At 68.2% G+C, this 57,117-nt stretch carries 53 protein-coding genes and 1 riboswitch (1 of these 54 only partly in view); of the genes, 26 read left to right on the forward strand and 27 right to left on the reverse strand.

Annotation, left to right across the window (positions count from 1 at the left end):
* Positions 1 to 179: 179 nt before the first annotated feature.
* A complete protein-coding gene (panB, locus tag G9373_RS23850) occupies positions 180 to 1,049 on the reverse strand; it encodes a 3-methyl-2-oxobutanoate hydroxymethyltransferase (protein ID WP_005247779.1) in 870 nt (289 codons plus the stop codon).
* A gap of 183 nt (positions 1,050 to 1,232) precedes the next feature.
* On the opposite strand from panB, the gene G9373_RS23855 reads away from it, so the two are divergent.
* The 4 genes from G9373_RS23855 (at position 1,233) to G9373_RS23870 (ending at position 8,243) form a co-directional block, all read left to right on the forward strand.
* Entirely contained in the window at positions 1,233 to 2,801 is a 1,569-nt protein-coding gene (locus tag G9373_RS23855) for an alpha/beta hydrolase (protein ID WP_007299545.1), read from the forward strand.
* Positions 2,802 to 2,917: 116 nt separating this feature from the next.
* Positions 2,918 to 4,258, forward strand: coding sequence for a type I glutamate--ammonia ligase (glnA, locus tag G9373_RS23860; protein ID WP_005247775.1), 1,341 nt, complete (start codon positions 2,918 to 2,920; stop codon positions 4,256 to 4,258).
* Between the two features lie 8 nt (positions 4,259 to 4,266).
* A complete protein-coding gene (locus G9373_RS23865; RefSeq protein ID WP_005254257.1) occupies positions 4,267 to 7,281 on the forward strand; it encodes a bifunctional [glutamine synthetase] adenylyltransferase/[glutamine synthetase]-adenylyl-L-tyrosine phosphorylase in 3,015 nt (1,004 codons plus the stop codon).
* A complete protein-coding gene (locus tag G9373_RS23870; RefSeq protein WP_065491706.1) occupies positions 7,278 to 8,243 on the forward strand; it encodes an endonuclease/exonuclease/phosphatase family protein in 966 nt (321 codons plus the stop codon). The genes G9373_RS23865 and G9373_RS23870 overlap by 4 nt, the downstream gene beginning before the upstream one ends.
* Before the next feature lie 3 nt (positions 8,244 to 8,246).
* On the opposite strand, the gene G9373_RS23875 is transcribed toward G9373_RS23870, so the two are convergent.
* The 6 genes from G9373_RS23875 to G9373_RS23900 form a co-directional block, all read right to left on the reverse strand.
* Positions 8,247 to 9,230, reverse strand: coding sequence for a glycine betaine ABC transporter substrate-binding protein (locus tag G9373_RS23875; protein WP_005254255.1), 984 nt, complete (start codon positions 9,228 to 9,230; stop codon positions 8,247 to 8,249).
* Positions 9,230 to 10,003 carry an ABC transporter permease gene (locus tag G9373_RS23880; protein ID WP_005254254.1) on the reverse strand — a complete coding sequence of 258 codons (774 nt, stop codon included), beginning with the start codon at positions 10,001 to 10,003 and terminating at the stop codon, positions 9,230 to 9,232. The genes G9373_RS23875 and G9373_RS23880 overlap by 1 nt, the downstream gene beginning before the upstream one ends.
* On the reverse strand, positions 10,000 to 11,226 hold the full coding sequence (locus G9373_RS23885) for an ATP-binding cassette domain-containing protein (RefSeq protein WP_005561165.1): 1,227 nt from the start codon (positions 11,224 to 11,226) through the stop codon (positions 10,000 to 10,002). Before G9373_RS23885 ends, G9373_RS23880 begins: the two co-directional genes overlap by 4 nt.
* Entirely contained in the window at positions 11,219 to 11,869 is a 651-nt protein-coding gene (locus tag G9373_RS23890) for an ABC transporter permease (protein ID WP_005254252.1), read from the reverse strand. Before G9373_RS23890 ends, G9373_RS23885 begins: the two co-directional genes overlap by 8 nt.
* Before the next feature lie 96 nt (positions 11,870 to 11,965).
* Complete coding sequence (locus G9373_RS23895) at positions 11,966 to 12,946, reverse strand: antibiotic biosynthesis monooxygenase (protein ID WP_120660679.1); 981 nt, start codon at positions 12,944 to 12,946, stop codon at positions 11,966 to 11,968.
* A 6-nt stretch (positions 12,947 to 12,952) separates the two neighbouring features.
* Positions 12,953 to 14,206, reverse strand: coding sequence for a multidrug effflux MFS transporter (locus G9373_RS23900; RefSeq protein WP_167117066.1), 1,254 nt, complete (start codon positions 14,204 to 14,206; stop codon positions 12,953 to 12,955).
* A gap of 230 nt (positions 14,207 to 14,436) precedes the next feature.
* On the opposite strand from G9373_RS23900, the gene G9373_RS23905 reads away from it, so the two are divergent.
* On the forward strand, positions 14,437 to 15,123 hold the full coding sequence (locus tag G9373_RS23905; protein ID WP_167117069.1) for a DNA alkylation repair protein: 687 nt from the start codon (positions 14,437 to 14,439) through the stop codon (positions 15,121 to 15,123).
* 170 nt (positions 15,124 to 15,293) lie between these two features.
* Here the strand turns inward: G9373_RS23905 and glnA (G9373_RS23910) are convergent, their stop codons facing one another.
* On the reverse strand, positions 15,294 to 16,730 hold the full coding sequence (gene glnA / locus G9373_RS23910; RefSeq protein WP_009473800.1) for a type I glutamate--ammonia ligase: 1,437 nt from the start codon (positions 16,728 to 16,730) through the stop codon (positions 15,294 to 15,296).
* 211 nt (positions 16,731 to 16,941) lie between these two features.
* On the opposite strand from glnA (G9373_RS23910), the gene G9373_RS23915 reads away from it, so the two are divergent.
* Positions 16,942 to 17,418 (forward strand): RDD family protein, encoded by a 477-nt coding sequence (locus G9373_RS23915; protein ID WP_005561161.1) that lies wholly within the window; start codon positions 16,942 to 16,944, stop codon positions 17,416 to 17,418.
* A 65-nt stretch (positions 17,419 to 17,483) separates the two neighbouring features.
* Here G9373_RS23915 and G9373_RS23920 read toward each other — a convergent pair whose 3' ends face one another.
* The 5 genes from G9373_RS23920 to sucB all read right to left on the reverse strand — a co-directional run bounded on the left by G9373_RS23920 (position 17,484) and on the right by sucB (position 22,904).
* The gene (locus G9373_RS23920) at positions 17,484 to 18,242 is read right to left on the reverse strand and encodes a DUF4191 domain-containing protein (protein WP_005247752.1); all 759 of its coding nucleotides are present in this window, start codon (positions 18,240 to 18,242) and stop codon (positions 17,484 to 17,486) included.
* A 73-nt stretch (positions 18,243 to 18,315) separates the two neighbouring features.
* Positions 18,316 to 19,326: a lipoyl synthase gene (gene lipA, locus G9373_RS23925; RefSeq protein WP_172651133.1), complete on the reverse strand. Its 1,011-nt coding sequence runs from the start codon at positions 19,324 to 19,326 to the stop codon at positions 18,316 to 18,318.
* A 52-nt stretch (positions 19,327 to 19,378) separates the two neighbouring features.
* A complete protein-coding gene (lipB, locus tag G9373_RS23930) occupies positions 19,379 to 20,155 on the reverse strand; it encodes a lipoyl(octanoyl) transferase LipB (protein ID WP_065491682.1) in 777 nt (258 codons plus the stop codon).
* Positions 20,156 to 20,203: 48 nt separating this feature from the next.
* Positions 20,204 to 21,094, reverse strand: a complete 891-nt coding sequence (locus G9373_RS23935; RefSeq protein WP_167117072.1) for a TIGR01777 family oxidoreductase — start codon at positions 21,092 to 21,094, stop codon at positions 20,204 to 20,206.
* Positions 21,095 to 21,185: 91 nt separating this feature from the next.
* On the reverse strand, positions 21,186 to 22,904 hold the full coding sequence (sucB, locus tag G9373_RS23940; protein WP_005260092.1) for a 2-oxoglutarate dehydrogenase, E2 component, dihydrolipoamide succinyltransferase: 1,719 nt from the start codon (positions 22,902 to 22,904) through the stop codon (positions 21,186 to 21,188).
* 329 nt (positions 22,905 to 23,233) lie between these two features.
* Here sucB and G9373_RS23945 point away from each other — a divergent pair, with 329 nt between their 5' ends.
* A complete protein-coding gene (locus tag G9373_RS23945; RefSeq protein WP_005561154.1) occupies positions 23,234 to 23,572 on the forward strand; it encodes a hypothetical protein in 339 nt (112 codons plus the stop codon).
* 68 nt (positions 23,573 to 23,640) lie between these two features.
* Here G9373_RS23945 and G9373_RS23950 read toward each other — a convergent pair whose 3' ends face one another.
* Positions 23,641 to 25,158: a leucyl aminopeptidase gene (locus tag G9373_RS23950; RefSeq protein ID WP_167117075.1), complete on the reverse strand. Its 1,518-nt coding sequence runs from the start codon at positions 25,156 to 25,158 to the stop codon at positions 23,641 to 23,643.
* Between the two features lie 121 nt (positions 25,159 to 25,279).
* On the opposite strand from G9373_RS23950, the gene gcvT reads away from it, so the two are divergent.
* Both gcvT and G9373_RS23960 read left to right on the forward strand, forming a co-directional pair.
* A complete protein-coding gene (gene gcvT, locus G9373_RS23955; RefSeq protein ID WP_005561151.1) occupies positions 25,280 to 26,380 on the forward strand; it encodes a glycine cleavage system aminomethyltransferase GcvT in 1,101 nt (366 codons plus the stop codon).
* Between the two features lie 63 nt (positions 26,381 to 26,443).
* Entirely contained in the window at positions 26,444 to 27,547 is a 1,104-nt protein-coding gene (locus G9373_RS23960) for a branched-chain amino acid aminotransferase (RefSeq protein WP_005260097.1), read from the forward strand.
* 19 nt (positions 27,548 to 27,566) lie between these two features.
* On the opposite strand, the gene G9373_RS23965 is transcribed toward G9373_RS23960, so the two are convergent.
* Genes G9373_RS23965 through cobU form a run of 3 tightly spaced genes read right to left on the reverse strand, consistent with a single transcriptional unit; the run spans position 27,567 to position 30,072 of the window.
* Complete coding sequence (locus G9373_RS23965; RefSeq protein WP_064080156.1) at positions 27,567 to 28,307, reverse strand: adenosylcobinamide-GDP ribazoletransferase; 741 nt, start codon at positions 28,305 to 28,307, stop codon at positions 27,567 to 27,569.
* A gap of 2 nt (positions 28,308 to 28,309) precedes the next feature.
* A complete protein-coding gene (cobT, locus tag G9373_RS23970) occupies positions 28,310 to 29,428 on the reverse strand; it encodes a nicotinate-nucleotide--dimethylbenzimidazole phosphoribosyltransferase (RefSeq protein WP_054248972.1) in 1,119 nt (372 codons plus the stop codon).
* Complete coding sequence (cobU, locus tag G9373_RS23975; protein WP_005573616.1) at positions 29,425 to 30,072, reverse strand: bifunctional adenosylcobinamide kinase/adenosylcobinamide-phosphate guanylyltransferase; 648 nt, start codon at positions 30,070 to 30,072, stop codon at positions 29,425 to 29,427. The genes cobT and cobU overlap by 4 nt, the downstream gene beginning before the upstream one ends.
* Before the next feature lie 100 nt (positions 30,073 to 30,172).
* Between cobU and G9373_RS23980 the strand changes: the two genes are divergently transcribed.
* Entirely contained in the window at positions 30,173 to 30,388 is a 216-nt protein-coding gene (locus tag G9373_RS23980; protein ID WP_005573615.1) for a hypothetical protein, read from the forward strand.
* Between the two features lie 3 nt (positions 30,389 to 30,391).
* Here the strand turns inward: G9373_RS23980 and G9373_RS23985 are convergent, their stop codons facing one another.
* Complete coding sequence (locus tag G9373_RS23985) at positions 30,392 to 31,048, reverse strand: DUF3043 domain-containing protein (protein ID WP_005573613.1); 657 nt, start codon at positions 31,046 to 31,048, stop codon at positions 30,392 to 30,394.
* Between the two features lie 88 nt (positions 31,049 to 31,136).
* Here G9373_RS23985 and G9373_RS23990 point away from each other — a divergent pair, with 88 nt between their 5' ends.
* From G9373_RS23990 to G9373_RS24000, 3 genes are all read left to right on the forward strand, one after another.
* Complete coding sequence (locus tag G9373_RS23990) at positions 31,137 to 32,213, forward strand: glycerate kinase (protein ID WP_064080154.1); 1,077 nt, start codon at positions 31,137 to 31,139, stop codon at positions 32,211 to 32,213.
* Positions 32,214 to 32,351: 138 nt separating this feature from the next.
* On the forward strand, positions 32,352 to 32,702 hold the full coding sequence (locus tag G9373_RS23995; RefSeq protein ID WP_005247725.1) for an iron-sulfur cluster assembly accessory protein: 351 nt from the start codon (positions 32,352 to 32,354) through the stop codon (positions 32,700 to 32,702).
* A gap of 179 nt (positions 32,703 to 32,881) precedes the next feature.
* Complete coding sequence (locus G9373_RS24000) at positions 32,882 to 33,856, forward strand: carbohydrate kinase family protein (protein ID WP_167117078.1); 975 nt, start codon at positions 32,882 to 32,884, stop codon at positions 33,854 to 33,856.
* Positions 33,857 to 33,927: 71 nt separating this feature from the next.
* Here the strand turns inward: G9373_RS24000 and asnB are convergent, their stop codons facing one another.
* Positions 33,928 to 35,853 carry an asparagine synthase (glutamine-hydrolyzing) gene (gene asnB / locus G9373_RS24005; protein ID WP_005573188.1) on the reverse strand — a complete coding sequence of 642 codons (1,926 nt, stop codon included), beginning with the start codon at positions 35,851 to 35,853 and terminating at the stop codon, positions 33,928 to 33,930.
* A gap of 274 nt (positions 35,854 to 36,127) precedes the next feature.
* On the opposite strand from asnB, the gene G9373_RS24010 reads away from it, so the two are divergent.
* Together G9373_RS24010 and G9373_RS24015 are read left to right on the forward strand one after the other, a co-directional pair.
* Complete coding sequence (locus G9373_RS24010; RefSeq protein ID WP_016880030.1) at positions 36,128 to 37,195, forward strand: cytochrome c oxidase subunit II; 1,068 nt, start codon at positions 36,128 to 36,130, stop codon at positions 37,193 to 37,195.
* Between the two features lie 41 nt (positions 37,196 to 37,236).
* Entirely contained in the window at positions 37,237 to 37,653 is a 417-nt protein-coding gene (locus G9373_RS24015; protein WP_005573189.1) for a cytochrome c oxidase subunit 4, read from the forward strand.
* A gap of 71 nt (positions 37,654 to 37,724) precedes the next feature.
* On the opposite strand, the gene G9373_RS24020 is transcribed toward G9373_RS24015, so the two are convergent.
* Positions 37,725 to 38,327: a TetR/AcrR family transcriptional regulator gene (locus G9373_RS24020; RefSeq protein WP_167117081.1), complete on the reverse strand. Its 603-nt coding sequence runs from the start codon at positions 38,325 to 38,327 to the stop codon at positions 37,725 to 37,727.
* 69 nt (positions 38,328 to 38,396) lie between these two features.
* Here G9373_RS24020 and G9373_RS24025 point away from each other — a divergent pair, with 69 nt between their 5' ends.
* Entirely contained in the window at positions 38,397 to 39,344 is a 948-nt protein-coding gene (locus tag G9373_RS24025) for a DMT family transporter (protein WP_065491674.1), read from the forward strand.
* A 2-nt stretch (positions 39,345 to 39,346) separates the two neighbouring features.
* Here G9373_RS24025 and G9373_RS24030 read toward each other — a convergent pair whose 3' ends face one another.
* From G9373_RS24030 to G9373_RS24045, 4 genes are all read right to left on the reverse strand, one after another.
* Complete coding sequence (locus G9373_RS24030; protein ID WP_133986725.1) at positions 39,347 to 40,996, reverse strand: cytochrome bc complex cytochrome b subunit; 1,650 nt, start codon at positions 40,994 to 40,996, stop codon at positions 39,347 to 39,349.
* A 29-nt stretch (positions 40,997 to 41,025) separates the two neighbouring features.
* Positions 41,026 to 42,168 (reverse strand): ubiquinol-cytochrome c reductase iron-sulfur subunit, encoded by a 1,143-nt coding sequence (locus G9373_RS24035; protein ID WP_005573193.1) that lies wholly within the window; start codon positions 42,166 to 42,168, stop codon positions 41,026 to 41,028.
* Positions 42,165 to 43,016, reverse strand: coding sequence for a cytochrome c (locus G9373_RS24040; RefSeq protein WP_005247712.1), 852 nt, complete (start codon positions 43,014 to 43,016; stop codon positions 42,165 to 42,167). The genes G9373_RS24035 and G9373_RS24040 overlap by 4 nt, the downstream gene beginning before the upstream one ends.
* 64 nt (positions 43,017 to 43,080) lie before the next feature.
* Positions 43,081 to 43,692: a heme-copper oxidase subunit III gene (locus tag G9373_RS24045; protein WP_005260123.1), complete on the reverse strand. Its 612-nt coding sequence runs from the start codon at positions 43,690 to 43,692 to the stop codon at positions 43,081 to 43,083.
* A 127-nt stretch (positions 43,693 to 43,819) separates the two neighbouring features.
* Between G9373_RS24045 and G9373_RS24050 the strand changes: the two genes are divergently transcribed.
* Both G9373_RS24050 and trpD read left to right on the forward strand, forming a co-directional pair.
* The gene (locus tag G9373_RS24050; protein WP_005573196.1) at positions 43,820 to 44,290 is read left to right on the forward strand and encodes a hypothetical protein; all 471 of its coding nucleotides are present in this window, start codon (positions 43,820 to 43,822) and stop codon (positions 44,288 to 44,290) included.
* Positions 44,291 to 44,333: 43 nt separating this feature from the next.
* The gene (trpD, locus tag G9373_RS24055; protein WP_043793439.1) at positions 44,334 to 45,422 is read left to right on the forward strand and encodes an anthranilate phosphoribosyltransferase; all 1,089 of its coding nucleotides are present in this window, start codon (positions 44,334 to 44,336) and stop codon (positions 45,420 to 45,422) included.
* Between the two features lie 9 nt (positions 45,423 to 45,431).
* Here the strand turns inward: trpD and G9373_RS24060 are convergent, their stop codons facing one another.
* Both G9373_RS24060 and G9373_RS24065 read right to left on the reverse strand, forming a co-directional pair.
* On the reverse strand, positions 45,432 to 45,707 hold the full coding sequence (locus G9373_RS24060) for an Lrp/AsnC ligand binding domain-containing protein (RefSeq protein ID WP_005247708.1): 276 nt from the start codon (positions 45,705 to 45,707) through the stop codon (positions 45,432 to 45,434).
* The gene (locus tag G9373_RS24065) at positions 45,704 to 47,470 is read right to left on the reverse strand and encodes a DEDD exonuclease domain-containing protein (protein ID WP_054247637.1); all 1,767 of its coding nucleotides are present in this window, start codon (positions 47,468 to 47,470) and stop codon (positions 45,704 to 45,706) included. The genes G9373_RS24060 and G9373_RS24065 overlap by 4 nt, the downstream gene beginning before the upstream one ends.
* A 456-nt stretch (positions 47,471 to 47,926) precedes the next feature.
* Positions 47,927 to 48,091: riboswitch (cyclic di-AMP (ydaO/yuaA leader) on the forward strand.
* 14 nt (positions 48,092 to 48,105) lie between these two features.
* On the opposite strand from G9373_RS24065, the gene G9373_RS24070 reads away from it, so the two are divergent.
* From G9373_RS24070 to G9373_RS24085, 4 genes are all read left to right on the forward strand, one after another.
* Positions 48,106 to 48,651, forward strand: coding sequence for an NlpC/P60 family protein (locus G9373_RS24070; protein ID WP_029537328.1), 546 nt, complete (start codon positions 48,106 to 48,108; stop codon positions 48,649 to 48,651).
* 378 nt (positions 48,652 to 49,029) lie between these two features.
* Positions 49,030 to 50,082, forward strand: a complete 1,053-nt coding sequence (locus G9373_RS24075) for a C40 family peptidase (protein WP_082359815.1) — start codon at positions 49,030 to 49,032, stop codon at positions 50,080 to 50,082.
* Positions 50,083 to 50,131: 49 nt separating this feature from the next.
* Complete coding sequence (locus G9373_RS24080; protein WP_167117083.1) at positions 50,132 to 51,493, forward strand: hypothetical protein; 1,362 nt, start codon at positions 50,132 to 50,134, stop codon at positions 51,491 to 51,493.
* Positions 51,494 to 51,536: 43 nt separating this feature from the next.
* Positions 51,537 to 52,664 carry a glycosyltransferase family 4 protein gene (locus tag G9373_RS24085; RefSeq protein WP_005573205.1) on the forward strand — a complete coding sequence of 376 codons (1,128 nt, stop codon included), beginning with the start codon at positions 51,537 to 51,539 and terminating at the stop codon, positions 52,662 to 52,664.
* Positions 52,665 to 52,724: 60 nt separating this feature from the next.
* Here G9373_RS24085 and G9373_RS24090 read toward each other — a convergent pair whose 3' ends face one another.
* Complete coding sequence (locus G9373_RS24090; protein ID WP_054247641.1) at positions 52,725 to 54,536, reverse strand: long-chain fatty acid--CoA ligase; 1,812 nt, start codon at positions 54,534 to 54,536, stop codon at positions 52,725 to 52,727.
* 168 nt (positions 54,537 to 54,704) lie between these two features.
* On the opposite strand from G9373_RS24090, the gene G9373_RS24095 reads away from it, so the two are divergent.
* The 4 genes from G9373_RS24095 to G9373_RS24110 all read left to right on the forward strand — a co-directional run.
* On the forward strand, positions 54,705 to 55,079 hold the full coding sequence (locus G9373_RS24095) for a polyketide cyclase / dehydrase and lipid transport (protein WP_167117086.1): 375 nt from the start codon (positions 54,705 to 54,707) through the stop codon (positions 55,077 to 55,079).
* A 151-nt stretch (positions 55,080 to 55,230) separates the two neighbouring features.
* Entirely contained in the window at positions 55,231 to 55,668 is a 438-nt protein-coding gene (locus G9373_RS24100; protein WP_005247694.1) for an SRPBCC family protein, read from the forward strand.
* On the forward strand, positions 55,665 to 56,906 hold the full coding sequence (locus G9373_RS24105) for an ArsA family ATPase (protein WP_080606193.1): 1,242 nt from the start codon (positions 55,665 to 55,667) through the stop codon (positions 56,904 to 56,906). The genes G9373_RS24100 and G9373_RS24105 overlap by 4 nt, the downstream gene beginning before the upstream one ends.
* On the forward strand, positions 56,903 to 57,117 hold the 5' portion of the coding sequence (locus tag G9373_RS24110) for a hypothetical protein (RefSeq protein WP_005260157.1). The gene runs 187 nt beyond the window's last position; 215 of the gene's 402 nt are visible here — the first part of the coding sequence; the start codon lies at positions 56,903 to 56,905; its stop codon lies beyond the right edge, outside the window. Before G9373_RS24105 ends, G9373_RS24110 begins: the two co-directional genes overlap by 4 nt.

Here is a 57,117-nt window from a genome sequence, read left to right on the forward strand (position 1 = left end):
GGGTGGTGCCGGGTGCGGGTGCGGGGCCCGGTCCGGCACACCCCGTGACGACCGCCGCGGCCGCCACCGCCGCGGCCGCCATCACGGCCGGGCGGTGACGACGTCCGGTGCCCTGCACGCGTCGCTGTCCCATGAACATCCCCCTCGAGTGTGTGCCGGCCCGGTGAGTCGAGGACGACCTAGAAGCTGTGCTCTTCCGCCGGGAACGTTCCGGCGCGTACCTCGGTCGCGTATGCGGCGGCTGCGTTACGCAACTCGTCACCGACGTTACCGAAGCGCTTGACGAACTTCGCCGTCTTGCCGCTGGTGTAGCCGGCCATGTCCTGCCACACGAGGACCTGGGCGTCACACTCGACGCCCGCTCCGATGCCCACGGTGGGGATGGTGAGCTTGCGGGTGACCTGGCCTGCGATCTCGGCGGGCACCATCTCCATGACGACGGAGAACGCGCCGGCCTCCTGCACGGCGATCGCGTCGGCGACCAACTGCTCGGCGGCGTCGCCGCGGCCCTGTACGCGGAAACCGCCGAGCGAGTTCACGCTCTGCGGGGTGAACCCGACGTGGGCCATGACGGGGATGCCTGCCGCGGTGATCGCGGCGATCTGCGGCGCGACACGCTCGCCGCCCTCGAGCTTGACCGCGTGGGCCAGCCCTTCCTTCATGAACCGGGTCGCGGACGCGAGAGCCTGCTCCGGGGAGCTCTCGTAGCTGCCGAACGGGAGGTCCGCCACCACGAGAGCGTGCGGCGCACCGCGGACGACGCCGCGAACGAGGGGGAGGAGTTCGTCGATCGTGACCGGGACGGTGGTCTCGTATCCGTAGACGACGTTGGCAGCCGAGTCGCCGACGAGGAGAACGGGAATCCCGGCTTCCTCGAAGATGCGGGCGCTGGAGTAGTCGTAGGCGGTGAGCATCGCCCAGCGTTCACCCTCGGCCTTCATGGCCTGCAGGTGGTGGGTTCGGGTCTTGCGCTTGGGAACGTCGTGCGATGGTGCTGATCCGTAGAGCCGATCTTCGGACGTGCTCGCGGACGACTTGCTATCGGACATCGTTGTCCCTTTCTGGCCTCGAGGCCCTTGGCGGGTCCCCGGGTGCGGGTGATGACGCCTACAGTCTGCCACCGCCCCGCGGGGGAGCGAAGGGCTCGCGCGGGTGCGATAGGTCACACCCACCGTCTGTCCTCTGACCTGCGGGAAGGCCTGCCGGCGCAGAACCCCTGGCACGATCGTCCTATGTCGAAGAGTGCTCGGGTACCGGCCGCGTTCGCGGGGTGCATCGCCGTCGTCCTTGTCGTCGCAGGCTGTGCGGGAGGCGGACGGGACACCGGTGAGGCCGTCGCCGAACCGTCGGCGGCCGCGGCGGCTCCGGCCGGACCGATCCCCGCCGGGCTCGAGGAGTTCTACACGCAGCAGGTGCAGTGGGGGTCGTGCGAGGGCTACAGCACGGACGGGTCTCCGCTCGGCGACACTCTCGACTGCGCGAAGGTGACCGTGCCGAACGACTACGCGAACCCCGGGGGCGCCACCGCTCAGATCGCCGTCTCCCGGTCGAAGGCGACCGGCGACAAGGTCGGATCGCTGCTCGTGAACCCCGGTGGCCCGGGGGCGTCGGGTATCGGGCTGGCGTCCGTGGCCGACGGCACCGACATCGCGGAGCGGTTCGACGTCATCGGTTTCGATCCGCGCGGCGTCGGCGCGTCCACGCCGCAGGTGACCTGCCTGACACCGCCGGAGGTGGACGCGCGGCGCAAGGACGACGACGTCGACATGAGTCCCGCCGGAATCGCGCAGACGGAGGCCGAGAACCGTGAGTACGCGGACAAGTGTGCGGAGCGGACCGGCGTCGACGTCCTCGCACACGTCGGAACGTACGACGTGGTGCGCGACATGGACGTCATCCGGGCGGTGCTCGGTGACGAGAAGCTCAACTACCTCGGCTACTCGTACGGCACCCGGCTCGGCTCGACGTACGCGGAGACGTTCCCGGGCAACGTGCGCGCAATGGTCCTCGACGGTGCCCTCGATCCCGAGCAGGACCCGACGGAGGAAGTGATCCTGCAGGCGGCCGGATTCCAGTCCGCGTTCGACGCGTTCGCCGCGGAATGCATGCAGCAACCGGACTGCCCGCTCGGCACCGACCCGGCGCAGGCGAACGCGAGGTTCCGGGCGCTCGTCGACCCGCTGATCGCCAAGCCGGCCGCGACCACCGACCCGCGCGGACTCAGCTACACCGATGCGATCACCGGCGTCCAGCAGGCCCTGTACTCGCCGAATCTGTGGGGCCCGCTCCGTGGAGGCCTGGAGAGCCTGCAGACGGGGACGGGCGATTCGCTGCTGATGCTGGCCGATCTGTACGAGGGGCGCGCCGACGACGGCACGTACTCCAACCTCAACGACGCCTTCAATTCCATCCGCTGCATGGACGATCCGCCCGTCACCGACCGCGCGGCCGTCGGGGAGGCGGACGTGCGGTACCGCCAGGCGGCGCCGTTCCTCGACGACGGTCGCGGCACCGGCAGCGCGCCGCTGGACGTCTGCGCGTTCTGGCCCGCGCCGAACACGGGCTCGCCGCACACCGTGTCGGCGCCCGGGATCCCGCCTGTCGTCGTCGTGTCGACGACCGAGGACCCGGCGACGCCGTACCAGGCGGGCGTGGATCTGGCGAAGCAGATGAACGGCTCGCTCGTCACGTACCGGGGCACTCAGCACACCGTCGTTCTCGACGGCGAGGCGTGCGTCGACGACGCCGTCTCGGACTATCTCGTCGACCTCGCGGCGCCGCCCGCGGACCTGATGTGCTGACCCACGCCTGTGATGGGATCGTCCGAGGTGCCCGCACGCTGGCACGATGCGGAATCCGGCATAGTCGAATCAACGAAGTAACACAGATTTAACGAACTTTGCTTACTCTCGCGGACATGGATCGCCAAAAGGAATTCGTGCTTCGCACCCTCGAAGAGCGCGACATTCGGTTCGTCCGATTGTGGTTCACGGACGTTCTCGGATACCTGAAATCGGTGGCGATCGCCCCCGCGGAACTGGAAGGTGCCTTCGAGGAGGGCATCGGCTTCGACGGATCCGCGATCGAGGGCTTCTCCCGGGTGTCCGAGGCGGACACGGTCGCGAAGCCGGACGCCTCCACGTTCCAGGTGCTGCCGTGGAGTTCGAGCAAGGGGCATCAGCACTCCGCCCGCATGTTCTGCGACATCGCCATGCCCGACGGTTCCCCCTCCTGGGCGGATTCGCGGCACGTGCTGCGCCGTCAGCTGAACAAGGCGAGCGATCTGGGCTTCAGCTGCTACGTGCACCCCGAGATCGAGTTCTTCCTGCTGGAGAACGGGCCGATCGACGGCACGCCGCCGAAGCCCGCCGACTCCGGCGGCTACTTCGACCAGGCCGTCCACGACTCCGCTCCCAACTTCCGCAGGCACGCGATCGACGCACTCGAGTCGATGGGCATCTCCGTCGAGTTCAGCCACCACGAAGCGGCTCCCGGCCAGCAGGAGATCGACCTGCGGTACGCGGACGCCCTGTCGATGGCCGACAACGTGATGACGTTCCGCTACGTCGTCAAGGAGGTCGCGATCGCCGAGGGCGTGCGCGCCACGTTCATGCCGAAGCCGTTCAGCGATCAGGCCGGCTCGGCGATGCACACCCACATGAGCCTGTTCGAGGGCGACACCAACGCCTTCCACAACCCGGACGATCCGATGCAGCTGTCGGAGACCGGTAAGGCGTTCATCGCCGGCATCCTCGAGCACGCCAACGAGATCAGCGCCGTCACCAACCAGTGGGTGAACTCCTACAAGCGTCTGATCCACGGTGGCGAGGCCCCGACGGCGGCGTCCTGGGGCCCGTCCAACCGGTCGGCGCTGGTCCGCGTCCCGATGTACACGCCGAACAAGGCGTCCTCGCGTCGCGTCGAGATCCGCAGCCCAGATTCGGCCTGCAACCCGTACCTGACGTTCGCGGTGCTCCTCGCCGCCGGTCTGCGCGGAATCGAGAAGGGCTACGAACTTCCCCCGGAGGCCGAGGACGACGTGTGGGCGTTGACGTCGGCCGAGCGCCGCGCCATGGGCTACCGGGAACTGCCCGGCAACCTCGACGGCGCGCTGCGCGAGATGGAGAAGTCGGAGTTGGTGGCCGAAGCACTCGGCGAGCACGTGTTCGACTTCTTCCTGCGCAACAAGCGTCGCGAGTGGGAGGAGTACCGGAGCCACGTGACGCCGTTCGAACTCAAGACGTATCTGGGGTTGTGAGCAAGAGCATGGTGAAGCCTCCGGCAGCGCGTTCTGCCGTTCCCGGTCCGGGTCGTCTGGGTCTCGTCGAGCCGACCGCTCCGTCCGAACTCCGCGATCTGGGCTGGGTCGGTGAAGACAGCATCGAACTGCTCTGGTCGTTGTCGCGGGCCGCGAACGCCGACCTCGCCCTCCGCACCCTGGTGCGCCTGAAGGACGGGCTCGGCGAGGGCTGGGCCGAACTCGATGCGGCGCTCCGCACCGACAAGGGCCTGCGTGGCCGGTTGTTCGGGCTGTTCGGCGCGTCCAGCGCGTTCGGCGACCACCTGGTCGCGGATCCCGCGTCCTGGAAGATCCTCGCCGGCGACGTCCGCCTCCCGTCGAAGGACGAGGCGACCGCCACGATGATGGCCGCGGTCGGGGCCGAACCCGAGGACGGCGCCCACCCGGACGCAAAACTGTACCGGGCGAAGGTGACCGGACCCGATGCCATCGCGGCGCTGCGCAAGGCGTACCGCGACGAGCTGATGCTGCTCGCCGCCGTCGACCTCGCAGCGACTGTCGAGAACGAACCGGTACTTCCGTACCAGACTGTCGGGCATCAGCTGTCCGATCTGGCGGACGCCGCGCTGAACGCCGCCCTCGCGGTGGCCGTCGCAGCCGTGTGTCCCGACGCGCCGTGCCCCGTGCGGCTGGCCGTCATCGCCATGGGCAAGTGTGGTGCCCGCGAACTCAATTACGTCAGCGACGTGGACGTGGTCTTCGTCGCCGAACCCGCCGACGCGATCGCCAGCCGGATCGCGGGCGAGATGATGCGCGTCGGGTCCTCGGCCTTCTTCGACGTGGACGCCGCGCTGCGGCCGGAGGGCAAGCGCGGCGAACTCGTCCGCACCCTCGATTCGCATGTCGCGTACTACAAGCGCTGGGCCAAGACCTGGGAATTCCAGGCGCTGCTCAAGGCCCGCCCGATGATCGGCGACGTCGCGCTCGGACAGCAGTACGTCGACGCCCTCAGCCCGATGGTGTGGACCGCGTCGGAGCGCGAGGACTTCGTTCCCGAGGTGCAGGCGATGCGCCGCCGGGTGGAGGAGATGGTTCCGCCGGAACTCCGCGAACGCGAACTGAAACTGGGCCGCGGCAGTCTGCGCGATGTCGAGTTCGCCGTCCAGCTCCTGCAACTCGTGCACGGGCGCGCGGACGAGGCGCTGCACGTCCAGAGCACCATCGACGCGCTGACCGCCCTCGCCGCCCGCGGCTACGTGGGCCGCGACGACGCTGCGAATCTCGCTGCGTCCTACGAGTTCCTGCGGTTGCTCGAGCACCGGCTGCAGTTGCAGAAGCTGCGACGCACGCACACCCTCCCGCCCGCCGACGACGAGGAAGCGCTGCGCTGGCTGGCTCGCGCGGCGCACATGCGGCCCGACGGCAGCAAGGACGCACTCGGCGTTCTCAATGCGGAGATCAAGCGCAACTCGCACCGCGTGCGACGGCTGCACGCCAAGCTGTTCTACCGGCCGCTGCTCGAATCGGTGGCGCGCATCGACAAGGAGGCTCTGCGGCTGAGCCCGGACGCGGCCATCCGCCAGCTGGCGGCGCTGGGCTACACCGCCCCGGAGAACGCGCTCGGGCACCTCACCGCACTCACCAGCGGCGCGTCCCGCAAGGGCCGTATCCAGGCGCTGCTGCTGCCGACGCTGCTCGAATCGCTCGCCGACACACCGGATCCCGATGCGGGTCTGCTCGCGTACCGGCGGCTGTCGGACGCGATGACCGATCAGACCTGGTTCCTCCGGCTGCTGCGTGACGAGGCCTCGGTCGCCGAGCGGCTGATGACGGTACTCGGATCCTCGGCCTACGTTCCCGACCTGCTGATCAAGGCGCCGGACGTGGTGCGCCTGTTCGCGGATTCGCCGGCCGGACCGCGGCTGCTGGAGTCGAAGCCGGAGGACGTCGCGCGCGGCATCCTGACGGCGTCGGCACGCCACGACGACCCGGCCCGCGCGATCGCGGCGGCGCGCTCCCTGCGCCGTTACGAGCTGGCCCGTATCGCCTCCGCGGACATCCTCGGCATGCTCGACGTGCCGGGCGTCTGCAAGGCGCTGTCGTCCGTGTGGGCGGCCGTGCTCAATGCCGCCCTGGCGGCCGTGACCAAGGCGAGCGAGAAGGAACTCGGCACGCCCGCTCCCGCGACCTTCACGGTGATCGGCATGGGCCGGCTCGGTGGCGGTGAGCTCGGCTACGGTTCCGACGCGGACGTGCTGTTCGTGTGCGAGCCGCGCGAGGGGATCGACGAGACGGTCGCCGTCAAGTGGGCCAACAGCATCGGCGACAAGGTGCGGGCTCTGCTCGGCGCGCCCAGCACCGATCCGCCGCTGGAGGTCGACACGGGCCTGCGCCCGGAGGGACGCAGCGGCCCGATGGTGCGCACGCTGGCGTCCTACGAGGCCTATTACGCGCAGTGGGCGCAGGCCTGGGAGATCCAGGCACTGCTGCGCGCGCATCACGTCGCGGGCGACGCCGATCTGGGACTGCGCTTCCTGCACATGATCGACAAGACCCGCTACCCGGAGGGCGGGGTGTCGGAGCAGGCGGTCCGTGAGATCCGGCGCATCAAGGCGCGCGTCGACTCCGAGCGACTGCCGCGCGGTGCCGACCCCGCGACGCACACCAAGCTCGGGCGCGGCGGTCTCGCCGACATCGAATGGACCGTGCAGCTGATCCAGCTCCGGCACGCCCACGAGATCGAGTCGCTGCACAACACGTCGACTCTCGAGACACTCGACGCGATCGGCGCCGCCGAGTTGCTCAGCGAGTCCGACGTCGATCTGCTGCGTGACGCGTGGATCACGGCGACGAAGGCGCGCAACTGCCTCGTGCTCGTTCGCGGCAAGGCCACCGATCAGCTGCCCGGCTCGGGCCGGGTGCTGTCCGCGGTCGCGCAGATCGCCGGCTGGGGTGGCGGCGACGCGGGCGAGTTCCTCGACAACTACCTGCGGGTGACCCGGCGGGCCAAGGCTGTGGTGGAGAGAGTCTTCGGGGAGTGATCGCCACCTGGGGGGTGCGGGCGCTGACGGCGCTCGGGTGGCTCGCGGTGCTCGTCGGCGTGTTCGGCGTCGTGCTGAGATTCCTCGACGTCCAGAACCAGCGTCTGCTCGTGCTGGCGTCCGCGGCGCCGTACCTGATGGCGGCCGCCGCGGCCGGGGTGCTGTTGCTGGGAATCACCCGGCACTGGATCGGTTTCGGGGTCGCGCTGGCCGTGGCCGCGGTGGCCACCCTGTCGCAGGGCCCGCTGTACGTGGCCAACAGTTCGGTGACGGCGTCCGGGCCGGAACTGACGGTGATGCAGGCCAACATCTGGCTCGGCAACGCGGACGCCGACTCCCTCGTCCGGCAGATCCGGGACCACGACGTCGACGTGCTCACCACCAACGAACTGACACCGGAGGCCGTCGACCGGTTGGTGGCCGCGGGAATCGAATCGACGCTGCCGTTCTCGTTCCTCATGCCCGGCAGTGGCGGCGAGGGAACCGGTATCTGGAGCCGGTACCCGCTGACCGACAAGGTCCACCACTCGGAATTCGTCCTGTCCGCGCTGTCGGCGCGGGTGGAACTCCCGGACGGTGCGAGCACGGCACTGTACGCATTCCACCCGGTCCCGCCGTGGCCGTCGGATCCGTCGCTGTGGTCGCGCGAAATGGACCGCATCCAGACCATTCTCGACGCCGTCCCCGCCGACTCGGGACCGGTGATCGTCAGCGGCGACTTCAACTCCACCCGCGACCACGTGAAGTACCGCAACCTCGTGACCGGACGCTACCGCGATGCCGCGGACCAGGTGGGTGCCGGAATCCAGAACACGTATCCCGCAGACCGGCAGCCGTTCCCGCCGATGATCGCGATCGATCACATCGTCACGAGCGGAGCGCAGGCGGAGTCCGTGGAATCGGTTGTCCTGACGGGTTCGGATCATCGAGGCCTGATCGCGAAGATCGCCCTCGGCAGCTGAGCGTCACGGGAGCGTGACGAATCCCTTCTCCACCAGCCAGTCCCGGGCCACGTCCGCTGGTTCCTCGCCCTCGACGTCGACCCGCCGGTTCAGTTCGGTGATCTCCTCGTTGGTGAGCGCCGCGGAGATCGGGGCCATCACCTCCGCCACCTGCGGATGTGCCTCGGCGAAATCCTTGCGCATGGTGATCGCCGGGTTGTACTTCGGGAAGAACTGGCGATCGTCCTCCAGCAGCACCAGATCGAGCGCGATGATGCGGCCGTCCGTCGTGAACACCTCGCCGAACTTGCACTGCGTCCCGTCCGCGGTGGCCTGATAGATGATGCCGGTCTGCAGGATCTGGCGGTTCGCGCGGGCGGGGTCGAAGCCGTACTTGGCGGCCATACCCGGGAACCCGTCCTGCCGGACGTTGAATTCGGTTTCGACGCAGGTCGTCGCGGCGGCGGGGTCGCGGTTGACCAGATCCGCGTACTCCGACAGGGTGGTGATCCCGGTTTCCTCGGCGGTCTGCCTGCTCATCGCGAGTGCGTACGTGTTGTTCATAGGGGCCGGATCCACCCACACCATGCCGTTGCTTTCGAGGTCCTCGTCGCGGACCGCCTCGAACTGCGCGGTCGGGTCGGGAATCGGAATCTCGTTGCCGAGGTAGTTGATCCACCCGGTCCCGGTGTACTCGTAGGTGACGTCGATCTGCCCGTCCAGCTGCGCGTCCCGGGTGCTGTTGGACCCCTGGATGTTGGTGAGGTCGCGCACCTCGGCGCCGGCGGCACTGAGCGCGAACTCGATGATGTACCCGAGGGTGACCTGCTCGGTGAAGTCTTTGGAGCCGACGGTGATCTTGACGTCCTCGAGTTCGGGGACGGGCTGGATGCTGCCCGGTTCCACCGACAGCGGCAGGGCGCCACCGGATTCGAGGCCGCAGGACGCGGCGAGGACACCGCACAGTGTCACCGCCGTCGCGGCGATCGCCTTCCGGAGGTGGTCCATCAGCGCAGCCCCTTCGGGCCGAGGAACTCCTCGGCCAGGGCGCCGCACCAGTCGACCAGCAGCGCGAGCGCGACCGCCAGCACGGCTCCCACCACCAGAGTCACGTTGTCGCGCAACTTGTATCCGGTGTCGATGAGGATTCCCAGACCGCCGGCGCTGACGAGGAAACTGAGTGTCGCGGTGCCCACGGCGAGCACGAGCGACGTGCGCAGTCCCGCGAGGATGTACGGCACGGCGAGCGGGAACTCGACCTTCCGCAGGACGAGACCGGCGGTCATGCCCTGTCCGCGCCCGGCGTCGATGACGGCGGGATCGACCTCCTGCAGACCCAGGATCGTGTTCCGGAGAACGGGCAGGAGAGAGTAGAACGCGATGGGGAGCACCCCGATCCAGAATCCGGTGGTCCCCGTCGCGAGGAAGAGCAGCACCAGCAGTCCGATGGCCGGCGCGGCCTGTCCGATGTTGGCGATTCCGAGGAAGATCGGTGCCAGCTTGGTGAACCCGGGCCGCGTCAACAGGATCCCCAGCGGAACCGCGATGACGACGACGATCGCGACCACCGCGACTGTGATCAGCACGTGCTGCCACGTCAGGGTCGCGATGTTGGCGGCGTTGAGACTGCCCTTCTGCGTGGCGGTGAGTTCGCGGTTGAAGGCCCAGGCGAGCACACCCGCCACCAGGATCACGACGATGATCGGCTGGACCAGCAAGCGGGCCCGCTCCGACCGCCGGGCGGCCGGAGCGGTGGGCGTCGTGGCGACGGCAGCCGTCATGACGGTGTCCCGCCCTCGCTCGCCCCGTTCTGCTTCGGCTCGCTGTCCTCGTCGTCGTGCGCGTGTTCCTCACGCAGCGCGGACAGGTGCGTCACCAGTGTGTCGATGGTGATCAGGCCGCGGTACTCGCCCCGCCGGCCGGTGACGATCGTCGACGCACTGCTCTCCGCCAGGAGCGCTTCGAGGGCGTCCTGCAGCGTCGACTGGGTGGACACCACCTCTTCGATCGGGTCGCCGATGCCGCGCAGCGAGGTGGCGTTGGCCAGATGCCGCAACGACACCCAGTGGGTCGGTCGGTCCCGCGCGTCCAGGAGGACGCCCCACTTGATCTTGCGGGGTGCGATCGCCGCCCGCAGATCGTCCACCGAGCCGTCCTCGTACGCGGTGGGGCAGTCGAGGAGTTCGACCTCCGCCACCCGGGTGAGCGTCAGCTGCTTCAGCGACGCGTCCGCGCCGATGAACCCGGCCACCATGTCGTTGGCGGGATGGGCGAGGATCGCATCCGGAGTGTCGTACTGCATGATGTGCGACTGGTTGCCCAGGACCGCGATCCGATCACCCAGCTTGACCGCCTCGTTGAAATCGTGCGTCACGAAGACGATCGTCTTGCCGAGATCGGACTGCAGTCGCATCAACTCGTCCTGCAGCAGTCCGCGCGTGATCGGGTCGACCGCGCCGAACGGCTCGTCCATGAGCAGTACCGGGGGATCGGCGGCCAGTGCCCGTGCCACCCCGACCCGCTGCTGCTGACCGCCCGACAACTGCCGGGGGTAGCGCTCGCGGTAGAGGTCGGGTTCGAGTCCGACGAGGTCGAGCATCTCGTCGGTACGGTCGGCGATCTTCTTCTTGTCCCAGCCGATCAGACCGGGGACCGTGCCGACGTTCTTGGCGATCGTGAGATGCGGGAACAGTCCGGCCTGCTGGATCGAGTAGCCGATGCCGCGCCGCAACTTGTCCGGGTCGATGGACAGGGCGTCCTTCCCGCCGATCGTGATCTTCCCCGACGTCGGTTCGATGAGCCGGTTGATCATGCGCATGGTGGTGGTCTTGCCGCAGCCGGACGGGCCGACGAGAACCACGATCTCGCCGGCGGGGATGCGCATCGACACGTTGTCGACGGCCGCCTTCTCCTGGCCCGGGTAGCTCTTGACGACGTCTTCGAGGACGATGTCCACTCCGGAGACGGTGCTTCCGTTGGTCGGCGGTGTATCGAGGTCAGTCACGGATCCCCCTGGAGGTGGTGAGTCGGCCGATGACGGCGAGGACTCCGTCGAGTACGAGGGCGAGGATCACGATGAGAACGGTCCCCGTGAGGGCCTGCGGTATCGCGGTAGGGCTGCCGACACGGGACAGTCCCGAGAAGATGAGGTTGCCGAGCCCGGGACCCTTGGCGTAGGCGGCGATCGCGAGGATGCCCATCAGCATCTGCGTGCTCACCCGCATGCCCGTCAGGATCGACGGCCAGGCGAGCGGGAGTTCGATCCTGCTCAGCACCGTCGTGCGGCTCATTCCCACGCCCCGGGCGGCGTCGGTGACCGCGGGGTCGACGGAGGCGAGTCCGAGGATGGTGTTCCGGATGATCGGCAGCAGCGCGTACAGCACGAGAGCGGTGACGGTGGGGGCGACACCGAGGCCGAGGATCGGGATCAGCAGGCCGAGCAGAGCGAACGACGGGATGGTGAGGATCGTGCTCGCGAGTGCGGTGGCGATCGAGGAGCCCGCCGGACTGCGGTACACGAGGATGCCGATCGCCACCGCGACGATCGTGGCGATCACCACCGACTGCACGACTGCGCTGACGTGCAGGAACGAGTCGGTGACCAGTTGCTGCTTGCGGGCGGAGACGAAGTCCCACAGTTGCTGCATGTCCAACCGTGAACACCTTTCTCCCGATGTGAAACAGACCTCGGTCCTTCACAGTGCTACGTACCCGAACATCGCGCAGGTGAATCGGAAAGTCTGTTATGTGGTCGGGATCATGAACAGCAGGGTGCACACGGCGATCGAAATCCCGAACAGCGCGATCATCACGGCGTAACCGAGGTTCCGCCGGCGGGGGGAGATCGCCGGGTCCATCCACCATCCGAACACCTTGAACGCAGCCGGAACCGCCCACCAGCCGAGGATCTGGGTGGTGACCAGGTTCGCGAGAAACAGGGCGACGGCGATCGGAACCCCGTGCGCCTCGATGAACGGTGCGCTGACGAAATGGCCCCAGATCACCACCAGCGGATACAGCACCAGCAGCGCCAGGAGATTGCTCCGGGCAACGGGCACCGGGGGCGGCTCGTCACCGCCCGCGCCGCGGAACCAGAAGTCGAAACCGTAGCTCGCTTTGCGGATTCGGAGATTCTTGTTGAACTTCTCGCCCTCCTTCAGGAGGGCTGCCCGCTCGGGTGAATCCATCCACGACGCCAGGTTGTCCTCGGTGTCGAAGCTCAGCACGATCGTCCAGTCCTCGGTGATCCCCTGCACCGGCCTCTCGACCTTGTGCCCCCGGAAACCCCGGAACCCCGCCTCGGCGGCGGAGATCTTCCGCTGCCAGTCCATGAACGCCGACTCGTCCTCGGGGGCGACGTGACAGGAGATGACCACCGACGTCGCCGACTGCTCCCGGGTCTGCTCGCCGGTGAGCAGGTGGACGTCCTCGTTGCCGATGAAGGCGTGCTTGATCTCCGCCACGAGCTCCGTCCGGCGGTCGCTGTCGAGCCATGCGCGGGCGTCCTCGACAGTGGCGAACCGCAGCACGTCCACCCAGTCGTCCTGCACGGGCGGCGACGGCGGCACGATGTCCTGATCGATGAAACCCGGAACGGCCGCGAGGGCCTCCGCCGCACGCTTCTGCCACCGTGCGTAGTCGGCGTAACTCGCGTCGTCGATCCGGCGTTGGAAGATCACCGACACCGGGGACGCGGCAGGGCTGCGCGGGTGTGAATGCGGCACGTGAGGTCACCTCCGTTCTGGTCGTGGTGCAGGCGCGGCGGAGGGGGAACCCTGGGACCGCCGGGTGGACGTGGTGAGGAGCAGCAGGATCCCGGCTCCCGCGCCCAGGGTCAGGTACAGCCAGCCCAGCGGTGCCTGGCTGTTCTCCGGTAGTACTCCGGCGACGGCCATCGCCGCACTGACGACGAGATAGCAGGCCGCCGTGACGACCCCGCCGATCAGTCCGAGATTGCGGGTGAACAGTCCGAGAGCGAGCCCGTACATCTGCGGGCAGAGCACCCCGCATCCGGCGAGCGCGAGGCAGGCGCCGATCGTGATGGCCGGTGCGGTGACGACGGACAGCCCGGCCGTAACGGTGAGTACGAGCGCGCCCGCCACGAACACCCACCACGCGCCGAACGCGAGCCTGCGTGTGCCGACCCGGACAGCCAGCGCGCTGCAGGCGAGTTCGCCGACGAGGTTGGCGCCGCCCACGACGAGCGCCACCGCACCGTAGGCGGCCGGGGAGAATCCGAGAATCTGCTGGTAGAGGAAGGGTGCGACGACACCGAACACCATCTGTGCAGATGCCATCAGTCCGAACACGAGCACGAACCCCACGAAGATGCGGTGGCGCAGAGCCGCACCCAGCACCCGCGCCGCGGCGCCGACGTCGACCGCTGCCCGCAGTTCCGGTGGAAGCGTCTCCGGCAATCCCGCGACGACGAGGGGAACGGCCAGGGCCGCCAGAAGCGCGATCAGCCCGAACACCAGACGCCACGACATGAACTGCACCAGTACCCCACCCACGGCGGGTGCGAGAACGGGTGCCAGCCCCCACGCGGCCCCGAGGAGACCGGACACGGACGTGAGCCGGGCGCCGCGGTAGCAGTCGGCGGCGATCGCGTAGGCGAGGACGAGGCACGCGCACCCACCGATACCCTGCACGAATCTCAGACCGAGCAGGAGCGTGATGTTCTGCACGAGTGCGCATCCCACGCTGGTGACGACGAGGATCGCCAGGCAGGTCAGCAGAGTTCGCTTGCGGCCCACCGCATCCGCGATCAGTCCGACCGGAATGAACGCCAGGCTCATGCCCAGCATGTAGGCCGTCACCGTGTTCTGCACCACGGCCGCGGACGCGTCCAGGTCGAGCACCATCTGCGGCAATGCCGGGGTGTAGATGTCGAGCGGGATCTGGCTGAGCGGAATCACCAGCAGCAGAATGACCACGACACGGCGCGGAACCGGCACGCCGGACGGCGTCGTGGGCACTGACATCCCGCACCACCTGCTTCTCGACCCGAGGGGGCTGGAGAACGGAGCAAGTATCCCGCAAGGCGTCGACCGCACGCTCCGCAACGGTCCGTGTGGTCGGTTCCCTGGATCATACGACGCGGCCCGCGGCACTCGGGCGGGTTCCGGACCGCGCGGCCGGGGAGTGACGTACGAAACGACGGGGCCCGCGTCCGTCGTAGGCTGAATCTCCCAGGAACGGACAGGAGGCTCAGGTGGCCGAGACGACGCTGACCGAGACGACGGTCGCCGAGGTGATGGCCGAGCTGGCCGAGCTCGAGGACCCGAGGGCACGCGAGGTGAACGAGAAGCACGGTGACGATCACGGTGTGAACCTCGGCAAGCTGCGCGCGCTCGCGAAGAGGCTGAAGACGCAGCAGGAACTGGCGTGCCGGCTCTGGGAGACGGGTGACACCGCGGCGCGACTGCTGGCGATCCTGATCTGCCGCCCGAGGGTGTTCGAGCGTGACGAGTTGGACGTCATGGTGCGCGAGGCGCGCGCACCCAAGGTGCACGACTGGCTCGTGAACTACGTGGTGAAGAAGAACCCGCACTCCGAGGAGCTGCGCCTGGCGTGGTCCGCCGATCCGGATCCGGTGGTCGCGAGTGCCGGCTGGGCGCTGACCACCGAACGCATGGCGAAGAAGCCCGAGGACCTCGACCTCGCGGGACTACTCGACGTCATCGAGGCGGAGATGAAAGACGCCCCGGATCGCCTGCAGTGGGCGATGAACCACTGCCTGGCTCAGATCGGGATCGAGCACGCGGAGCACCGCGCCCGCGCACTCGACATCGGTGAGCGCTTGGAGGTGCTGAAGGACTACCCGACGTCCCCGGGCTGCACGTCTCCGTACGCGCCCGTCTGGATCACCGAGATGGTGCGCCGACAGGGCGACAAGTAGAAGGTTCGCCCCGCGCCCGACCGCGCCCGGCCATCTGTGGCCGGACGCAGAAGAGCCCACCCGCGCCGCGATCGGTGTAGTGATCGCGGCGCGGGTGGGCTCGACCGAAGCTACTGCGTACCGGGGCGCTCTACCGAACGCCCCGACGCAGGTCAGCGGCTGCTGACGACTTACACGTCGTAGTACAGCTGGAACTCGTACGGGTGCGGACGCAGGTTGACCGGAGCGATTTCCTGCTCACGCTTGAGCGAGATCCACGTCTCGATCAGGTCGGACGTGAACACGCCACCCTCGGTGAGGTAGTCGTGATCTGCCTCGAGGCGATCGATGACGGCCGACAGGCTGGTGGGAGCCTGCGGGATGTTGCGGGCCTCCTCCGGCGGGAGCTCGTAGAGGTCCTTGTCGACGGGAGCCTGCGGCTCGATCTTGTTCTTGATGCCGTCCAGGCCGGCCATCATCTGCGCTGCGAAGTTCAGGTAGGGGTTACCCGAGGAGTCGGGGGCGCGGAACTCGAGGCGCTTGGCCTTCGGGTTGTTGCCGGTGATCGGGATACGCACGGCCGCGGAGCGGTTGCGCTGGCTGTACACGAGGTTGATGGGGGCTTCGTAGCCCGGCACCAGACGGTGGTACGAGTTGATCGTCGGGTTGGTGAACGCCAGCAGCGACGGTGCGTGGTGCAGGATGCCGCCGATGTAGTGACGCGCCATGTCGGACAGACCCGCGTAGCCGGCCTCGTCGTGGAACAGCGGCTTGCCGTCCTTCCACAGCGACTGGTGGACGTGCATGCCCGAGCCGTTGTCGCCGAACAGCGGCTTCGGCATGAAGGTGGCCGACTTGCCGTGCTGCCAGGCGGTGTTCTTCACGATGTACTTGAACAGCTGCAGGTCGTCTGCGGCCGCGAGCAGCGTGTTGAACTTGTAGTTGATCTCCTGCTGGCCGCCGGTGCCCACCTCGTGGTGGCCGCGCTCGAGCTCGAAGCCCGCGTTCTGCAGGTTGGTGGAGATCTCGTCGCGCAGGTCGACGTAGTGGTCGTACGGAGCGACGGGGAAGTATCCACCCTTGGGGCGGACCTTGTAGCCCAGGTTGGGGCTGCCGTCGGCGTTCACGTCGTTGCCGGTGTTCCAGGAACCCGAGATGGAGTCGAGCTCGTAGAACGCGCCGTTGATGCCGGAGTCGTAGCGGACCGAGTCGAAGATGTAGAACTCGGCCTCGGCGCCGAAGAAGGCGGTGTCGGCGATGCCGGTCGACTTCAGGTATTCCTCGGCCTTGCGCGCGACGTTACGCGGGTCGCGGCTGTAGGACTCACGCGTGAACGGGTCGTGCACGAAGAAGTTGATGTTCAGCGTCTTGGCGGCGCGGAACGGGTCGAGCTGGGCGGTGGCGACGTCGGGAAGGAGCATCATGTCCGACTCGTGGATCGACTGGAAGCCGCGGACGGACGAACCGTCGAACGCGAGGCCGTCCTCGAAGACGTCCTGGTTGAACGCGGACGCCGGGATCGAGAAGTGCTGCTGCACGCCCGGCAGGTCGCTGAACCGGATGTCGACATATTCGACGTTCTCGTCCTTGATGAACTTGATGACCTCTTCGGCCGTGGTGAACGCCACGCTTGTGCTCCTTAAGTCGCTTCAGCCAAGTGGATATTGGCGAATTCGTCGAGCCAGACGGTAAGGACTTGGTGTTGCCCGCTGGTCAACCTTTTGTTTCGCCCGTGTTACGCGTCGAATCTTCCTGGGCTTTTGCACCGGCTGTGACTGCGCACACAGCCCAAAGCTCCGGTGTGAGGTCCTCGGAGAGTCGACGCCTATCCTGGACAGCATGGCACGTATCACCGGTTCCTGGCTTTCCGGACCTTCGGCTGCCCTGCCGAACGGCGCGGACGAGACGAAGCAGTCCTTCCGGGGCGAGCGCCTCGGCCTGCAGGCGGAAGGTCCCGGTTCACTCGCGAGCACGGGCCGCCGTCTCGCCGCTCTGATGATCGACTGGGTGTCGTCGGCGGGCGTCGCGGCACTGATCATCGGCGACAACTTCTTCGAGGGTCCGTTCTCGACCTTCACTCTGCTCGTCTGGTTCGTCGTCGGTATCGCCACGGTGTCGCTGTTCTCCTTCACACCGGGGCAGCTGTTCCTCGGCATGCAGGTGGCGCGGGTGGACGGGCCCGCCCGGGTCGGCTTCGTCCGGGCCCTGGTGCGTCAGGCGCTGCTCGTGTTCGTCGTGCCCGGGACCATCACGGACATCGACGGTCGCGGCATGCAGGACCGGGCCACCGGCACCGCGCTGGTTCGCACCCGCTGACCCCGCAGAACGTCTTCCGCCCGATGTCGGATCGACATCGGGCGGAGTAGTGGGGCGACAGGCTTCTAGCGACGACGGATGGTGCGCTGCACGCCGCGCATCTTCGCGCCGCCGGGCATCGGACCCTTGGGCAGTGCGGCACCGCCACCGCGGCTGCTGAGCGCGGCGAGCCGCGACTCGATGGCGTCCATCCGCTTGGTGTCGATGTTCTTCGGGAGCTTGTTCAGATGCTTCTGCAGCTGCGACAGCGGGACCTGGCCCTCGTCGTTGCCGATGACGATGTCGTAGATCGGGGTGTCGCCGACGAGGCGCGCCGTCTTCTTCTTCTCCTGGGCCAGGAGCGACTTCACGCGTTGCGGCGATCCCTCGGCGACGAGGATGACGCCGGGACGTCCGATCACGCGGTGAACGGCGTCGAGCTGCGTGGTGCCCGCGACCGCGCTGGTCACGCGCCAGGAGCCCTGCATGTTGTCGAGCGCCCACGCGGCCGCGCCCGCCTGGCCCTCCGCCTTGCCGTACACCGTCTTCTGGACGCGCCGGCCGAAGATGATGAAGGCCCCGAGCACGCCGAGGAGGAGACCGATCGGGAGGAGGAACCACTGGAGGCCCCAGATCAGACCGACGAGGAAGAACACCACCGCGAGTCCGATGAGCGTGCCGAGCATGAGCGGCAACAGCAGCTTGTCTTCCTTGCGCTGCATCTGGAACGCCTGCCAGAGCTGAGTTCTGCGTTCCTTCGACGCCTGCCTGCGGGCTGCCTTGGCGGCTGCCTTTGCTTCTTTACTGGGTTTGCCCGCTTTACCGGATTTACTGCCGTTCGCCATGCTCTTCAGGATACGTCCCTGGCCGTGCGCGGTGATGACCCGTCCGGTGTCGACCACCGCGCACGCGTGGAGGTCAGCGGGCGAGCCGCGCCATGAGGGAACTTGCCTCCTGCGACGCATCGCCGCTTTCGGTGAGATGTGCCTGTCCTGCAGGCAATTCGCGGCCGTGGTGGGCCATCGCCTGTGCGTAGAGGCGGCCGGCGCGGTAGGAGGAGCGGACGAGGGGTCCGGCCATGACGCCGGCGAAGCCGATTTCCTCGGCGGTGGTGGAGTGCTCGACGAATTCCTCGGGCTTGACCCACCGTTCGACCGGGTGGTGGCGGGGGGAGGGACGCAGGTACTGGGTGATGGTGATGATGTCGCAGCCGGCGTCGTGCAGGTCGTGCAGCGCCTGGGTGACCTCGTCGGGGGTTTCGCCCATGCCGAGGATGAGGTTGGACTTGGTGACGAGGTTGTCTTCGCGGGCGGCGGTGATCACGTCGAGGCTGCGCTGGTAGCGGAAGGCGGGCCGGATCCGCTTGAAGATGCGGGGGACGGTTTCGACGTTGTGGGCGAGCACCTCGGGGCGGGTGGAGAACACCTCGGCGAGCTGGTCGGGCTTGGCGTTGAAGTCGGGGATGAGCAGTTCGACGCCGGTGCCGGGGTTGAGCTGGTGGATCAGGCGGACGGTTTCGGCGTAGAGCCAGGCGCCGCCGTCGGGGAGGTCGTCGCGGGCGACGCCGGTGATGGTGGAGTAGCGCAGTCCCATCGCCTGGACGGATTCGGCGACGCGGCGGGGTTCGTCGCGGTCGAGGTCGTCGGGTTTGCCGGTGTCGATCTGGCAGAAATCGCAGCGGCGGGTGCATTGTTCACCGCCGATGAGGAAGGTCGCCTCGCGGTCTTCCCAGCATTCGTAGATGTTGGGGCAGCCGGCTTCTTCGCAGACGGTGTGCAAACCCTCGCGCTTGACGAGGCTTTTGAGCTCGGAGTATTCCGGGCCCATCTTCGCTCTCGTCTTGATCCAGTTCGGTTTGCGTTCGATCGGAGTCTCCGCATTTCGGATCTCGAGGCGGAGCAATTTGCGTCCTTCTGGGGCCACAGTCACGGAGACGATCGTACGCCCGGCCCGTCGCACCCGGCGGGCCGGGGAGCGGAGGTCAACCGTACTGAACAGTAGTGAAGGTGGGCGCGGAGGACGTCGTCTCGGCGGCGGCGGAGTCGAACGTGACCCGCTCGATGTCGTGTTCGGTCACCGGAAGTTCGCCGTCGAGCGCGGCGACGACGGCCGCCGTGACGGCGGGCGTGACCTCCTCGACAGTGACGTCGCGGCCCAGTTCCCGCGACAGCGACGTGACCCCGGCGTCGCGGATACCGCACGGGATGATCGCGTCGAACCCCGTGAGAACGGAATTGCAGTTGAGCGAGAAGCCGTGGAGTGCGACACCACGCTGCACCCGCACCCCGATGGCCGCCACCTTGCGCTCGGGCAGCCACTGCCCGTTGTCGAGGGACGCAGGCAGCCACACCCCGGAGCGACCGTCCACGCGGCCGCAGACGATGCCGAGGTCGGTGCACACGGTGATCAGCGCCTGCTCGAGCCGGCGCACGTACCGCACGACGTCGACCGGTTCGGCCAGCTTGACGATCGGGTAGCCCACCAGCTGTCCCGGACCGTGCCAGGTGATCTTCCCGCCGCGGTCGACGTCGATGACGGGAGTGCCGTCGGTCGGACGGTCCTCGGGTTCGGTCCGGCGCCCCGCGGTGTAGACGGCCGGGTGTTCGAGCAGGAGCAGCGTGTCGGTACCCACGTTCTCGGCGCGTTCGGCCGCCAGCTCGCGCTGTCGATCCCAGGCGTCGACGTACCCGATCGTGCCGAGATGTTCGACGGAAATCGGGGAGGGGCTGAAACGGGCGGATTGTGTCGCGCTGCTCATGCGCTAGAGGTTACGCCGGGGCTGCGGCCGCACCGGCACGACCTGGGTTCACCGCACGAGGGCGGCGTCGAGCGCTTCCCCGATGGTGTTGTGCCGGAACCGGAATCCCGCATTCTCGAGCACCGTGGGTATCGCGCGCTGTCCGGCCAGAATGCCCTCCTGCGCAAACTCTCCGACCAGCGCGCTGAGCGCGAACCCGGGAACGATCCACGGTGCGGGGCGGTGCAGCGTCCGCGCGACCGCGCCGTTGAACTGGGCGTTGGTGACGGGCGCCGGGCCGGTGACGTTCACGGGGCCGGCGACGTCGTCGCGGGTGAGGACGAACTTGATCGCATCGACCTCGTCCTCCAACGAGATCCACGACAGGTACTGGCGGCCGTTGCCGAGCCGGCCGCCGAGCCCGAACGTGTACAGCGTCTTCAGCCTGCCGAGCAGGCCGCCGTGGGGAGAGAGGACGATGCCGCTCCGCAGCAGAACCGTCCGGATCTTCGAGGTGTCGGCGGGGGCTGTCGCGGCCTCCCAGTCGCGGCAGGTGTCCGCGAGGAAACCCGTCCCGGAGGGCGAGGTCTCGTCGACGACCCGATCGCCGGTGTCGCCGTAGTAGCCGACCGCGCTCGCATTCACGAACACGGGCACCGCGGCCTCCGCGACGCCCTCGGCCAGGACGTCGGTGGCGGCGATGCGACTGTCCCGGATCAGTTGCTTGTACGCCCCGGTCCAGCGTTTGTCGCCGACCCCGACGCCGCACAGATTCACGACCGCATCCGCGTCCGCGAGGATCCCCGTGTCGATCCGGTCCTTCTGCGGATCCCAGCGTGACTCGTCGGGACCCGCGGACGACCGGCGGACGAGGCGGACGACGTCGTGACCGTCGCCGCGGAGAGACGAGACGAGAGCGGTGCCAATCAGCCCGGAGGAACCGGCGATGACCACTCGCATGTGCAACAGCCTCCTTCACAGCGCAGGGGCACCATCCCTGATGGAAATGGTGCCCCTGCGAAACTACGTTCGGCTCGAAGTCCGGTGACGATCAGAGGCCGAGGTCGGCCTCGAACGCTCCCTGCTCCAGACGCTGCTTGATCGTGGTCAAGAAGCGGCCGGCGTCGGCACCGTCGACGAGGCGGTGATCGTAGGTGAGCGGCAGGTAGCACATCGAGCGGACGCCGATGCTTTCACTGCCGGACTCGTCGGTCACGACCACGGGACGCTTGACGATCGCGCCGGTTCCGAGCATCGCGGCCTGCGGGGGCACGAGGATCGGGGTGTCGAACAGGGCGCCCTGGCTGCCGATGTTCGTGATCGTGAACGTGCCACCGGACAGCTCGTCCGGCTTGAGCCCACCGGAGCGGGCGCGCTTGGCGATGTCCGCGATCGCGCGGGCCAGGCCGGCCAGCGACAGGTCGCCGGCGTTGTGGATCACGGGGGACAGCAGGCCCTGGTCGGTGTCGACCGCGATGCCCAGGTGCTCGGCGTCGTAGTAGGTGATCTGCTTGTTCGCCTCGTCGTAGCTGGCGTTGATGTTCGGGTGCGACTTCAGCGCCTCGACGACGGCCTTCGCGAAGAACGGGAGGAACGTGAGCTTGACGCCCTCGCGCTCGAGGAAGGTGTTCTTGGCCTGCGCGCGCAGGGCCGCGATCTTGGTGACGTCGATCTCGAAGGTCTGGGTGAGCTGCGCCGTGGTCTGCAGCGACTCCCGCGTCTTCGTGGCGGTGATCTGACGAATCCGGTTGGCCTTCTGCGTGGTTCCGCGCAGGTGGGCCAGTTCGGGGCGGACCCCGGCGGAGGCGGCTGCGGGAGCGGCGGCGGCCGGTGCGGCAGCAGGCGCGGCAGCGGCGGCCGGTGCCTTCTTGGCCTCGGCGGCAGCGAGGACGTCCTGCTTACGGATGCGGCCACCGACTCCGGTGCCCGTCACCGAGGACAGGTCGACGTTGTTGTCCGTGGCGAGCTTGCGCACCAGCGGGGTGACGTACGGGGTGCTGTCTCCGGACGTGGCCGCGGGAGCGGGTGCGGCGGCTGCGGGAGCCGGCGCGGATGCTGCCGGTGCACTCTTGGCGGGCTCGGGCTTCGCGGGCTCCGGGGCCGGAGCGGGCTTCGCGGGCTCGGGGGTCGGCTCGGGCTTCGGTTCCGCGGCCGGCTTGGCGGCGGGTGCACCCGAACCGATGACGGCGAGCTGACCGCCGACGGAAACGGTGTCGTCTTCCTCGGCGCTGATCTCGAGGAGAGTACCGGCGACGGGGGACGGGATCTCCGTGTCGACCTTGTCGGTGGACACCTCGACGAGCGGCTCGTCCACGGCGACCTCGTCGCCGACGGCCTTGAGCCAGCGGGTGACGGTGCCCTCGGTGACGGACTCGCCCAGTTCGGGCATCTTCACGGCGGTGCCCTCGGCGGAACCGTTGCCGGATGCTGCGGGCGCGGGCTCGGCGGCCGGCGCCTCCGCGGCGGGAGCCGGCTCTGCGGCGGGCTCTTCGGCGGCGGGTGCGGGAGCGGAGTCGGAGGCAGGAGCCTCACCGGCGTCGCCGATCACGGCAAGCTCGCCACCGATTTCCACGGTGTCGTCTTCCTGAGCAACGATCTTGCTGAGAACGCCGGCCACGGGAGACGGGATTTCCGTGTCCACCTTGTCCGTGGAGACTTCGAGCAAGGGTTCGTCAACTTCGACCGTGTCTCCTTCCTGCTTGAGCCACCGCGTGACAGTTCCCTCGGTGACACTCTCACCAAGCGCTGGCATCTGGACGGAGAAGGCCATGTCTTTTGACTCCTCGACAGTTGTGTTCGGGTTGTTGAATTTTGTCGACTTGTGGTCGTGAACCATTGTGCTTCGAGATGCACGTGTCTTGCGTCTACTTGCAGGTAATTCCGATTCGTCGTCACCCACTCGCTGTGTCGGCGCTCCACATCTTTCCATTGATCCGGCGGGCGTGTCCGCCGAGGGGCACCCGTCGGGGACTCCGGTGTGTCGCGACGTAATCGCTACCGGCCAGTAGTTTTCGTGTGCGGCGGAAACCGGGCGTTCGCTGGCAAACTTGGAGGACAGTCGCCGGCATCGTCGGGCGCACGCACTCGAGGAGGCTCGACGTGGGGTTGTTCGACCGATTCTCGCGGCCTCGGTCCGGTCGATCTCAGGCGTCCCCCGAGGACGCCGCGTATCTCGCGAACTGGACTCGCACGCACCCCGGTGTGGAGGCCTACGTGGAACCTCAGACGACGGTGACGGAAGTCACTGTCGTGCTTGTTGCGGCGGACGGCGAGTGGACCCGGCGCCGGGTGGGCGGTGAACGCGGCGCCCGCAAACTCGGCGAGGACCTCCGCATCCCCGTGTACGACGTCCGCAAGACCGGCTACCCGCAGCGGATGCGCGATCACGACGCGCGGCGCCGTATCGAGCGGAAGCGCGAGCGCGAGCGCGACCTGTAGGCGGCTTCGCCGCCCGTGCGCCTTTCTGGTTGTTCCAGCTACCGGAAAGGCGCACGGGCGCGGAGCGCCTACCCGTTGGCGGCGATGTCCTCGATCACCGAGATCATGGTGCGCACGGGCACGCCGGTGCCGCCGCGGCCGGTGTATCCCCACGGTCCCGACGAGTTGTACGCCGGTCCGGCGACGTCGATGTGCGCCCACTGCACGCCGTCGGCGACGAACTCCTTGAGGTACAGGGCCGCCGCGAGCATGCCGCCCCAGCGATGGTTGGTGACGTTGGCGAGGTCGGCGACCTTCGAATCGAGGTCCGAGCGCAGTTCGGCGGGCATCGGCATGGCCCACGCGTTCTCACCGATCTCCTGGGAGATGGCGGCGACGCGGTCGCGGAACTGGTCGGTGCCCATCACACCGGGCGTCCGGTTGCCCAGTGCCACCATCTGCGCGCCGGTGAGGGTCGCGGTGTCGATGAGGTAGTCGGGGTCGTCCTCGCACGCGCGGACGATGGCGTCGGCGAGGACGAGACGTCCCTCCGCGTCGGTGTTGATGACCTCCACCGTGGTGCCGCCGTACTGGGTGAGGACGTCGCCGGGACGCTGCGCGGTGGACGACGGCATGTTCTCGGCCATCGGGACGGTGGCGGTGACGTCGACGGGCACTCCGAGCTTGGCGGCGAGGACCACGGTGGCGACAACGGCTGCGGCGCCGCCCATGTCGGACGTCATGTTCTCCATGCCTGCGGCGGGCTTGATGGAGATGCCGCCGGTGTCGAACGTGATGCCCTTGCCGACGAGCGCGACCTTGGGGGCGTTCCGCTTCTTGGCGGAGTAGCTCAGCCGGACCAGCCGCGGCAGCCGGGACGAGCCCTTGCCCACCCCGAGGATGCCGCCGTACCCGTTCTTTTCGAGCGCCTTCTCGTCGAGGACCTCGACCTTCAGTCCGGCCTCGGTGCCGAGAGCCTTTGCGCGGTCGGCGAATTCGGCGGGGAAGAGGTGGCTCGGGGGAGTGTTGACGAATTCGCGCGCAGTGGCGACGGCGTCGGCGATTGCCGCGGAGCGCGCGAGGGTCTCCTTCGACTCCTTCGCACGCGGAGACGACACCAGCAGCTCCACCCGCGAGACAGGTTGTGCGTCCGGGCCGGGAGCGGATTTCGCGGACTTGAACTCGTTGAAGCGGTACGCGCCGAGGGCGAAACCTTCGGCTGCGGCACCGAGATCGAGCACGGACAGGGTGGTCGCGACGGTGCCGACGCCACTGAGTGAACGCGCCGCGGCGCCCGCGGACTTGCGGATCTGCTCGGCGTCGAGCTTCTCGGCCGAACCGAGTCCGACGGCGAGCACACTGTCGACCGGAAGCGTGTCGGGTGCCGGGATGCGGGTCGTCTCCTCCGCCTTGCCGGAGGCGCCGACCGCGACGAGTGTGTCGAGCAGATCGGTCAGCACCGATTCGTCGACGATGCCGTCGCCGAGGGCGATTTCGGGTCCGTCCGAGCTCGACGTCAACCCGATCACCAGCACGTCCACCCGCTTGCCGACGGTGCCGGCCAGGGCGAGTTGTGGTCCGAGGGGTCGGGCTGTGTGAGTGCTCACGGTGTCTCTCCTGCAGCGGTTCGGGATCGGGTGGTGTCGGATGGTCGACGTCCGTTCCGATGGTAGTGCTCGTCCGCCGTCGCCTACCCGGTGCGCCCGGGGGTCGGATAAGTTGAGGCCCATGACCGAGGAGCAGTTGTCCCAAGGCCCCGTCCACGCCGTTCACGTCGAACTCGGGGCCACGTTCGCTCCCTTCGGCGGCTGGGAGATGCCCGTCTCGTACGCCGGTGTCGTCGCCGAACACACCGCGGTGCGCGAGTCGGTGGGGGTGTTCGACGTCAGCCACCTCGGCAAGGCCCTCGTGCGGGGCAGCGGCGCCGCAGCCTTCGTGAACTCGGCGCTGACCAACGATCTCGACAAGATCGGTCCCGGCAAGGCGCAGTACACGCTGTGCTGCACGCCGTCGGGCGGAGTGATCGACGATCTGATCGCCTACTACGTGAGCCCCGACGAGGTGTTCCTCGTCCCCAACGCGGCCAACACCGCGGACGTGGTCGCGGCACTGGCCGCCACGGCGCCCGAGGGCGTCACCGTGGAGAACCAGCACCGGGACTTCGGTGTGATCGCCGTCCAGGGCCCGAAGTCGGCGGACGTACTCACCGCCCTCGGCCTGCCCACCGACATCGAGTACATGGCCTTCGCGGACGCCACCTGGGACGGGGTCCCCGTCCGCGTGTGCCGCAGCGGGTACACCGGCGAGGTCGGGTTCGAACTGCTGCCGCGCTGGGAGGACAGCGAGAAGCTGTTCCGGGCCGCGGTCGAGCAGGTCCGCGCCCACGGCGGCCAGGTCGCCGGTCTCGGCGCCCGGGACACGCTGCGCACCGAGATGGGATACCCGCTGCACGGGCACGAACTGTCGCTGGAGATCTCCCCGCTCGAGGCGCGATGCGGCTGGGCGATCGGGTGGAAGAAGCCGAAGTTCTGGGGCAAGGAGACGCTCACCGACGAAAAGGAGTCCGGCCCGGCGCGCACGCTGTGGGGCATCAAGGCGATGGACCGCGGGGTTCTCCGCGCCGGTCAGACCGTGCTGCGCGACGGCGAGTCGATCGGCGAGACCACGTCGGGCACGTTCTCGCCCACGCTCAAGGTCGGGATCGCATTGGCGCTGCTCGACTCCGGAGCCGGCGTGTCGGCGGGAGACGAGATCGCCGTGGACGTCCGGGGACGCTCCCTGCGCGCCGAGGTGGTGTCTCCGCCGTTCGTGGAGATCAACACCAAGTAAGCGCCTGTCGCGGACGACCTGTCGGCCGTGGGGCGGCGGAAGGCGTTCGATAAGATCACGGGCATGACAGGTGTCACCGAGTTCGTTCGCGTCCCGCATCCCGCCCTCACCTCCGACGAGGTACGGCGAGAGATACTGGCGGCGCCCGGATTCGGTCGGTACTTCACGGACCACATGGTGTCGATCACCTACTCCACGGAGCTCGGCTGGCACGACGCCAAGGTGGAACCGTACGGGCCGCTCCAGCTCGACCCCGCCGCGATGGTGCTGCACTACGGGCAGGCCATCTTCGAGGGGCTGAAAGCGTACCGGCAGCCCGACGGCGGCATCTCGACGTTCCGCCTCGAGGCGAACGCCGAACGACTCGCGACGTCGGCGCGTCGTCTCGCGATGCCGGAGCTACCGGAGGAGTTGTTCGTCAAGTCGATCACCGAACTGCTCGAGCTGGATCACGAATGGGTGCCCGCCGCCGGTGGTGAGGACGCGCTGTACCTTCGCCCGTTCATGTTCTCCACCGAGGCCGGACTCGGTGTGCGTCCGGCCGACGAGTACCGCTACCTGCTGATCGCCTCGCCCGCAGGCGCCTACTTCCCGCGTGGAGTGAAGCCGGTCAGCGTGTGGCTGTCGACGGAATACGTGCGCGCCGCACCCGGTGGCACCGGCGCCGCCAAATTCGCGGGTAACTACGCGGCTTCGCTTCTCGCGCAGGCGCAGGCCGCCGACGAGGGTTGCGACCAGGTGGTGTGGCTCGACGCCATCGAACGGTCGTACGTGGAGGAGATGGGCGGCATGAACCTCTTCTTCGTGTTCGGCTCCGGATCCGACGCCCGCCTCGTGACGCCGTCCCTGTCCGGTTCGTTGCTGCCGGGTATCACCCGTAACTCGCTGCTGACCCTCGCGACCGACGCCGGTTTCGCGGTGGACGAGCGTCGGATCAGCACCGACGAATGGCGCACCAAGACCAAGTCGGGCGAGATCACCGAGGTGTTCGCGTGCGGTACGGCGGCGGTCATCACGCCTGTCGGCCGGGTCAAGTCGGCCGAGGGTGAGTTCACGATCGCCGACGGCGAGCCCGGCGAGGTCACCATGGCCCTGCGCGACACGCTGACCGGCATTCAGCGGGGAACGTTCGCCGACACCCACGGGTGGATGACGAAACTGCGCTGATCTCGGTTTCGGCGGTCGCTCAGAACGTGAGACCGATCGCCGAGATGGTGACGGTGATCTCGAGCACGGCGCCGAGCACGTCGCCGTTGAGGCCGGCGAATCGCCGGACGCAGTGAGCCACCAGGAACGCGGTGAGCGTCAGCGCGACTGCCACGACGATCGGTCCCTGCCACCACGGCGAGGTGCACCACGCGGCCGCCGCGAGGAGCGGAACGGTCCAGGCGATGCCGGTCCACGGTGACTGGGTCTCGGCGACCAGTGCGCCGAATCCTTCCGTCGACGACGCGGGAATTCCGCGCCGGCAGGCGAAGACGACCGCCACCCGCCCGGCCGCCACGGCGACGGCCACGCACGCGAATTGTCCTGCGGCGGCCAGAGATCCGAACGCCAGTCCCTGCGCGCCCAGGCAGATCACCAGGGCGCACACCCCGAACGGGCCCGCGCCGCCGCTGTGCATCACGGCCCGCGCCCGCTCCGGCGGCCCGTAACAGCCGAGCCCGTCGACGGTGTCGGACAGACCGTCGATGTGCATCCCCCGGGTGGCGAGAGCGTGTGCACCCACCGTCATCAGGCCGGCGAGGGCGGGGTCGAGACCGGCGGACACGAGCGCCCACAGCAGCACCGCGGCCAGGACTCCCAGCGCGACCCCGGTCACCGGCGCCGCCCGGATCGCGCGGCGGCCCGACACGCGGTCCACGGAATCCGGTCCGCGCAGGGGGAGGACCGTCAGCCAGGAGAACGCGAGCAGTACGCCCGACACGGTCAGCCCGCGGTATCGGCGGCGGAGCCGGGGGCGGTGTCCTCGCCGTCCTCGGCGTCGCGGGTGCTGACTCCGGCCTCCGCGAACGTCGCCATCTCCGCGAGCGTGGCGACGGCGCCCTGCAGGATCGGCAGCGCGGTGACGGCGCCGGATCCCTCGCCGAGTCGCATGTCGAGTTCGAGGAGGGGGTCGAGTTGCAGGTGCTTCAGTGCGATCGTGTGGGCCGGTTCGGTGGAACGGTGGCCGGCCAGCCACCACGCGCGGGCGCCGTGCGCGAGTTCCTCCGCGACCATCGCGGCCGCGGTGACGACCACGCCGTCGAGAATCACCGGGGTCTTGCGGGCGGAGGCCTGGGCGAGGAAGCCGGCCATCGCGGCGAGGTCGGCGCCCGACACCGTACGCAGGAGCGCCACCGTGTCCCGGACCACCGGCCGGGCCCGGCGCATCGCGTCGCGGATCGCCGCCGTCTTCCGGATCCAGCCGGCGTCGTCGACACCGGTGCCCCGGCCGACCGCCGCCACCGGTTCGGTGTCCGTCAGCGCGGCGATGAGAACGGTGGCCGGCGTGGTGTTGCCGATTCCCATGTCGCCGGCGATCAACAGGTCTGCGCCGGAATCGATTTCGGAGTCGGCGATGGACCGTCCGGCCTCGATGGCCTTCAGTGTCTCCTCGTGTGTGAGCGCGTCCTCGCGGTCGATCGCCCCCGACGAGCGGCGAATCTTGAACGTGGACACCGACGGATCCGTGTCGCCGTCGACGGACAGGTCGACGACGCGCACGCTTGCGCCGGCCCGGTTCGCGAGAGCATTGACGGCGGCCCCGCCGCCGACGAAATTGGCGACCATCTGGGCCGTCACCTCGGGCGGATACGCCGAGACGCCGGTCCGTGCCACTCCGTGGTCGCCGGCGAACACCACCACGCGCGCCCGCGCGAAGGGGACGGGCGGGCAGACACCCTGGCAGGCCGCGGCCCAGCATGCGAGCGTCTCGAGGCGTCCGAGCGAGCCGGCCGGTTTGGTGAGCTGCAACTGACGGGCCTCGGCCTGTGCGCGCACCCCTTCGTCGGGTGGGGTGACGGGTTCGAACCGACCGGGGTCGGTGCTCACGGACTCGCTGGTCACGCTTGGCCTCTCGCTCGAGTGGACACTTCTGCCCCGCACGACTCGCGTGCGGGATCATCTTTCAGGGTCATGGTCAGTCCGGCGACGACGAGGACCACGCGATCGCAGACCTGGGCGAGCCGCGCGTTGAGGGAGCCGATCTCGTCGCGGAACAGGCGACCGGACCGGGTCTCGGGGATGACGCCGAGGCCCACCTCGGGAGTCACCAGCACGAGTGCGCCGCGGTAGTCGCGGACGCTCGCGACGAGTTCGTCCGTGCGTGGGGTGATGGTGCCGCGCGGCGAGTCCCAGGCTGCGGCGCCGTCGAGTTCGACGGTGAGCCAGGTGCCGAGATCGTCGACGAGGGTGGCCGCAGTTTCGGTGGGGGAACGCAGTTGGTCGGCGAGGTCGAGCCGGTGCGCGGTTTCCACGGTGAGCCAGCTGCGGGGACGCCGATCGCGGTGCTGAGCGATGCGGTGTTCCCAGTCGTGGTCGTCGGGGTCGCGGTGACTGGTGGCGACGTAGCGCACCCGGCCCGCCCCGGCCAGGGCCTGGGTCAGTTCCTCGGCGTGAGCGGATTTTCCGGAGCGTGCACCGCCGAGCACGAGTGTTCGCGACGTCTGGTTCGGACGGCTCGGGCGGTCCGGGGAATCGGCGGTGGGCACGGAGGGAAACGCTACCAACCGACCGGAGTGGCAGTATTTTGACGAAGAACGTCAATTCCGCCACTGTTGGCGGGAAGTGAATGGGCGGAAAATTTCAGCCATGACCGAATTCCTCGTCCTCGTTGCACTTCTCCTCGTGCTGCATGCGGCCGTGATGTACGCCGGTCGGCACCTGGGTCCACTCCATCCGCGACTGCGGAAAAGCTACCGCGACAACTTCTTCCGACCGGCCGATCCCATGACCGACCTGTCCTACGACCGCGACGCCGACCTGGGGCGGCTGCTCGCCGAGACGCACCGCGCGCCCCACAACTGACCGTCAGATGGCGTCGCCGGGGCGCACCCGCGGCTTGGGGGCGCGCAGCTTGCGGATCTGCGACGCACGCACGAACGCGTACCACCCGAGCTTGAAACCGCCGTCGGGGGTGTCCGGGAAGCGCTCCCGCACCTGATTGTTGATCTTGCGGCCCAGCCAGACGCCCTCGATGGCCATGAACATCATCATGATGAGCATGGCGAGCGTCACGATCGCCTGCAACGCCGGGCTGACGAACATCGCCATGATGAGAACCAGGGCCAGCGGCATGAACAGGCCGACCAGGTTGCGCCGGGCGTCCACGATGTCGCGGACGTACGCGCGGACCGGGCCCTTGTCGCGGGGGAGGAGATACTTGTCCTCGCCGGCGAGCATGCGGGCGCGTCGCTCGGCGGCGGTGGCGCGTCGCTCCGCCGCGGCGACCTTGCGCTCTTCCCTGCTACCGCGGGTGGCCTTCTTACGGGCGCGTGCCTCTTTCGCCGTCAGGGGCGCGGGCGCGACCGGTCCGCGTCGCTTCGCCTCGGCGTCGCGTCGCTTGGGGGTCGGGCGGCCCTTGCCTGCCTGTTCGGCGGACTCCGCCTCCGGGGCCGTGGACGACTCGGCGACCTCGACGTCCCGCTTGTCTGAATTGTCCGAATCACCGCGGCGTAGCAATTTCACCCTTCCAGAGTATGGGAAGACGGCGCCGGGAGGAAAACCGCCCTCACATCGAAATGCCGGGTCGCGCCCGTCGCCATACACTTCGCCGATGCGAGTGATGATCGCACCGGACTCCTTCGGTGAAACGCTGACCGCCGTCGAGGCGACCGCCGCGATCGCGGCGGGATGGTCGGCCGTGCGCCCGGACGACCAGCTGATCGAGGCGCCGCAGTCCGACGGCGGCCCCGGATTCGTCGACGTGGTCGCGGCTGCGGGCGGCACCGTCCGGACCGCGGTCGTGGAAGGGCCCCTCGGCGCCGACGTCACGGCCCGCTGGCTCCTCGACGGCACCGACGCCTACCTCGAATCCGCCCAGGCCTGCGGACTCGGACTGCTGGGCGGACCGCCGACGCCCCGCACCGCCCGCGACGCGCACAGCCGGGGCGTCGGCCAACTCGTGGTAGCGGCCCTCGATGCCGGGGCGAGCAGAATCGTCGTCGGTCTCGGCGGCAGCAGTTGCACCGACGGCGGCCGCGGCCTCGTCGAAGCCCTCGCGCAGGGTTTCGGGAGTGCGGATGCCGCCGTCGCCCGCCTGCGCTCGGTGGAACTGGTGGCCGCGTCCGATGTCGAGCACCCGTTGCTCGGCGAGCACGGCGCCGCCCGCGTGTTCGGACCGCAGAAGGGCGCCGACCCCGACACCGTCGCATTCCTCGAGGACCGGAACGCCGCATGGGCGGGGCAACTGCAGCGGGTGACGGCCCGGGAGGTCGCCGCCGAGGCCGGGGCCGGCGCCGCCGGTGGCATCGGGGCCGCGCTGCTCGCCCTCGGCGCGACCCGAGAATCCGGTGCTCACGTGGTCGCGCAACGCACCCGGCAGGATCGGCAACTCGCCTCCGCCCAGCTCGTGATCACCGGGGAAGGCCGGCTCGACCAGCAGTCGCTGCGCGGGAAACTCGTGATCGCGCTTGCCGCTGCCGCCCGCCGGCGGTCGATCGGGACGCTCGTCCTGGCAGGGCAGGTGCTCCTCGACCCCGCGGATCTCGACAGCGCGGGCATCGACGAGGCACTGTCGCTGGTGGACCACGCGGGATCGGTCGAACTCGCGATGTCGGACGCATACGCGCAGCTGAGAGACCTTGCCGCGGCCGCAGCCCGCGGTTGGGACGGTGCGGCCGCAGGGCAGTAACCGGAATCCGCGACGTCGGATACCATGGACGTGGATCGATCTGCGGACGCTGCCGCAGGGAATGGAACCCGGGAATAAGTCGGGCGCGGAGTACCGTTGAAGCGTTCACGGGTTTGTTACGAACTACAGGGAGAGCCCATGACTGTGCAGAACGAGACCGCCGTCCACGGCGTCAAGATGACCGAAGCCGCGTCCGCCAAGGCGAAGGCGCTGCTCGATCAGGAAGGTCGTGACGACCTCGCACTGCGTATCGCCGTGCAACCCGGCGGCTGCGCAGGGCTGCGTTACCAGCTGTTCTTCGACGACAGGAACCTGGACGGCGACCTGATCGTGGACTTCGGTGGCGTCGCCCTCGCGGTGGACCGGATGAGCGCACCGTACGTCGAGGGTGCCTCGATCGACTTCGTCGACACCATCGAGAAGCAGGGTTTCACCATCGACAACCCCAACGCGACCGGTTCGTGCGCCTGCGGCGACTCCTTCAACTGAGTCCCAGGCCGAAGTACAACTGAATCGACAAGTCTGACGCGGCGCCGACCGGCTGCCGCGTCAGACTTTTTTCGTGCTCGATCTCCACGTACCCGGGTCCCCGTGCTGCCGACCGATCGTGGTGGTACCCCGGGGTACGGTGAGAAATCCCGACCGAACTCATCGAAAGGCATCCGCCCGTGACAATTGCGGTTACCGGTTCCATCGCCACCGACCACCTGATGCGGTTTCCGGGCCGGTTCGCCGAGCAGCTGCTCGCCGATCAGCTCAGCCACATCTCGTTGAGCTTCCTGGTCGACGACCTCGTAGTCCGGCGCGGGGGAGTGGGCGGCAACATCGCCTACGCCATGGGCGTCCTCGGTGGATCTCCACTGCTGGTCGGGGCTGTCGGGGCCGACTTCGCGGACTACCGCCAGTGGCTCGAGAGCAACGGTGTCGACTGCACCGCCGTCCGGATCTCGACCACCGCGCACACCGCGCGTTTCGTGTGCACCACCGACGAGGACATGGCGCAGATCGCGTCGTTCTACCCCGGTGCGATGAGTGAGGCCCGCGAAATCCAGCTGTCCGGTATCGCGCAGGACGCCGAAGCGCTCGATCTGGTCCTGATCGGCGCCAACGACCCCGAGGCGATGATCCGCCACACCGAGGAATGCCGCCGGCAGGGAATCCCGTTCGCCGCCGACCCGTCGCAGCAGCTCGCCCGACTGAACGGCGAGGAGGCGTCGGCGCTGATCTGCGGTGCAAAATACCTGTTCACGAACGAGTACGAGTGGGGACTGCTGCGGCAGAAGACCGGACTGACCGAAGAGGAGATCCGCGCTCAGGTCGGCGTCCGCGTCACGACCCTCGGTTCCAAGGGCGTCGAGATCGTCGACTCCGAGGGCAACTGGACCCGCGTCGCCGTCGTTCCCGAGAAGGCGAAGGTCGACCCGACCGGTGTCGGTGACGGATTCCGGGCCGGATTCCTCCTCGCGCACAGCGCGGGCCTGAGTTTCGAGCGCTCCGCGCAGCTGGGGTCGCTGGTGGCGGTGCTCGTGCTGGAGACCGTCGGAACCCAGGAATGGACGTTCGACCGCGACGAGGCCGTCAAGCGCCTCGCGGACGCCTACGGCTCCACCGCCGCCGACGAGATCGCTGCCGTTCTGCCGTAACAGGCGGCTCCGCCGCCCGTGCGCCGTTTTGGTAGCGCCAACTACCAAGAAGGCGCACGGGCGCGAAGCGCCTACAGCGAGACCGGGTACGCCGGCTCGGCGATCTCCGGAACGATGCGGTTCTCCACGAAGATGCCGTGCCAGACCATGAAGATCAGCACGGTCCACAGGCGACGGCTGTGGTCGGACACGCCGTCCCGGTGGTCGTTCAGCATCTTCGCGATCGCCGCCTTGTCGAGCAGGTGATCGGTGCCCGACGCCGCGATCTGCTCGTGTGCCCAGTCGAACAGTTCGGTGCCGCGCAGCCAGTGCCGCAGCGGCACCGGGAAGCCCAGCTTCGCCCGATGGAGCACGTGCCCGGGCACGATGCCTTCCAGCGCCTGACGCAGCGCGTACTTGGTGGTGCTCTTGGTGATCTTCTGATCCAGCGGCACCTGCGACGCCACCTTGAAGACCTCGGGATCGAGGAACGGCACCCGAAGTTCGAGCGAGTTGGCCATCGTCATCTTGTCGGCCTTGACGAGGATGTCGCCGCGCAACCACGTGAACAGGTCCAGGTGCTGCATCCGGGCCACCGGATCCCACCCCTGCGACTGCGCGTAGATCGGGTCGGTGACGTCGCGGTGCGTCCACTCCGGCCGGAAGTCGCGCAGGACGGCGCGCAACTGTGCGTCGTTGAAGCTGCGCGCGTTGCCGTAGTACCGCTCTTCCAGGGTCAGTGAACCGCGGTTGAGCAGGCTCTTTCCGCGGGTACCCTCGGGGATGCGCTCGGACAGCTTCCCGGCGGCCCGCCGCAGTCCCTTGGGCAGGTACTCGAACGGCTTCAGCGAAATCGGCTCGCGGTAGATGGTGTAGCCGCCGAACAGCTCGTCGGCGCCCTCACCGGACAGGACGACCTTGACGTGCTTGCGCGCTTCCTTGGCCACGAACCACAACGGCACCAGCGCGGGATCGGCGACCGGGTCGTCGAGGTACCACACGATCTCGGGGATGGCGGCGGCGAACTCGGACGGGCTCACCACCTTCACCACGTGACGCGCGCCGATCGCTTCTGCGGATTCGGCTGCGACGTCGACCTCGGAATAGCCTTCGCGTTCGAAACCGGTGGTGAACGTGATCAGGTTCGGGTTGTGACGCATCGCGAGCGCCGCGATGGCCGTCGAGTCGATGCCACCCGACAGGAAGGAACCGACCGTGACGTCGGCGCGCATGTGCTTGGCGACCGAATCCTCGAGCGCCTCCGCGATCTCGCGGTACCGGGCCTGCTCGGTGCCCGCGGCGAACGGACGCACCGGGAACGTGGGCGCGAAATAGCGGGTGATCACGGGTTCTTCGCCCGGCCGCACACGCGCGAAGCAGCCGGACTCGAGCCGGCGGATCTGCCTGTGGAGGGTTTCCGGCTCCGGCACGTACTGAAGGACGGTGTAGTGCTCGACGGCCCGCGGATCGAGTTCGGTGCCGATGCCGATCAGGCTCGCCAGTTCCAGCAGGCTCTTCTTCTCGCTACCGAACGCGGTGCCGCCGACGCCCGTCGCCAGGAAGAGCGGTTTGATGCCGAACGGATCGCGCGCGAGGAACAATTCCCGCGTCTCCGTGTCCCAGATCGCGAACGCGAACATGCCGCGCAGGCGGCGGACCGCGTCCTCGCCCCAGTAGTGGAACGCTGCGACGATGGCCTCGCTGTCGCCCTCTGTGACGAACTGCGCACCGAACTGCTCGGCGAGTTCGGCACGAACCTCGAGGTAGTTGTAGATCTCGCCGTTGAACGTCAGCGCGTAGCGTTCCGGATTCTCCACCGGACCCCACCGCAGGGGCTGGTGGGAGTGTTCGATGTCGATGATCGACAGCCGATTGAACCCGAAGACCAGGTGGTCGTCGTGCCAGGTCCCGTGCTCGTCCGGCCCACGGTGCCGCAGGCAGTGCATCGCCTGGTCGACCTGTGAGACGGCGTTGTCGCTGGTTTCTCCAGAGGTCAGTAGCCCGAGCAGTCCGCACACAGCGTCCGGTACCTCAATTCAGAATCTTGGAAGGCTCCACGAGGTGGAGTGGTCAGGGATCTCTGCCGGAAAGTATGCCGCAGATTGCCGGAGCGTCCGGTTCGGGCCGCCGGTGACGGTGCCCGGCGCGAACAGCGGCACCGCCGCGGCGTCGGCAGCGACACGTCGTCGCCCGACCCGAGGATGGAGAGCCGCCACCTTTGGTCTACGCTGCGTAGTAATTGGGCCTTCCCATCGGGTGTGCCCTAGTGGAATTTGCGGCGATCAGGAAGGCGTGAACGTGGCGCAAGGTCGGATCCTTCGGCGGGCAGGGTTGGCAGTATCTTTGGGCATTGCTGCCTTGCTGCTGTCGGGTTGTTCAATCGACAACGAGGTGCTTCGTTTCGGGTGGCCTTCGGGCGTAACCCCGCAGGCGCACCGCATGCGTGAACTGTGGACCTGGTCGGTCATCGCCGCCCTCGTCATGGGTGTGCTGGTGTGGGGACTCACCTTCTGGGCGGTGATCTTCCACCGTAAGAAGAAGGACTCACCCGAGTTCCCGCGGCAGACGGCATACAACGTGCCGCTCGAGCTGGCGTACACCGCGGTTCCGTTCGTCATCATCGCCGTGCTGTTCTACTTCACGGTGATCGTGCAGAACCATGTCCTCGAGAAGGAGGACAACCCCAACGTGGTGGTGGATGTCACTGCGTACCAGTGGAACTGGAAGTTCGGCTACCGCTCCATCGACCTCGGTGAGGGTGGCGGCAAGTACGACGGCGTCGATCAGGAAGCGCAGGCTGCGGTCGAGTCCGCACCGGCATCCGAGGCGGAGGCCGAGGGCGAGCACGCTCAGCCCGGGCCAATCCACGGCAAGACCCCGCAGGACCTGTCCTACCTGCACTACGACAAGATCGAGACGATCGGCTCGAGCAACGAGATCCCGATCCTCGTCCTGCCGACCGGCAAGCGGATCCAGTTCGAACTGGCCTCGGCCGATGTCATCCACGCCTTCTGGGTGCCGGAGTTCCTGTTCAAGCGCGACGTGAACCCGAACCCGAAGGAGAACCACTCCGACAACGTCTTCCAGATCAGTGAGATCGAGAAGGAAGGTGCCTTCGTCGGGCGCTGCGCCGAGATGTGCGGCACGTTCCACGCGATGATGAACTTCGAGGTTCGCGCCGTGAGCCCCGACAAGTTCGCGCAGTACATCGAGCTGCGTAAGCCGGCGAGCGAGGGCGGCCGGGATCTGACCACGGCGGAGGCTCTGCAGGCCATCGGCGAGTCCCCGGTTGCGACGTCGACGTCTCCCTTCACCACCGATCGCGGCTACAAGCAGGCGAGCGGTGTCGAAGGTAACTGAACCTGCTGCTGATACCTCACTGACCAAGGACAAGTGCTGATATGAAGATCGAAGCCAAGCTCTTCGAGATCCTGACGGTATTCTTCATTCTCGTCGCGATCGTCTACGGCGTCTTCACCGCCGTTTCACGAACCGGTATCGAGTGGGCGGGTCTGACGGGCATCTGCCTGTCGGCGGGACTGACGCTGATCATCGGAACGTACTTCCGGTTCGTCGCCCGTCGCCTCGACACCCGTCCCGAGGACTACGAGGACGCGGAGATCGCCGATGGCGCAGGCGACCTGGGCTTCTTCAGCCCCGGTAGTTACTGGCCGATCCTGCTCGCCGCCTCTGCTGCTTTCGTCGCAGTAGCGATGGCGTTCTTCCAGCCGTGGATGATCGTGGTCGCCGTGATTGCCGTGCTCGCGGCCGCTGCAGGCCTCGTCTTCGAGTACTACGTCGGGCCCGAGAAGCACTAGTTCCACCCACAGTCGGACAGCGGAGGCGCCGAATCCCACCGGGGTTCGGCGCCTCCGCTTTGTCGTCGGCCCTAGCCGGCCGGGTCCGCCGCGGCGGCGAGGAGTGCCGCCGCCTGATCGGACGCGAGTCGTACCGCCTCCGGAAACACGTGCAATCCGTGCGAGACCAGGGCACCTTCGTGGAGCAGCATGATGGTGCGCGCGAGTGTCTCCGGATCGCGCACCGACGCGTCCCGGCACACCCCCGTGAACAGGTCGAGCATCCACCGTTTCTGGCCGATGATGACCGCGTACGCCGGATGTGACGGGTCGCTGATCTCAGCGTGCGCGTTGACCATGCTGCACCCTTTCGCGCTGTTCTCCGCGGTCCACTCCCCGGACGCGTCGAAGATCGCCGTCAGGCGCCGCTCGGGGGAGTCGCCGACGGTGTCGAGGTGGACTGCGAGGAATGCCCGCCACCGCTCGTCCCGGTCGGCGAGGTACTCGACCACGATCTGTTCCTTCGATCCGAAACGGTCGTAGAGCGTCTTCTTCGTGACGCCGGCCTCGGCGGCGATGAGATCCACGCCGACCGCGTGAATTCCCCGCTCGTAGAAGAGGCGGCCGGCCGCGTCCAGCGCTCGCCTCGCTCTCGGGGTCAGTGCGACGCGTCGCGGTGACGGCACAGAATCCATGACAAAAGTATACAGATCGGTATAGGTTGAAGAGGTATACCGATCTGTTTACTTGGGTGGTGGTCAGTTGTGAATGCGTTTCTCGCCGTGCTGTTCGTCGTGTGCTGGAGCTCCGGCTTCATCGGGGCCAAACTCGGCGCCGGGGACGCATCCCCTCTGACGGTTCTGACCTGGCGGTTCCTGCCACTCGCCCTGGCACTCGCCCTGGCGGCCGCGCTGTTCGACCGCGCACGGTGGCGTGGACTCGGGTCCCGTGCGTTCGGTCGTCAGGTGACGGTCGGCGCGCTGTCGCAGACCGGATATCTGCTGACCGTCTACCAGGCGATCGGGCTCGGCGTCTCGACCGGTACCACCGCGCTGATCGACGGCACCCAGCCCCTGGTCGTCGCCGTACTGGCCGGCCCGCTGCTGGGGCAGTACGTCGCGCCCCGGCAGTGGTGGGGGCTGCTGCTGGGACTGGCGGGGGTCGTGATCGTCACCGCAGGCGACGCCACCTCTGGGTCCGGTGTGTCGTGGTGGGCGTATCTCGTGCCGTTCGCCGGGATGCTGTCGCTGGTGGCCGCGACCTTCCTGGAGAGTCGCTCACCGACCGACACCGACCCCGTCGTGTCCATGACCGTGCACTGCGCGACCAGTGCCGTGCTCTTCACCGCCCTCGCCGCGTGCGCCGGACAGGTGTCGCCACCGCCGACGGCATCGTTCTGGTGGTCGGTGGCCTGGTTGATCGGCCTGTCCACGTTCGGCGGCTACGGCCTGTACTGGCTCGTGCTGCGTCGGAGCGGGGTCACCCGGGTCAATGCTCTGATGTTCCTGATGGCACCGGTGACGGCGATCTGGGGGACCGTGATGTTCGGCGAGCCGTTCGGAATCCTCACCGCGCTCGGTCTACTTCTGGGACTCGGGGCGGTCGCGCTCGTGTTCCGCGCACAGCCGCGGGGGAGGGGAGCGGGCAAGCCCACAGACGAGCAGAGCCCCGAACCGGAAGTGGTTCGGGGCTCTGCTCGGTTGCGGAGGTGAGGCTAGTGGGCCTCGCCGTTGCCGGACGATCCGTTGCCGGAAGTCGACGAACCGTTACCGTGGGCGCGGTCCTGGTACTCCCGCAGCATCGTGAGCTGCTCGTGCTCGCCGTGGTGCAGGGCGTGCTCGAGAGCCAGGCTCTCCTCGACCGGGTCGGCCGTGACGAGGCTGCCGGAACCGGGCTTGCCAGCGGAACCGAGCTTGTTCATCTTCTTCGGGACGGTCGCACCCTGGTACTCGAGCGGGATCGGATGACCGTGGTCGTCGACCGGGCCGAGCGGCTGGTGGATCTCGATGTACTGACCGTTCGGCATCCGCTTGATGATGCCGGTCTCGATGCCGTGCTCGAGGACCTCACGGTCGCTGCGCTGGAGACCCAGGCAGAACCGGTAGGCCACCCAGAAGGCGATCGGAGGCAGCAGCACCATGCCGATGCGGCCGATCCACGTCATCGCGTTCAGCGAGATGCTCAGGTGGTACGCGATGATGTCGTTGATGCAGGAGATCGTCAGGACGGCGTAGAACGCAATCGCCATCGCACCGATCGCGGTACGCACCGGAACGTCACGCGGACGCTGCAGCAGGTTGTGGTGAGCGTCGTCCTTCGTCAGGCGCTTCTCGATCCACGGGTAGGCGATCAGCACCGTGAACACCAGACCCATGATCAACGCGACAGCGAACACCGACGGAATGGTGTAGCGGTCGAACAGGTAGATGTCCCATGCCGGCCACAGACGGGCCAGGCCGTCCGTCCACATCATGTAGATGTCGGGCTGCGAACCGGCCGACACCTGCGACGGGTTGTAGGGGCCGATGGTCCAGACCGGGTTGATCTGCAGCACGCCACCCATCACGGCCAGAACACCGAACGTGATCGCGAAGAACGCACCCGACTTGACGGCGAACACCGGGAGGATGCGCACACCCACGACGTTGTTCTCCGTGCGGCCGGGGCCGGGGAACTGCGTGTGCTTCTGGTACCAGACGAGCGCGAGGTGACCGGCGATCAAGGCGAGGATGATGCCCGGGAACAGCAGGACGTGCGCGACGTACAGGCGCGGGATGATCAGGTCGCCGGGGAAGTCGCCGCCGAAGATCAGCCAGTGCATCCAGGTGCCTGCGATCGGGATGCTCAGCGTGATGCCGGAGAACGCGGCGCGCAGGCCCGTGCCGGACAGCAGGTCGTCGGGGATGGTGTAGCCGAAGAATCCCTCGAACATCGCCAGGATCAGCAGCAGGCAGCCGATGACCCAGTTGGCCTCACGCGGACGCCGGAAGGCGCCGGTGAAGAAGATGCGCATCAGGTGCACGACGATCGACGCCGCGAACATCAGCGCGGCCCAGTGGTGGATCTGACGGACGAACAGGCCGCCACGGACCTCGAACGAGATGTTCAGCGTGGTCTCGTACGCGCGGGACATCGTGACGCCGCGCAGGGGCTCGTACGCACCGTTGTAGACGACGTGCGCCATCGACGGATCGAAGAACAGGGTCAGGTAGACACCGGAGATCAGCAGGATAATGAAGCTGTACAGCGCGATCTCGCCGAGCAGGAACGACCAGTGGGTGGGGAAGACCTTGTTGATCTGCCGCCGCATTCCCGCTGCGAGGTGGTAGCGCGAGTCCATCGCTTCGGCCTGGCCGGTGGCCATCGCGCTCAGTTTGGACGGTTTGTTGTCGGTCACGGTCGACGCTCCCAAAATGCCGGGCCGAGAGCTTCGATGTAGTCACCCGTTGTGACTAGGAAACCCTCTTCGTTCACTGTAATAGGCAACTGCGGAAGTGCACGAGCGGCCGGACCGAAAATCGGCTTTCCGTAGGTCAGCGCATCGAACTGCGACTGGTGGCACGGGCAGAGGATTCGGTTGGTCTGCTGTTCGTACAGGGAGGTGGGGCAGCCGAGGTGGGTGCAGATCTTCGAGAAGGCGAAGTAGTCGCCGTAGTTGAAGCTCTCCTGGCCCTTGCGCTTGGTGACCCATGCCGCGTCCTCCGTGCGGAGGCGGATGAGCATGGTCGCGTTACGGATGCCGCGCAGCGCCTCGAGCAGCGCGTCGTGGTCGCCGCGATCGGACTCACGGAACGGGAACACCGTTTCCATGGCGCCGGCGTCCAGGTCTTCCGGGCGAACGAGGACGACGTCCTCGGGGCGACCGGTGTCGCGGCGCAGGTAGATGGTTTCACCCTCGTAGCGGGGGGTCCATCCCGACACCCACAGCGGGGAGTCGTCGCGCTTGGCCCACGGGTTCTTGATCAGACCACCGAGGGGCATGACGGACATGATGCCGAGGGCACCGCCGCCGAAGATGAGGGTGCGCTTGAGGAGCTTGCGGCGTCCCAGCGTCGACGTGTCGAACGAGTCGCCGAGTTCCGCGACGATCGTCTTGCGGTCGACCTCGGACGATCCACCGTCGTGGCGGTCCTGGATGGACACCTCTTCGGGGATGAACTTCTTGGTGAACTGCACCGCACCGACACCGAGGCCGAGGATGGCCAGACCCATGGTGAGGCCGATCAGGGGCGTGTACAGGCTGTAGGCCGAGTAGTGCTCCTCGCCGGCGCCTGCGTACTCCCAGGGCCAGAAGAGGTAGATCGCGATGAACGCGATCGCGGAGATGCCGGAGAGGGCGAACCAGAAGGCGACCGACCGCTCGGCGCGCTTCTCGGCCTTCGTCCCCGGAACCGCCCAGCGGTTGCGGCGGAACGCGACGTCGACATGGTCGAGGTTGGTTCCGAGCTCGACCAGTTCGTCGCGGCTCAGGTTCTCGAGTTCTGCATCCGTGTACTTCTTTGGCGTGGCGCCGCCCGGCTGGCCAGCGTCGCTCATGACCTTGCTCCGATCCACAGTGCTGCACCGACGACAGCGATGATTCCGATGACCCACATGGCCAAGCCCTCGGAGGCGGGACCGATGCCGCCGAGTCCGTAGCCGCCGGGCTGCTTCGTCTCGCCTGACGACTTGATGTAGGCGATGATGTCCTTCTTCTCCTCGAGGGTCAGCTGACGGTCCGAGAACTTGGGCATGTTCTGCGGGCCGGTGACCATCGCGGTGTAGATCTGCTGCTCGCTGGCCGGGTCGAGGACCGGCGCGTACTTACCGGACGAGAGTGCACCGCCGCGTCCGGTGAAGTTGTGGCAGGACGCGCAGTTGAGGCGGAACAGTTCGCTGCCGCGTCCGATGTCGCCACCGCGCAGCGAAGACTGGGCGACCTCGCCGTTCTCGTCACGAATGACCGTGGGGCCGCCGCCGTTGGCCTGGACGTACGCGCCGATGGCGTCCGTCTGCTCGGCGTCGAACTTGACGGGCTTGCGCTCGACCTGGGCTTCGTTACGCGAGGCAGGCATGCGTCCCGACGACACCTGGAAGTAGACGGCGGCCTCGCCGACACCGATCAGGCTCGGGCCGCGGTCCTGCACACCCTGCAGGTTCGCGCCGTGGCACGTGATGCACGAGGTGTCGTACAACTGCTTGCCCTCGCGGATCAGTGCTGCCTGATCGTCGGTGGCGGTGGCCACCTGCGGGGTCGGCGTCAACGCGGACGCGAGGAAACCGGCGCTGACCAGTCCCATCATCAGGACCAGGGCGCCCGTGACGCGCCTGCGGAGCTTCCGCTGGCGGCGTGCCTTCGCGGCAGACGCTGTGGTATCGGATGCGGGAGGGGGGGATGAACTCATCTGTATCCCTTTGGTATGTCGGGACGGACTGGACGTCAGGGGGCTGCCTGGGGCGTTCAGCTGATCAACGGATGAAATAGATCGTGGCGAACAGACCGATCCACACGATGTCGACGAAGTGCCAGTAGTACGAGACGACGATGGCGGCGGTGGCCTGGGCGGGCGTGAACTTGCTGACCTTGGTGCGGGCGATCAGGAAGACGAACGCGATGAGGCCGCCGATCACGTGCATGCCGTGGAAGCCGGTGGTCATGTAGAACACCGAGCCGTACACGCTGCTGGAGATCGAGGTGCCGTGCTCGACGAGGTGGATGTACTCGTAGGCCTGTCCGAGGACGAAGAACGTGCCCATCGCCAGGGTCAGGAGGTACCACCGGCGGAGGCCGAAGACGTCGCCGCGCTCGGCCGCGAACACACCCATCTGGCAGGTGAACGACGAGGCGATCAGCACCAGCGTCACCGGTACGGCGAGGAACAGATTCAGCTCGGTCGGCTCCGGCGGCCAGTTCCCATTCGCCTGCGCTCGCGCCACGAAATACATGGCGAAGAGCCCTGCGAAGAACATGAGCTCACTTGACAACCACACGATGGTGCCAACGCTGACCATGTTAGGTCGGTTCAGCGAGTGCACGCGTTGGGTGATTGCTGATCCTGAAGTCCCTACTGCGCTCGTCACAGACAGAAGTATGACGCTTCGTCGTAAGAGACGACTACCCGGGTCCACCCTCGGCGCGTCGATGCGCCCCGCTTGTCCGATTCTCCCTGCTGACAGCCCTGGTGGCGGACCGTGAAAGGGTGGAGCCATGCGCTCTCGTGACAACAGTACGGGGTGGCTGCGGAGGCTGTTCGGCAGTCGGCAACCGGCCCCTCTCGATCAGGATCGGCACGACCTCGTGGTCGTCGCCTCGAGCTTCGACGACGTGGAGGCGTGCTCGACCGCTCTCGACCGCGCCGCCGCCGAGAAACCGCGGTGGGACGCCGACGCGGAAGCGGTGCTGCGGCACCATCTGCGGCTGCCCGCGTCGTCGGTGGCCGACGCCGTGTCGATCGCCGCCCAGGACGGCTACCGACCGCAGAATCCGCACGGGCCGGCATCCCCCGGCGAGGACGGTGCGACGGTCGGACTCGTGCTGCAGCGAGTCCAGATCCTCGACGCGCTGCACTGTTCTCAGGAACGGTCGAGAATGGCCGGGCTGGCGCAGCGACTCGGTGGCTCGGTCGACGGCTGGGACGCGACGCAACCGGCGCGCGAGTCCGATCCGTCCGGTGACTAGGCTTCCAGGACCGGATCCGCCACTAGTACAAGGGGACACGACGATGCAGAGCCCGACTGCTCAGGGGACGAACGACGGTGTGCGGCCGGCACGCACGTGGCCGTCGGTCCTCGGCACGCTCACCGACGGACGTGACCTCTCGGTGGACGAGGCGAAGTGGGCGATGGACGAGATCATGTCCGACAACGCCACGTCCGCGCAGATCGCGGCGTTCGGTGTCGCCCTGAAGATGAAGGGCGAGACACCGGAGGAGTTGCGCGGACTGGCGGACTCGATGCTCGGGCACGCGCGCAAGGTCCCCGTCGACGACGACGTCGTCGACATCGTCGGAACCGGAGGTGACCGATCCAACACCGTGAACATCTCCACGATGGCGTCACTCGTGGTCGCGGCGTCCGGCATTCGCGTCGTCAAACACGGAAACCGGGCGGCGTCCTCCAAGAGCGGCGGGGCGGACGTTCTCGAGGCGCTCGGGGTGAAGATCAATCTCGGTCCCGACGAGGTGGCCCGCTGCGTCCGGGAGGTCGGCATCGGTTTCTGCTTCGCGCCGGTGTTCCATCCCGCCCTGCGCTTCGCCGGCGCGCCGCGCAAGGAGATCGGCATCCCGACCGTCTTCAACGTGCTCGGACCGCTCACCAATCCGGCGCGTCCGCGGGCCGGCCTCATCGGCTGCGCGTTCCCGGGCCTGATCTCGGTGGTGGCCGGTGTGCTCGCGCAGCGCGGCAACTCGGCGCTCGTGGTGCGGGGTGACGACGGCCTGGACGAGTTGACGACGTCGACGACGTCGACCGTGTACATCGTGGCGGACGGGGCGGTGACCACCCGTCAGCTCGATCCCCGGGACATCGGGATCGCGCGGGTGTCGCTCGACGAACTGCGCGGCGGCGATGCCGAGGTGAACGCGGCGGTGGCGCGGCGACTCCTCGCCGGTGAGACCGGACCCGTCCGCGACGCGGTCCTCCTCAACGCCGCGGCGGCGATCGCGGCGTACCGGGGACTCGGCGGCCGCACGCTCGAAGACGCGTTGTCGGACGGACTCTCGACGGCGGCACAGTCGATCGACAGTGGAGCGGCCGCGACGCTGCTCGCGCGGTGGGCCGAACTCACGTCGGGCCTTTCCGCCAGCAAATAGCCGGCGGAACTATTCGCCGATCGAGAAGCCCGCTTCGACGTCGGCGCTGGAGTAGGACTGGAACGCGATGTGCGTCGCCGTCCGGGAGACGCCGTCCACCTTGTTGATTCCCTCGGTGACGACCTCCGCGATCTTCGCGTGGTCCCGGACCCGCACGATCGCGATCAGGTCGACGTCGCCTGCGCAGGAATAGACCTTGTCGACGCCCTCGATGTCGGCGACCGCCTGAGCGGTCTCCGGGATGCGGTGGGCTTCGGCGTGGATCAGGACGATGGCGTTGATCATGATCGCCAGCCTAAGCGGTGGTCGGCGGAACTCGGCGCGGGTGGTCGGGTCTCGGCGTCCCGTGTCGACGCGCTGCCCGCTCGCGCGAGTGCGCACCACTCGGACCAGGATCCGGCGCCCCGTGCGGGCTCGCACCAGCCCGCGGAGGCGCTGACGATGCGGGTGTCCTCCTGGTCGAGCCAGCGCGCCAGCAGCCCGGCCTCCTCGGGGGACGCGCCGCGAAGCGGAGTTGCGTCGGGAACGACGGTTTCGGCGGTGAGAACGAGCGCATCGACCACCGGCATCGGATGGATTCCGCGCCGGGCGCAGCCCGCGGACGCGAGTCGCCCGGAACGGATCACCGCGAACTCCCAGCCGCCGGTGACGGCCGGGCGAGCGGCCACGAGCTGATCGAGGGCGGTGAGGGCGGCCAGGCGCTGCATTCTGCGCAACGCGAGGACGACCTCCGCGGTGCGATCACGCAGGCGTGCGGCGTTCTCGAACAACTCGCCGGCGGCCAGCTCCTCCACCCGTGCGCGCATGCGGTGCAGCGGGGCGTCGTCCAGGCCGCGCAGGAACTGCCGGAAGAGTTCCGGCCCGGGACGGTAGGCGTCCTCCGTCATGCGGTCGTGGACGGACGCCGGGCAGCGTCCGAGCTCGCGGGGCGGGCACTGCGGACCGTGCTCCCTTCCCTTCGGGATGCGGCTCGTGCACGTCCGGAGAATGCAGTACTCGGCGAGGACGTCGGCGACGTCGACTGCGGTCGAGCGGGACCGGAACGGACCGAGCGAGTCGGCGGCCGGGGTACGCACCACCGACAGCCGGGGGAATGCCTCCGCGGTGAGCGTGATCCACCAGCCGCGTTTCGGGTACTTGGACCTCCGGTTGTACGGCGGCGTGTGCGCGGCGAGCAGCCGGAGCTCGCGCACACCGGCCTCGAGCGCATGCGCGCACTCGACGTGGTCGATCCGGGTGGTCAGGGCCACCATCTCCTTCATCCGTCCACGCGTCTCGGAGCCGGTGAAGTAGTTGCGCACCCGCCGGCGCAGATCGGTCGCCGTGCCGACGTAGAGGACCTCGTCGGACGGTCCGCGGAACAGGTAGACGCCGGGAGCGTGGGGGAGATGGCTTGCGAGTGAGCGTTTCGCCCGCTGGTGTGAGGAGACGTCGGGCAGGTAGTCGACGAGTTCGGTGAGACTGTGCACCCCCTGATTGCCGACCCTCGCGATCAGGGCGTGCAGGACGTCGACGGTGGCACGGGCGTCGTCGAGTGCCCGGTGGGTCGGAGTGGTCCCGACGTCGAACAGCCGGGCCAGCGACGACAGCTTGACGGACGGCGCTTCGTCGCGGCTGAGGACGCGCCTGGCCAGTTTGACGGTGCAGAGCACGGTGAACTTGGGCCAGGGGGTGTCGGTGGCGGACGCCGCGGCTTTGAGGAAGCCCGTGTCGAACGGGGCGTTGTGCGCGACGAGCACGGCCCCGCGTGCGAACTCCAGGAACGCCGGCAGCACTCGCTCGATCCGCGGGGCGTCGATCACCATGGCGGTGGTGATGCCGGTGATCTCCACGATGTGCGGCGGGATGGACCGTCCCGGGTCGACGAGAGTGGCCATTTCGGCGATCACCTCGCCTCCGCGGATCTTCACGGCGCCGATCTCGGTGATGGCGTCCTCACCCGGCCGTGCACCGGTGGTCTCGAGATCGACCACCACGAACGTGGTGTCCCGCAGTGGGGTGTCGAGCTCGTCGAATCTCAGCTGTTCGGGTACACCGGGGACACTCACGGATCGGAGCGTATGGACGGGCACCGACAGAACCGCCCGGAGAGCCCGGAGAGACGAGGATCACACTGCCCGTCTCGGGCGGCGGTCGCGGGCGGTGCGAGGGGCGGCCGCGGGGCCGCGAACGAGGGATTCGCATGGTGCGGCGGTCGGTTGCGGCGGGTCCGGCGCGTGCCGCGGGTTCGGTCCGCGGCACCCCGTTGAACAGCAGGAACACGGCGTGGGGAGGAATCGGGGAGTCGTGAGGGTCCGCGAAATGCCCACTCCCGCTGTCGGAAAGAGATCGGAAACAAACCGCTTGTTATCCAGTCGTTACCGAATGTGGGTATCGCGCGCCCGCAAAGCCGGAATCGGCCCAAACGGACACTTTCCGCGTGTTCCGGTCGACATCGGGGTATTCCATTTCGTAACCTTCCTGAGACCTAGCGGAGTCTCGCAGCCCCAACACCGGGGCAGCATCGCTAGTCACCGCCTAATCGGCCACTCGCGAGAGCGGTCGTACCGGGAACCCAAGTTTCTACTGGGGTGAATCCCGCCGGGACGTCCTCACGCACCGGTGGGTAGGGCTGATCTTCCCAGCCCGAACCCGTCAGCTAACTCGGTCGGCGGATGAATGGAAGAAACGGAGTACCCCTTTCGTGGCGTCACAAGTTTCCAAGCGGAATGTGCGACGGGCAGTCGTCGCCGGCGCGCTCGCAGTCGGAGCGCTCACCGCTACCGCGGCCCCCGCGGCCGCAGATCCCGTCACCATCCCCGGAGTCGGAACTTTCGAGATCCCGGGTGTCGTCATCCCGCAGATCCCCGGTGTCCCGAACCTCCCCGCGCCCCCGGCGCCGGCCAGCACCGCAGGTGACAAGGCCGTTCAGGCTGCTCAGACCAAGCTCGGCTCGCCGTACGTCTACGGCGCCGCCGGCCCCAACTCGTTCGACTGCTCCGGCCTGGTGCAGTGGGCGTTCAAGCAGGCCGGACTGAATCTGCCGCGCACCAGCTACGCGCAGGCAGCGGCAGGCACTCCCGTGTCGCAGTCCGATCTCCGCCCCGGCGACGTGGTCTCCTTCTACGGCGGATCGCACTCGGGCATCTACGCCGGCAACGGCAACGTGATCCACGCCTCCACCGAGGGTCAGCCCGTCAAGTTGGCGCCCATCGCGTCCATGCCTTTCGACGGCGCACGCCGCTACTGATCCACACACGAGGCGAGGCATCCACCGAGTCGAGGGCGGGGATGCACGGGGTAGCTTCGTAGGATCTCGCACGACCACCGAGGGTGGGTTCGAATCACGATTCGAACCCACCCTCGATGTCGTTGCGCCCCAGGCAGACAGCGAGTCGTCCACTCGCCGGTGGTCCCCGCCACCCGTTCGTGACATGGGTGGACACAAACGTATGCCATTCCGTAACCTATCCGAGACCTTGCGAAGTCTTGTCGCGCCAACCGGGCGGCAACGCGGGTCACCACCTCTTCGGCACTCCACGGTCGCCTCGGCCGCGGAAATCCCTGAGCCGCGCATCGGACACCCGACCCGGCTGGTGGAGATCGACGATCGGAGAACTGCATTTCCGTGGCCTCACACAAGATGAAGCGCTCCCTGGGCAGCGTGCTGACAGCCGGCGTGCTGTCGGTGGCGCTCGTGTCGCTGCCCGCGATCCAGGCAGGTGCAGACCCGGTCACCACCAACCCGACCGAAGCGCTGACGAAGCTCGGTGACCTGTCCCGGCAGTCCGAGCAGACGTCGGAAGCACTCCACAACGCGCAGATCGATCTCGAGGCCAAACAGTCGGCGCAACGCGACGCCGACGCCAAGCTTGCGGCCGACCAGAGTGTGCTCGACGCCGCCAACGCGCGCGTCGCCGTCTTCCAGCCCGTGGTGAACAAGCTCGCCACCGCCAACTACCAGGGCGCACGGACCAATCGCCTCTTCGCCGTGATGGTGAGCGATTCGCCGCAGCAACTCCTGGACCAGATGTCCGCTCTGGACGCCATCTCCAACGACACCCGCAATCAGGTCGCGCAATTCCAATCGGCCACGTCGGAAGCCACCGAGGCGGCCGAGGCGTCGAAGAAGTCCGCTGATGCCGCGCGGTCCGCGACCGAGCAGGCCAAAGCCGTGAGCGACGACCTGCAACGCAAACAGAGCGACCTGCAGGCGCAGATCGCCGACGTGATCAAGGCATTCGGAGATCTCACCGGCGCCGAACGCGACCAGCTGGCGGGGACGCCCTTCCCGCCCGGCTTCGACCCGAACACGATCCTCGCGCACCTCACCCCCGGCTCGGGCACGAGCGCGCTGCAGGCAGGCATGACCCGCATCGGCGACCCGTACGTGTGGGGCGCCACCGGTCCGGACGAATTCGACTGCTCGGGACTCGTCGTGTGGGCGTACAAGCAGATCGGCAAGACGCTGCCGAGGTCCAGTCAGGCGCAGGCCAGCGGCGGCACCCCGGTGTCCCGCGACGCCCTGCAGCCCGGCGACGTCGTCCTCTTCTACAACGACGCGTCCCACGTCGGCCTCTATGCCGGAAACGGCAACATTCTCCACGCCTCGACGTTCGGTGTTCCGGTGAAGATCGAGTCGATGGCGAAGTTCCCCTTCTACGGGGCGCGCCGCTACTGACGGCGACCGTCCGACGGCGGCGCCCGGGCGTGCTCATACACTCACCGGCGTGCCCGCTTCAGACCCGTCTCCCGCAACGGATCCGACCTCGCGCCGTCCGGCGCGCCCGTGGGAGCTGGCCGCACTGGCCGGACTCGTTCTCGCCGTCGTCGTCGTACTCGCACTGACCGGGTTCTCCCGGACCGAGCGGGCCGCCGACGGAGCCGTCGGCACCGTGCAGGCCGACGCCGAGGCGCGTGCGGCAGCCGTCCAGACGCTCCTCGACACCTGGGCGTCGGCCGTGCGGACGAACGACGCGGCCCGGTTGTCCGGTCTGATGGATCGGGCGGCGGCACCGGGATTCCTGGCCGCCGAGACGCGGCGGGCGGGCAACGTTGCCGGGGTGGAATTCTCGGACTGGGGCTACGAGATCGCCGAGGGAGCCGAGACGGCGGTGCCGTCGAGTCTCGTCGACGCGATCGGGGCCGACGAGGTGTGGGCCCCCGCCGTGCAACTCCGCTACGCGATCGCGGACGAGAGTCCCACCCGCAAACCGGTGGCTCTCGTCGTCGCCCGGCGCGGCGACCGCTGGGCACTCGTCAGCGACAGCGCCACCGTGGACGGCGAGCGGCGGACCTGGCGCGGACCGTGGGATTTCGGACCCGTCGTGTCGCGCCGCGTCGAAACCGGTGACGGGCGGACGTCGGTGGTGCTCGGACATCCCGAGAACGCCACCATGGTCGACCGGCTGGCGGACGAACTCCCCGCCGCCGTCGTCAACGCCACCCAGCTGTGGGGTTCGAACTGGGCGGGCCGCGCGCTCGTGTGGGTCGCGGGATCGCAGGACGAGTTCACGGCTCTCGTCGGGCCGAATCACGACGGACGCGACATCGCCGCCGTCGCCATCTCGGACGCCGTCGACCCCGACGCCGCCACGGTCACCGGACAGCGAATCGTGTTCAGCCCCGCGTCGGCGGACCGGCTGACCGAGATCACCCGGCGGGCGATCCTGCGGCACGAGCTGATCCACGTGGCGGCACGCGCCGAGACGGTGGACCGCTCGCCGATGTGGGTGCTGGAGGGCTACGCGGAGTACGCGGCCTACCGGGGGACCGGCGAGGCCGAACGGCAGATCGCGCCGGCACTGACCGCGCAGGTGGGTGCCGAGGGTCCGCCGACCGACTTCCCCGAGGACACCGACTTCTCCGGGTACGGACAACGCGGTTCGGTCGCCTACGAGACGGCGTGGTCGATCAACGCCTTCGTCGCGGAGCAGTACGGCGAATCGAGGCTGACCGAGCTGTACCGGACGCTGGCTTTGGGAGAGGCCGATCCGGAAACGGTCGACGGGCGGCTGTCCGACGTCCTCGGCGTCGACGCCGATCAATTCCGCGACCGCTGGACCGACTGGGTGGGTGCTCACCTGGGGTGACCCTGCGTCCGTCGCCGCACGGTCCACCGCCTACGGTGATCACATGCGCCGAACCCTGTTGGTGACGAACGATTTTCCGCCGCGACCCGGCGGAATTCAGTCGTACCTGCACACCTTCGCCAAGCACCTGCCCGCCGACGACCTGGTCGTCTACGCCCCGCGCTGGCGCGGCGACTCGCACATCAAGTTCGATGCGCGGCAACCGTTTCAGGTCGTCCGGCACCCCACCACCTTGATGGTGCCCACCCCGTTCGTCGCCCGCCGTGCCGCCACGTTGCTCGCCGAACACGACTGCACGGGCGTCTGGTTCGGCGCAGCCGCCCCGCTCGCGCTGCTGAGTTCGACGCTGCGCCGCGCCGGGGCGGAACGGGTGGTCGCGAGTACCCACGGGCACGAGGTCGGCTGGTCGATGCTCCCCGCCGCGCGCCAGGCCCTGGGACGGATCGGCGACCGGACCGACGTCGTCACGTATGTCAGCCGATACACGAGGGGCCGCTTCGCGTCCGCGTTCGGCGCGAGTGCCGCGCTCGAACACCTGCCGCCGGGAGTCGACACCGACCTGTTCACCCCGGACAGCGGCGCGCGGGCCGAACTGCGGTCCCGCTACGGGCTGGGGGAGCGGCCGACGGTCCTGTGCCTGTCCCGTCTCGTGCCCCGCAAGGGCCAGGACATTCTCATCAAGGCGCTCCCGGGCATCCGCGAGCACATCGACGGCGCCGTGCTCGTGATCGTCGGCGGCGGCCCCTACGAGGACCGCCTGCGCTCGCTCGCGCGCTCGGTCGGGGTGGAGGACCACGTCGTGTTCACGGGCACGGTGCCGTCCGCCGAGCTGGCGGCGCACCACACGATCGCCGACGTGTTCGCGATGCCGTGCCGCACGAGGGGCGCGGGACTCGACGTCGAGGGCCTCGGCATCGTCTTCCTCGAGGCGTCCGCCACCGGTGTGCCGGTCGTCGCCGGACAGTCCGGTGGCGCCCCGGAAACGGTGCGGCAGAACGAAACCGGCATGGTCGTGGACGGCACGTCGGTGGCCGAGGTGGCGCGTTCGGTGATCTCGGTCCTGTCGGACCGCGACCGCGCGGCCGCGATGGGGGCGGCCGGCCGCGAATGGGTCAGGGCGGAGTGGCGATGGGACGTGCTCGCCGCCAAGCTCCAGGCACTGCTTGCATGACCGCTCGTGAGTACTTGTCAACCGCCCGCGGTTGACAAGTACTCACGAGCCCGGAGGGCACTACTTGGCGTAGATGGCGGCGATGTCGTCGGCGAAGCTGTCGTGCACCACGTTGCGCTTGAGCTTCATCGTCGGCGTGAGCTCGCCGGTCTCCTCCGTGAAGTCGACGGGCAGGACCCGGAACTTCTTGATGGCCTCCGCGTGCGACACGAGCTTGTTGGCCTCCGCGACGGCCTCGTCGATCTCGGCCGTGAGGTCGGCGTCGGCGAGCAGATCCGCGACCGTCGTGCCTGCGGGCTTGCTGTTGCGCTCGTTCCACGCGGGCAGCGCGTCGGCGTCGATGGTGATCAGCGCGCCGATGAAAGGCTGCTGGTCTCCGACGACGATGGCCTGGCTGATCAGCGGGTGCGCACGCAGGTGATCCTCGAGCTGGGCGGGGGAGACGTTCTTGCCGCCCGCTGTGACGATGATCTCCTTCTTGCGGCCGGTGATGGTGATGTACCCGTCCGCGTCGACCGATCCGAGGTCGCCGGTGTGGAACCAGCCGTTCTCGATCGCGTCGGCGGTCGCGTTCTCGTTGCGCCAGTAGCCGCTGAAGACGACCGGCCCCGACAGCAGGATCTCGCCGTCGTCGGCGATGCGAACGGAATTGCCCGCCAACGGCTTGCCGACCGAGCCGACCTTCTGCTCGCCGATCGTGTTGACCGCGAACGCCGCGGACGTCTCGGTGAGGCCGTAGCCCTCGTAGATCGTGATGCCGATGCCGCGGAAAAAGTGGCCGAGGCGGGCGCCGAGCGGGGCGCCGCCGGAGATCGCCAGCTGGCACTTGCCGCCGAGCGCCGCCCGCAGCTTCGAGAACACCAGCTTGTCGAACAGCGCGTGCTTGGCCTTGAGCACCAGCCCCGGCCCGCCCTTGTCCTGAGCCTCGCTCCAGGCGATAGCCGTCTCGGCGGCGGCGTCGAAGATCTTGCCCTTGCCCTCGCCGTGGGCCTTGGCGCGGGCGCTGTTGTACACCTTCTCGAACACACGCGGCACGGACAGGATGAAGTCGGGGCGGAATTCGCCGAACGTGGGGACGAGGTTCGGGATGTCGCTGGTGTGTCCGAGTGCGGCGCCGGCGTCGAACGACGCGATGCTGACGGCGCGCGCCAGGACGTGCGCCATCGGCAGGAACATCAGGGTGCTGACGCCGGGCGTCTTCAGCAGGGTGCCGAGACTGGAATCGAGGATGCCCTTGGACTCGGCGATGAGGTTGGAATGCGTGAGCTGGCAGCCCTTGGGCCTGCCGGTGGTGCCGGAGGTGTAGATGAGGGTGGCCGGATCGCTCGACTTCAGCGCGGCCACGCGGGCCTGGACTTCGGAGTCGGGCACGTCGGCGCCCAGTTCGGTCAGTTCCTCGACGACGCCACGGCCGCCGTCGGACACCTCGATCTGGTAGACGCCGCGGAGCGCGGTCGCCTCGGCCGCGACGGCCTTCACGGTTGCCGCGTGCGTCGCGTTCTCGACGACGAGATCGATCGCGGCGGAGTCCTCGAGGATCCACCGGACCTGCTCGGCGGAGGACGTCTCGTAGATCGGGACGGTGACGCCGCCCGCTGCCCAGATCGCGAAGTCGACGAGGGGCCACTCGTACCGGGTGGCCGACATCAGTGCCACCCGGTCGCCCTGCTGGACGCCGAGGGCGATGAGACCCTTGGCGACCGCGGTGACCTGAGCCGCGAACTCGGCGGCCGTGACGTCGGTCCAGCGTCCGCCGATCTTGCGCTTGTACACGACCAGCGTCGGGTCGGCCGCGGCGTGGGCGAACACCGAGTCGACCGCGGACGCGTCCTCCGCGATCGTGAACGACTGTGGCGCGCTGAACTCGGGCACGAAAACCTCCGACACTGAAGATACTGACGAGTAGGATTGTCGTCCCAACTTTAGACCTTCCCCCGCCCGGCCTGCTTCCAGGCCGAAGAAGCGTGGTCAGAGCCCTGCCGGCGAGGTGCTGCGGAACCCCGCGGCCACCGCCGGCAGCGGTATGTGAAGCTAGTCGCCGTGAGCAGCATTCAGGTCGCAGACCAGACGTTCATCGCGGCCCCACCACAGCAGGTCGCGGCGGCGATCGCCCCGCCGGCCCGCTGGCGCCGGTGGTGGCCCGATCTCACTCTCGCCGTCCGCGAGGACCGGGCCGAGAAGGGCATCCGGTGGACGGTGGCCGGACCCCTCACCGGAACGATGGAAGTGTGGCTCGAGCCGGTGCTGGACGGGGCGATCGTCCACTACTTCCTCCACGCCGAACCGGCCCGCAGCGAGGGCACCCCCGATCTGGCCGTACTGAACCGTCGCAGGCGCGTCGAGGGAAAGGTCATGTCCTTCGAGGTGAAGAAGGAACTCGAGGCCGGTCGCGCTGCGGGAGAACCGCCGTCCTGAGGCAGATCCGGCCGCGCGGCGGGGTCGGCATTGTGTCAGGGCGCCGAGATCGTGTGTGATAGTCGGGCACAACACAGACATACGACACCGGTAACGGCGTGGCCCCGCGATCGACGAGCGGGTCGGCCAGGCGAAAGGAAGCGTTCACTCCATGCCCGAGAGGACCAAGAGGTCGATCAGTATCGAGGCGCCGCCCGCCCGGGTGATGGATGTGATCGCCGACTTCGACGCGTACCCGGCGTGGGTGGCCGCAGCGAAGTCCGTCGAGGTCATGGAACCCGGACAGGGCGGCCGGGCCGACCGGGTGCGGTTCGTGCTCGACGCGGGCATGGTCAAGGACACGTACGTACTCCGCTACGACTGGGCTCCCGACGGCAAATCGGTCAGCTGGGAGCTCGAGTCCGGTGAGATCCAGAAGTCGCAGTTCGGTTCGTACGTTCTGGAGGACGAGCCGGGCGGCGGCACCACCGTCACATACGAGCTCACCGTCGACCTCACCATTCCGATGATCGGCCTGTTCAAGCGCAAGGCGGAGAAGGCGATCACCGACACCGCGCTCAAGGAACTCAAGAAGCGGGTGGAAGGCTGAGCAGCGAGGGTCGTGCCGGACCTGCGCGGGTCCAGTTCTTCGTAGGGAAGGGGGGCGTCGGGAAGACGACGCTTGCGGCCGCGACGGCGCAGGCGGCCGCAGAGGCGGGAAACCGGACTCTCCTCGTCTCCCTCGACCAGGCGCACTCCCTCGCCGATGTGATCGGGATCGCCGCCGCCCGGGACCTCGTGTCCGTCACCGACACCCTCGACGTGCTCGAACTCGACACCCTCACGTTGCTCGAGAACAGATTCCGGAGTCTGGCAGCGGTTCTCGCCGCCGCCGGATCGCACGACCACGGTGCCCAGCTGTCGGCGCTCGAACCGGAGGAGCTGACGGGGCTTCCCGGCGTGCAGGACGTGCTCGGGCTGCGCGAGATCGTCCGGTTCGCCACCGAGGGCGACTACGACGCCGTCGTGGTCGACTGCCCGCCCACCGCGGACTGCCTGCGGACGCTCGCCGCGCCTGCGATGGCCCTCGAGTACATCGAGCGGGTGTGGCCGCAGCACCGCCGCATCGTCGCGCTCCTGGGTTCCGATCCGCGCCTCGTCATGCTGGTGACGCTGATCGAACAGGTCGTCGCCGCGGTCGGCGAGGTCCGGGAGATGCTCGCGAACCGGGCGAAAACCACTGTGCGACTGGTGACGACGCCGGAGCGGGTGGTGCTGACGGAGACCCGGCGCACCGTGGCGGTGGCAGCGCTGTCCGGCCTGCGCATCGATGCGATCCTCGTGAACAACCTTCTGCCGCACTTCGATTCGCCGGCAGGACACGACGATCCCGGTGTGGCATGGTTGATCAGGCGGCGAGCTCTGCAGCAGCGGGTGCTCGCCGAGCTGACCGCCTCCGCGGGCGCCACGGTGATCCTCTCGGTGACCCGGTCGGTGACGGAGCCGGTAGGGTGGGCCGATCTCGGCGGAATCGCCCGGGAGTTGTATGCCGACGACACGGACGCGGTTGCGGTGTTGGGGAAGAACCCGCCTGCAGTGCGGGTGGGGCTGGAATCGGGGGCCGGTGTGGATTCTGTGTACACGATGCGGATGTATCTTCCGCTCGTGAACCCGTCGACCCTCACGTTGGGTCGAGTGGAGGACGACTTGGTCGTGGGAGCTGAAGGGGTGCGCCGCCGGGTCCGCCTCGCCTCGGTCCTGCGCCGGTGCGTCGTCGCGGGCGCAGAACTCGACGGAAGCGATCTGGTCGTGCGCTTCACGCCCGACCCGCAGGTGTGGCCGGTATGAACGACGACCACGCGCAGCTGGTGGCCGAGCTGCGGGCGCTCGCCGAGACCGCACTGGACCGTCTCGAGCCGATTCTCCAGCGCGCGGCGGCGCCGCACGCCCCGGCGGACGCCGAGGGTGGGGTGCCCGGAACCGGGCAGTGGTCGGGGTGCACGTGGTGCCCGGTGTGCGCACTCGCGGCCCTGATCCGCGGTGAGCAGCACGATCTCGT

Origin of the sequence: Rhodococcus sp. A14, from assembly GCF_011603105.1 — a bacterium.
Lineage (GTDB): Bacteria > Actinomycetota > Actinomycetes > Mycobacteriales > Mycobacteriaceae > Rhodococcus_F > Rhodococcus_F opacus.

Excerpts from the sequence above, each read along its gene's own strand:
- panB (WP_005247779.1), bottom strand. The coding sequence starts at position 1,049 with ATGTCCGATAGCAAGTCGTCCGCGAGCACGTCCGAAGATCGGCTCTAC.
- G9373_RS23855 (WP_007299545.1), top strand. The coding sequence starts at position 1,233 with ATGTCGAAGAGTGCTCGGGTACCGGCCGCGTTCGCGGGGTGCATCGCC.
- glnA (WP_005247775.1), top strand. The coding sequence starts at position 2,918 with ATGGATCGCCAAAAGGAATTCGTGCTTCGCACCCTCGAAGAGCGCGAC.
- G9373_RS23865 (WP_005254257.1), top strand. The coding sequence starts at position 4,267 with ATGGTGAAGCCTCCGGCAGCGCGTTCTGCCGTTCCCGGTCCGGGTCGT.
- G9373_RS23875 (WP_005254255.1), bottom strand. The coding sequence starts at position 9,230 with ATGGACCACCTCCGGAAGGCGATCGCCGCGACGGCGGTGACACTGTGC.
- G9373_RS23880 (WP_005254254.1), bottom strand. The coding sequence starts at position 10,003 with ATGACGGCTGCCGTCGCCACGACGCCCACCGCTCCGGCCGCCCGGCGG.
- G9373_RS23890 (WP_005254252.1), bottom strand. The coding sequence starts at position 11,869 with ATGCAGCAACTGTGGGACTTCGTCTCCGCCCGCAAGCAGCAACTGGTC.
- G9373_RS23900 (WP_167117066.1), bottom strand. The coding sequence starts at position 14,206 with ATGTCAGTGCCCACGACGCCGTCCGGCGTGCCGGTTCCGCGCCGTGTC.
- G9373_RS23915 (WP_005561161.1), top strand. The coding sequence starts at position 16,942 with ATGGCACGTATCACCGGTTCCTGGCTTTCCGGACCTTCGGCTGCCCTG.
- G9373_RS23920 (WP_005247752.1), bottom strand. The coding sequence starts at position 18,242 with ATGGCGAACGGCAGTAAATCCGGTAAAGCGGGCAAACCCAGTAAAGAA.
- lipB (WP_065491682.1), bottom strand. The coding sequence starts at position 20,155 with ATGAGCAGCGCGACACAATCCGCCCGTTTCAGCCCCTCCCCGATTTCC.
- G9373_RS23935 (WP_167117072.1), bottom strand. The coding sequence starts at position 21,094 with ATGCGAGTGGTCATCGCCGGTTCCTCCGGGCTGATTGGCACCGCTCTC.
- sucB (WP_005260092.1), bottom strand. The coding sequence starts at position 22,904 with ATGGCCTTCTCCGTCCAGATGCCAGCGCTTGGTGAGAGTGTCACCGAG.
- gcvT (WP_005561151.1), top strand. The coding sequence starts at position 25,280 with ATGACCGAGGAGCAGTTGTCCCAAGGCCCCGTCCACGCCGTTCACGTC.
- G9373_RS23960 (WP_005260097.1), top strand. The coding sequence starts at position 26,444 with ATGACAGGTGTCACCGAGTTCGTTCGCGTCCCGCATCCCGCCCTCACC.
- G9373_RS23980 (WP_005573615.1), top strand. The coding sequence starts at position 30,173 with ATGACCGAATTCCTCGTCCTCGTTGCACTTCTCCTCGTGCTGCATGCG.
- G9373_RS23990 (WP_064080154.1), top strand. The coding sequence starts at position 31,137 with ATGCGAGTGATGATCGCACCGGACTCCTTCGGTGAAACGCTGACCGCC.
- G9373_RS23995 (WP_005247725.1), top strand. The coding sequence starts at position 32,352 with ATGACTGTGCAGAACGAGACCGCCGTCCACGGCGTCAAGATGACCGAA.
- G9373_RS24015 (WP_005573189.1), top strand. The coding sequence starts at position 37,237 with ATGAAGATCGAAGCCAAGCTCTTCGAGATCCTGACGGTATTCTTCATT.
- G9373_RS24020 (WP_167117081.1), bottom strand. The coding sequence starts at position 38,327 with ATGGATTCTGTGCCGTCACCGCGACGCGTCGCACTGACCCCGAGAGCG.
- G9373_RS24030 (WP_133986725.1), bottom strand. The coding sequence starts at position 40,996 with ATGGCCACCGGCCAGGCCGAAGCGATGGACTCGCGCTACCACCTCGCA.
- G9373_RS24035 (WP_005573193.1), bottom strand. The coding sequence starts at position 42,168 with ATGAGCGACGCTGGCCAGCCGGGCGGCGCCACGCCAAAGAAGTACACG.
- G9373_RS24040 (WP_005247712.1), bottom strand. The coding sequence starts at position 43,016 with ATGAGTTCATCCCCCCCTCCCGCATCCGATACCACAGCGTCTGCCGCG.
- G9373_RS24050 (WP_005573196.1), top strand. The coding sequence starts at position 43,820 with ATGCGCTCTCGTGACAACAGTACGGGGTGGCTGCGGAGGCTGTTCGGC.
- trpD (WP_043793439.1), top strand. The coding sequence starts at position 44,334 with ATGCAGAGCCCGACTGCTCAGGGGACGAACGACGGTGTGCGGCCGGCA.
- G9373_RS24060 (WP_005247708.1), bottom strand. The coding sequence starts at position 45,707 with ATGATCAACGCCATCGTCCTGATCCACGCCGAAGCCCACCGCATCCCG.
- G9373_RS24085 (WP_005573205.1), top strand. The coding sequence starts at position 51,537 with ATGCGCCGAACCCTGTTGGTGACGAACGATTTTCCGCCGCGACCCGGC.
- G9373_RS24100 (WP_005247694.1), top strand. The coding sequence starts at position 55,231 with ATGCCCGAGAGGACCAAGAGGTCGATCAGTATCGAGGCGCCGCCCGCC.